The following is a 56,338-nucleotide window of genomic DNA, read 5'->3' as shown; positions in this document are numbered from 1 at the left end:
AAAGAGACCTAGATCACAGATATTGGGGGGTAACCATCTGGGCTGTTCGCGAGTCTAAGTGGGCGATGCCAGAACGTCTTGGGGGACGTTCGTCGGGAGGTCTTGGGGGACGTCCCGACAGGCAAGCGCGGCCGGGGCACGTGCAGCGGGGAGCTTGAGCGGCCCTCCCGTACGTACCCCGGCAGACCGCGCACCGGACGCCCGGCCCGGATCCCGTGGGGGGAATCCGCACCGGGGATATGGGAAGCGCCCCGCTCGCCGACCCGTGGGGGGATCGGAGAGCGGGGCGCTTCTGTACGTCCGGGAGGCTTCCCAGCCGGCCTGTGCGGGGCCGGCTCAGCGCTCGTCGACCGGGACGAAGTCGCGGAGGACCTCACCCGTGTAGATCTGGCGCGGGCGGCCGATGCGGGAACCCGGCTCCTTGATCATCTCGTGCCACTGGGCGATCCAGCCGGGCAGCCGGCCGAGCGCGAAGAGCACGGTGAACATCTCGGTCGGGAAGCCCATCGCGCGGTAGATGAGACCCGTGTAGAAGTCCACGTTCGGGTAGAGGTTGCGCGAGACGAAGTAGTCGTCGGAGAGCGCGTGCTCCTCCAGCTTGAGCGCGATGTCCAGCAGCTCGTCGGACTTGCCGAGGGCCGAGAGGACGTCGTGCGCCGCCGCCTTGATGATCTTGGCGCGCGGGTCGAAGGACTTGTACACCCGGTGGCCGAAGCCCATCAGGCGGACGCCGTCCTCCTTGTTCTTCACCTTGCGGATGAAGGAGTCGACGTCGCCGCCGTTGGCCTTGATGCCCTCCAGCATCTCCAGCACCGACTGGTTGGCGCCGCCGTGCAGCGGGCCCCACAGGGCGGAGATGCCGGCCGAGATCGAGGCGAACATGTTCGCCTGCGAGGAGCCGACGAGGCGCACGGTGGAGGTCGAACAGTTCTGCTCGTGGTCCGCGTGCAGGATGAGGAGCTTGTCGAGCGCCGAGACGACGACCGGGTCGAGCTCGTACTCCTGGGCCGGCACGGAGAACGTCATGCGCAGGAAGTTCTCGACGTAGCCGAGGTCGTTGCGCGGGTAGACGAACGGGTGGCCGATCGACTTCTTGTACGCGTACGCCGCGATGGTCGGCAGCTTCGCCAGGAGCCGGATCGTCGACAGGTGGCGCTGCGTCTCGTCGAACGGGTTGTGGCTGTCCTGGTAGAACGTCGACAGCGCGGAGACCACCGAGGACAGCATCGCCATCGGGTGGGCGTCCCGCGGGAAGCCGCGGAAGAAGTTCTTGACGTCCTCGTGGACCAGCGTGTGCTGGGTGATCTCGTTCTGGAAGGTGGCGAGCTCCTCGCCCTTCGGCAGCTCACCGTTGATCAGCAGGTAGGCCACCTCCAGGAAGGTGGACTGCTCGGCCAGCTGCTCGATGGGGTAGCCGCGGTACCGCAGGATGCCCTGCTCGCCATCGAGGTAGGTGATGGCGGATTTGTAGGCGGCGGTGTTGCCGTATCCGCTGTCCAGGGTGACCAGACCGGTCTGGGCCCGCAGCTTCCCGATGTCGAAGCCCTGGTCACCGACGGTGCTCTCGACCACCGGGTAGGTGTATTCACCGTCCGCGTACCGCAGTACTACAGAGTTGTCGCTCACGTCATCCCTCACCGACGTAGTGCCTCTTCTTCGAGGTGCCCTGACTGTCTCTACCATCCCCCACTTGGCTCAGGAGAGTGCACTCGGGGTCGCCATTGGGCCAATCGGCGGCACTCAGTGCCGCCAACCTGCTCATCCTGCCCCCTTCGCCCCGGTTCCGGAAGTCCTCCGTGATCTTTCACACGGGGGCGCCCCCTGTGAGCCGGTGGGCCAGTGCGGTAAAGCGCCGGCCGGCCGAGACCGTGCGGACCGCCTGGGCGATCGCACGGCGCGAGCCGACCAGGACGACCAGCTTCCGCGCCCTGGTCACGGCGGTGTAGAGCAGGTTCCGCTGGAGCATCATCCACGCGCTCATGGTGACCGGGATCACCACGGCCGGATACTCGCTGCCCTGCGAACGGTGGATGGTGACCGCGTACGCGTGGGACAGCTCGTCCAGTTCGTCGAAGCCGTACGGCACCTCCTCGTCCTCGTCCGTCCGCACGGTCAGACGCTGTTCCACCAGGTCCAGCGCCGTCACCACCCCGACCGTACCGTTGAAGACCCCGTTCGCCCCCTTCTCGTAATTGTTCCTGATCTGGGTCACCTTGTCCCCGACCCGGAACACCCGGCCGCCGAAGCGCTTCTCCGGGACGTCCGGACGCGCCGGGGTGATCGCCTGCTGGAGGAGCCCGTTCAGCGCGCCCGCGCCGGCCGGGCCGCGGTGCATGGGGGCCAGGACCTGCACGTCCCGGCGGGGATCGAGGCCGAATCTGGCCGGAATGCGCCGGGCGGCGACCTCCACGGCGACCCGGGCCGCGTCCTCCGTCTCCTCCTCGGCGAAGAGGAAGAAGTCCGGCAGGCCGTCGGTCCGGGGCGGGGTGCCCGCGTTGATCAGGTGCGCGTTGGTGACCACGCCGGACTGCTGGGCCTGGCGGAAGATCCGGGTGAGCCGGACCGCCGGGACCGGGCTCCCGGGCGCCAGCAGGTCGCCCAGGACCTCGCCGGCGCCGACCGAGGGCAGCTGGTCCACATCGCCCACCAGGAGCAGGTGGGCGCCCGGGGCGACCGCCTTGACCAGCTTGTTCGCCAGCAACAGGTCGAGCATCGAGGCCTCGTCGACCACCACCAGGTCGGCGTCGAGCGGCCGGTCCCGGTCGTACGCCGCGTCCCCGCCGGGACGCAGCTCCAGGAGCCGGTGGACGGTGGAGGCCTCGGCGCCGGTCAGCTCGGCCAGCCGCTTCGCGGCACGGCCCGTCGGCGCCGCGAGGACCACCTTGGCCCGCTTGGCCCGCGCCAGCTCCACCACGGACCGGACGGTGAAGGACTTGCCGCAGCCGGGGCCGCCGGTGAGCACCGCGACCTTCTCCGTCAGGGCGAGCCGCACCGCCTGCTCCTGCTCGGGCGCCAGGGTGGCCCCGGTGCGCTCCGCGAGCCACGCCAGCGCCTTGTCCCAGGCCACGTCCCGGAAGGCCGGCATGCGGTCCTCCGGGGTGCGCAGGAGGCGCCGCAGCTGCCCGGCGAGGGAGAGCTCGGCCCGGTGGAAGGGGACCAGGTAGACGGCCGTGACCGGCTCGCCCTCCGGGCCGGGGACGGCCTCCCGCACCACCCCCTCGGGATCCCCGGCCAGCTCGGCGAGGCACTCGATGACGAGCCCGGTGTCCACCTGGAGCAGCTTCACGGCGTCGGCGATCAGCCGCTCCTCCGGGAGGTAGCAGTGCCCCTGGTCGCTCGACTGCGAGAGCGCGTACTGGAGGCCCGCCTTCACCCGGTCGGGGCTGTCGTGCGGGATGCCGACGGCCTGGGCGATCCGGTCCGCGGTGAGGAAGCCGATGCCCCAGACGTCCGCCGCGAGCCGGTAGGGGCGGGTGCGCACGACGGAGATCGAGGCGTCGCCGTACTGCTTGTAGATGCGGACGGCGATGGAAGTGGAGACGCCGACGGTCTGCAGGAAGACCATCACCTCCTTGATCGCCTTCTGCTCCTCCCAGGCCGCGACGATGCTCTTGGTGCGCTTGGGACCGAGGCCGGGGACCTCGATGAGGCGGCCGGGGTCCCGGTCGAGGATGTCGAGGGTCTCCAGGCCGAAGTGGGTGGTGATCCGGTCGGCGAAGACCGGGCCGATGCCCTTGATCAGCCCCGAGCCCAGATAGCGGCGGATGCCCTGGATCGTGGCGGGCAGGACGGTCGTGTAGTTGTCGACCTGGAACTGGCGGCCGTACTGCGGGTGGGAGCCCCAGCGGCCCTCCATCCGCAGGGCCTCCCCCGGCTGGGCGCCGAGCAGCGCGCCGACGACGGTGAGCAGCTCCCCGGCGCCCCGGCCGGTGTCGACCCGGGCGACCGTGTAGCCGCTCTCCTCGTTGGCGTACGTGATCCTCTCCAGCACCCCCTCGACCACGGCGGGACGGTGCGGCTGGCCCTCGTTGGACATGACCCGACCGTAGCGAAGGGCACCGACAGGGCGGGCACCCCGGGGACAACTCCCGCCCCGGGGTGCCGAACCCGCGGAGGAAACGTAGCGTTTCGGACATGACTTCGGACATGACCGAGAGCAGTGACTCCTTCCAGGACGAGGTCCTGGCCGAACTCGGCGAGGACCGCCTGGCGGAGATCGCCACGCTCGCCGGCACCGACGCGGCCGGGGCGCGGGCCCTCGTGGGCGGCTCGGTCGCCGAGCTGTCCGGCGAACTGAGGCGGGCGGCGGCGGAGCCGGCCGGCGCGGACGAGGTGAAGGCCGCCGTCGACGAGGTCGTCTCCGCGGAGCCGCCCCTCCAGGGCGTCGCCGCGTTCGGCGGCCTCGCCGCGGGCGGCCTGATGGCGGGCGTCCTCGCCAGGCTGGCGAAGCCCGCCGCCCACGCGGTCGCCAAGCGCACCGGCCTCCCCCCGGCCACCGCCGACCGCGCGGTCGACCTCCTGGTCCCGGTGGTCCTGGCGGTCCTCACCCGGCGCGCCACCGCCAGGAAGGCCGGCGGGGGCGGCGGGGGCCTGGGCGACCTGCTGGGCGGCGGGAAGAGGTAGCCCGGCCCCGCCGCACACGGGGCCGGGCCGGGAAGACCCCCGCCGCGCACGCGGGGGCCGGGCGGTCGGGCACGGCTCCGGGGAGCCGGAGCCGTGGGCCGGGAACTCGGAGCCGGAGCCGGGGCACGGAGTCGTGGCCGGGGCTCGGAGCCGGAGCCGGGGCACGGAGTCGTGGCCGGGGCTCGGAGCCGGAGCCCGGGCCGTGGCGCCGAGCCGGGGCACGGAGTCGTGGCCGGGGCTCGGAGCCGGGGTGGCCGGTGGACGGGGTCAGACCTTGAGGAAGTCCTCCAGGGTCTCCTCCAGGACCTCGACGCCCTCCCTCGCCCACAGGGCGTCGTTGAAGAGCTCCACCTCCACGGGCCCCGTGTAGCCGACCCGTTCGAGCAGCCCCGCCCACCAGGAGAGGTCGATCGCGCCGGTGCCGAGCCGGCCCCGGCCGTTGAGGACGCCCTCCGGCAGGGGGGTGGTCCAGTCGGCGAGCTGGAAGGAGTGGACCCGCCCGCCGGCGGCCGCGCGCTCCACCGCCGCCGGGGCGTTCTCGTCCCACCAGAGGTGGTACGTGTCGACCGTGACGCCGACCTGCTCGGCCGGGAAGCGCTCCGCGATGTCCAGGGCCTGGTCCAGGGTGGAGATCGCGCAGCGGTCGGAGGCGTACATGGGGTGCAGGGGCTCGATGGCGAGGCGGATCCCGCGCGCGCCCGCGTAGGGCGCGAGCGCGCCGATCGCGTCCGCGATGCGCGCGCGTGCCCCGGGCAGGTCGCGGCTGCCGGCGGGCAGTCCGCCGGAGACCAGGACGAGGGTGCCGGTGCCGATCGCCGCCGCCTCGTCGATCGCCGCCCGGTTGTCCTCCTCCCACCCGTCGGTGGTGAAGAAGCCGCCCCGGCAGAGGGTGGTGACGGTCAGGCCCGCGTCCCGCACCAGCGCGGCGGCGGCCTCCGCGCCGTACTCCCTCACCGGCTCGCGCCACAGGCCGATGCCGGGGATCCCGAGGCGGACGCACTGCTCCACCAGGACGGGAAGCGGGAGCTGCTTCACCGTCATCTGGTTGACGCTGAGGCGGTCGAGGTTCACTGGGGGACTCCGTGGACGGTGAGGAGGGCGCGCATCCGGTCCTCGGCGCGGACCGGGTCCGGGAAGAGGCCGAGGCCGTCGGCGAGCTCGTAGGCGCGGGCCAGGTGGGGCAGGGAGCGGGCGGAGTGGAGTCCGCCGACCATCGTGAAGTGCTCCTGGTGGCCCGCGAGCCAGGCGAGGAGGACCACGCCCGTCTTGTAGTAGCGGGTCGGCGGTTCGAAGAGGTGCCGGGAGAGCGCGACCGTCGGGTCGAGGAGCTTGCGGAAGCCCGCCGTGTCGCCGGTGTCGAGGGTCCTCACCGCCTCCGCCGCCAGCGGGGCGAGCGGGTCGAAGATGCCGAGCAGGGCGTGGCTGAAGCGCCCGCCCGCCGAGGGCTCCTCGCCCGCGATCAGCTCCGGGTAGTGGAAGTCGTCGCCGGTGTAGCAGCGGACGCCCCCGGGGAGGCGGCGGCGGAGCGCGACCTCGCGGCCCGCGTCGAGGAGGGAGATCTTGACGCCGTCGACCTTGTCGGGGTGGGCGGCGATGACCTCCAGGAAGGTCTCGGTGGCCGCGTCGAGGTCGGCGGAGCCCCAGTACCCCTCCAGCGCCGGGTCGAACATCGGGCCGAGCCAGTGGAGGATCACCGGCTCGGCGGCCTGGCGCAGCAGGTGGCCGTAGAGGTCGAGGTAGTCCTCCGGGCCGGCGGCCGCGGCGGCCAGCGCGCGGGAGGCCATGAGGATCGCCTGGGCTCCGGACTCCTCGACGACGGCGAGCTGCTCCTCGTAGGCGGCCCGGATCTCCGGCAGCGTGGCGGGGCCGGTGAGCTGGTCGGTGCCGACGCCGCAGGCGATCGCGCCGCCGGCGGCCCTCGCCTCGGCGGCGGAGCGGCGGATCAGTTCGGCGGCGCCCGCCCAGTCGAGGCCCATGCCGCGCTGGGCGGTGTCCATGGCCTCCGCCACGCCGAGGCCGTGGGACCACAGATGGCGGCGGAAGGCGAGGGTGGCGTCCCAGTCGACGGCGGCGGGGCCGTCGGGGGTGGTGTCGGCGTACGGGTCGGCGACGACGTGCGCGGCGGAGAAGACCGTGCGGGAGGTCAGCGGGCCGGGCGCGGCGGGCGCGAGCGGTTCGGCGCGGGGCCGGTACGCGCGCGTGGCGCCGCCCGGGACGGGGAGGCGGAGGGTCACAGGGTCACCTCGGGGACGTCGAGGCGGCGGCCCTCGGCGGCGGACCGCAGGCCGAGCTCGGCGAGCTGGACGCCGCGGGCGCCGGCGAGGAGGTCCCAGTGGTACGGCTCGTCGAGGACGACGTGGCGGAGGAAGAGCTCCCACTGGGCCTTGAAGCCGTTGTCGAACTCGGCGTTGTCGGGGACCTCCTGCCACTGGTCGCGGAAGGAGTAGGTGGCGGGGATGTCGGGGTTCCAGACCGGCTTGGGGGTGAGCCCGCGGTGCTGGACGCGGCAGGTGCGCAGCCCGGCGACGGCGGAGCCCTCGGTGCCGTCGACCTGGAACTCGACGAGCTCGTCGCGGTGGACGCGGACCGCCCAGGAGGAGTTGATCTGGGCGATGGCGCCGCCCTCCAGGCGGAAGGTGCCGTAGGCGGCGTCGTCGGCGGTCGCCTCGTAGGGCTTGCCGTGCTCGTCCCAGCGGCGCGGCACGTGGGTGGCGATCTCGGCGGAGACCGAGGTGACCCGGCCGAAGAGCTCGTGGAGCACGTACTCCCAGTGCGGGAACATGTCGACGACGATGCCGCCGCCGTCCTCGGAGCGGTAGTTCCAGCTGGGGCGCTGGGCCTCCTGCCAGTCGCCCTCGAAGACCCAGTAGCCGAACTCGCCGCGCACGGAGAGGATCTCGCCGAAGAAGCCGCCGTCGATGAGCCGCTTGAGCTTCAGCAGGCCGGGGAGGAAGAGCTTGTCCTGGACGACGCCGTGCTTGACGCCCTTCTCGGCGGCGAGCCGGGCGAGGTCGAGGGCGCCGGCGAAGTCGGCGGCGGTGGGCTTCTCGGTGTAGAGGTGCTTGCCGGCCTCGATGGCCTTGGTGAGGGCGTCCGCGCGGGCCGAGGTGACCTGGGCGTCGAAGTAGACGTCGATCGAGTCGTCGGCGAGGACGGCGTCGAGGTCGGTGGACCACTCGGTGAGGCCGTGCTTCTCGGCGAGGGCGCGCAGCGCGTGCTCGCGGCGCCCGACGAGGACCGGCTCGGGCCAGAGGACCTCGCCGTTCCCGAGGTCGAGGCCGCCCTGCTCGCGCAGGGCGAGGATCGAGCGGACGAGGTGCTGGCGGTAGCCCATGCGGCCGGTGACGCCGTTCATGGCGATGCGGACGGTCCTGCGTGTCACGGAAGGTTCCTCTCCCCGGCGGGCCTGCGCCCTCGTTCACTGCGTGGAAGCACGGTGGAAGCACGACGGAAGACGCCGTGCAGGGCAGAAAGCGCTTTCGGCGCGACGATAGAAAGCGCTTTCTGCCGTAGATGACGCTAGCCTGCCGACATCACGCCGGACAAGGGCCCGGCGCCCTCGGCCTTGGAGCCGCACCCGCGAAGCCGGAGGTACGCACGCGATGTCGGAGGTACGCACGCGATGACCGTCACCCTGTCGGACGTGGCCGCCCGGGCCCGGGTCTCCCCCGCCACCGTCTCCCGCGTCCTGAACGGCAACTACCCGGTGGCCGCGTCGACGCGGGAGCGGGTCCTCAAGGCCGTCGAGGAGCTGGACTACGTCCTGAACGGCCCCGCGAGCTCGCTCGCCGCCGCCACCTCCGACCTGGTCGGGGTGCTGGTCAACGACATCGCCGACCCCTTCTTCGGAATCATGGCGAGCGCGGCGCAGAGCGCGATCGGCGAGGGCGCGTCGGGCCGGGCGGGCGGCGAGAAGCTGGCCGTCGTCTGCAACACCGGCGGCTCCCCCGAGCGCGAACTCACCTACCTCACGCTGCTCCAGCGCCAGCGCGCCGCCGCCGTGATCCTCATGGGCGGCTCGCTGGAGGACCCGGCGCACCTCGCCGCGACCGCCGCCAAGCTCTCCCGGATGGCCGAGGCGGGGACCCGGGTCGTGCTGTGCGGCCGGCCCCCGGTGCCCGGCGACGCGCACACCGCCGCGCTCGTCTTCGACAACCGCGCCGGGGGCCGCCGGCTCACCCGCCACCTGCTCGGCCTCGGCCACACCCGGATCGGTTACGTCGCGGGGCCCGCCGACCGCACCACCACCCGGCACCGCCTGGAGGGCCACCGGGAGGCCCTCGCGGCGGCGGGCGTCGCCGAGGGGCCGACCGTCCACGGGCTCTACGACCGCGCCTCCGGCCACGCGGCCGTCGCGGAGCTCCTCGCCCGCGACCCGGGGCTCACGGCGATCGTCGCCGCCAACGACACGGTGGCCCTGGGCGTCTGCGCGGCCCTGCGGGAACGGGGCCTGTCGATCCCCGGCGACCTCTCGGTGGCCGGCTTCGACGACCTCCCCTTCTCGGTCGACGCGGTCCCCGCGCTCACGACCGTACGGCTCCCGCTCCACGACTCCGGCGTCCGCGCGGGGCGGCTGGCGATGGGCACGGAGGAGGCCCCGGCCGGCGGCACGGAACCGGTCCCGGGCGAGCTCGTCGTACGGGATTCGACGGCGGCGCCGCGGGGGTGAACCCGGCCGCCGTGGGACTCGCCGGCATGCGGCGGCCCGCACGACGACGGCGGAGGCACGATCGCCGTGAAGACCGACGGGTTCCCGCGCGCCGGGAACTGAGCTATCCGGCGGCGGGGTCCAGGCCCGTCGCCGCGAGGACGGCGCCGACCGTCTCGTCCACCGTCAGGTCCGCGTTGTCGATCCAGACGGCCCGGCCGGAGAGTTCGGCGCGCATGGCCTCGTCGAGGAAGGCCCAGTTGGTGGTGAGGCGCTTGTGGCGGGCGTTGTTGCGCTCCCACGCCTTGTCCGGGCCGGGGGCGAGGATCACCGCGTGGAACGGGACCCCCGTCAGCCCGGCCCGGTAGAAGTCCAGGTGGGAGCGGCGCACCACGACGTCGTCCAGGACCGGCAGGAAGCCGGCGGCGGCGAGACTGCCCGCGAGGAGGCAGGCGTTGCGGGCGCGCAGGAGGATCTGGCGGTCCGCCTCCGGGTCGCCGTCCGGGGTCGGCCAGTGCCCGCCGCTGACGATCAGCTCCTGGAGGTGGTCGACCTCGATGTGCGCGGCCCGCGCGAAGCGGGCGGCGAGGGCGGCCGCCACGGTCGACTTGCCGCTGCCGGGGATGCCGGCGAGGAGCAGGGCGCCGGGCGCGGGGACGAGGGCGTCGACGGTCACGTTCTCGAAGGTCATGCGGGCCTTTCCTCGCCGGCGGAACCCGCGAACGATACGGCGGCGGGCGCCTCGCGCACCACCGGTTTCGGGGCGGCCGCGGCCCGCCGGGGGGTCAGCGACGTCAGCGCCACGCCCCCCACGAGGAGCGCCGCCGCCAGCCAGCGCAGCGGGCTCACCGACTCGCCGAGGAAGAGCGCGGCCGAGGACATGCCGAAGACCGGGACCAGGAGGGAGAACGGGGCGACGGAGGAGGCGGGGTGACGGCGGAGCAGCCACCCCCAGGCGCCGAAGCCGAAGATCGTGGTGACCCAGGCGACGTAGAGGATGACGCCGGCGCCGGTCCAGTCGAGGGCGCGCAGCGCGGCCAGGTCCCGCTCGGGGCCCTCCAGGAGGAGGGAGAGGCCGAGCAGCGGGAGGACGGGCACGGTGCTGACCCAGACCATCCAGTTGAGCGGGTCGGGCGGGGCGGCCCTGCGGGTGAGCACGTTGGAGACGCCCCAGCAGGCGGCGGCCACGACGACCAGGACGAAGCCGGCGACCGGCCCGGAGGCGCCCTCGTCGACGGCGGCGACGCCGATCCCGGCGAGCGCCACCGCCATGCCGAGGACGGCGCGCCGGGCGGGGCGCTCGCCGAGGACGGCGAAGGCGAGGAGGGCGGTGAAGACGGCCTGCACCTGGAGCACGAGGGAGGAGAGCCCGGCGGGGGCGCCGAGGTCCATGCCGGTGAAGAGCAGGCCGAACTTGGCCACGCCCAGGGCGAGTCCGACGGCGACGATCCACTTCCAGGCGACCTTGGGCCGGCCGACGAGGAAGACGGCGGGGAGGGCGGCGGCGAGGAAGCGGAGGGCGGAGAAGAGCAGCGGGGGGAAGTGGTCGAGGCCGATCTCGATGACGACGAAGTTGACCCCCCAGACCGCGGCGACGAGCGCGGCGAGGGCGATGTGTGCGGGGCGCATGGAGTCGAGCATGACCGCCTCCGACCGTGTAGCACCAGCACAGGTCTCTTCATGGTTGGATGAAGCAGCGCTACATCCAGGACGTCCGCCGGAGGTTCCCTTGCTCGATCTCGGCCGGCTGCGCGCCCTGCACGCCGTCTCCGTCCACGGCAGCGTCGGCGCCGCCGCGACGGCCCTCGGCTACACCCCGTCGGCGGTCTCCCAGCAGATCGCCAAGCTGGAGCGGGAGACCCGTACGACCCTGCTCGAACGGAGCGGCCGGGGCGTCCGGCTCACCGACGACGCCCGCCGGCTCGCGGCCACCGCACAGCAGGTGCTCGCGCTGGTGGAGGAGGCGGAGGTGCGGCTGGAGGAGCGGCGCGGACTGCCCGCCGGCCTCCTGTCGATCGGCTGCTTCCCGAGCGCCGCGCGCGGCCTGATGCCCCGGGTGCTCGCGGACCTGGCCGTCCGTCACCCCGGCCTGGACGCCCGGCTCACCGAGGTCGACCCGCACCTGTCGGTCGACCTGGTGGCCCGCGGGGTGCTCGACCTGGCCGTCGCCCACGACTGGGACATCGCCCCGCTGCCGGCGCCGCCCGGGGTGGAGCAGGCGGTGATCGGCGACGACGGCTGCGACATCCTCGTGCACCGGGACCATCCGCTGGCGGCCCGGCGGTCGGTGCGGCGGGAGGAGCTGGCGGACGAGCGGTGGATCTCGCAGCCGCCGGGGACGGTGTGCCACGACTGGCTGGAACGGACCCTGCGGTCCACCGGCGTGGAGCCGCTGATCGTCCATCAGGCGGAGGAGAACCACACGCAGGTCGCGCTGGTCGCGGCCGGTCTCGGCATCGCGCTCGTGCCCCGGCTCGGGCGCGGCGGGCTGCCGCCCGAGGTGGCGCCGCTGCGGCTCGACCCGGCCCCGACGCGCCGGCTGCACGCGCTGTGGCGGACCGGCGCGGCGCGGCGTCCGGCGATCCGGGAGACGGTCCGCACGCTCCAGGAGCTGTGGCCGTCGATCGCGTCGGCGGCCTGAACCGGGGCGGAGCCGCCCCCTCCGGCCCCCTTCCCGGCCACCCCCTCCCGTCCCTCTCTTCCCGGCGATTCGTGCGGGAATCCTTGACCTGGTAGTTACTTTCAGACTATCCGTTCATCTTGGCAGTTTCTTTCACCCACCGCTGCCGCCCCCGCACGGCCGGAAGGAGCACCAGTGCCCCACCCCGCCCCCGCCCGCAGCAACCCCTCCGTCCCCACGCGCCACGACTCCTCCACCCCCACCCGCCGCGACTCCTCCACCCCCACCCGCCGCGACTCCTCCACCCCCACCCGCCGCGACTCCTCCACCCCCACCCGCCGCGCCCTGATCGCCGTCACCGCGGCCGCGGTCGCCGCGGCCGCCACCGGAGCCGTCACCCCCGCCGCCGCCCACGCACCCGGCACCGACGCCCGCACCGAGGAGCGGCTGCGGCGGATCGTCGGGCGGATGTCGCTGGAGGAGAAGGTCGGACAGGTCTTCGTCACGCGGGTGTACGGCCACTCGGCCACCGCCCCCGACCAGGCCGACGTCGACGCCAACCTCCGGGAACTCGGCGTGCGCACCGCCGAGGAGCTGATCGCGCGCTACCACGTCGGCGGGATCATCTACTTCGCCTGGGCCCACAACACCCGCGACCCGCACCAGATCGCCGAACTCTCCAACGGGATCCAGGCCGCCGCGCTCGCCGCCCGCACCCCGGTCCCCGTGCTGATCTCCACCGACCAGGAGCACGGCGCCGTCTGCCGGATCGGCGAGCCCGCCACCCTCCTGCCCGGCGCGATGGCGCTGGGCGCGGGCGGCTCCCCGGCGGACACCCGCAAGGCGGCCCGGATCGCCGGCACCGAACTGGCCGCGCTGGGCATCCGGCAGAACTACGCCCCGGTCGCCGACGTCAACGTCAACCCGGCCAACCCGGTCATCGGGGTCCGCTCCCTCGGCTCCGACCCCCGCGCGGTCTCCGCCCTCGTCACCGCCCAGATCCGCGGCTACCAGGGCGCCGGCGTCGCGGCCACCGCCAAGCACTTCCCCGGCCACGGCGACACCGCCGTCGACAGCCACTACGGCCTGCCGGTCATCACCCACACCCGCGAGCAGTGGAGCGAGCTCGACGCCCCGCCCTTCCGGGCCGCGATCGCCGCCGGCATCGACGCCATCATGACCGCGCACCTCGTCGTCCCGGCGCTCGACCCGTCCGAGGACCCGGCGACGCTCTCGCACCCCATCCTCACCGGCGTCCTGCGCGAAGAGCTCGGCTACGACGGGGTGGTGGTGACCGACGCCCTCGACATGCAGGGCGTCCGCACCAAGTACGGCGACGAGCGGGTGCCGGTGCTCGCCCTCAAGGCGGGCGTGGACCAGCTGCTCAACCCGCCCAGGCTCGACGTGGCGTGGAACGCGGTGCTCGGGGCGGTGCGGGACGGGGAACTGACCGAGGAGCGGCTCGACGCGTCGGTGCTGCGGATCCTGCGGCTGAAGGCCCGGCGGGGCCTGTTCGCCGACCCGTACACGACCCGGGCGGAGGTGGACGCGACCGTCGGCACCGCCCGGCACCTCGCCGAGGCCGACCGGATCGCCGAGCGGACCACCACCCTGCTGGTCAACGAGGACGGCTTCCTGCCGCTGAGTCCGGCCTCGCACGGGAAGGTCCTGGTCGTCGGCGCCGACCCCGCCTCCCCGTCCGGGACGACCGGACCGCCGACCACCACGCTCGCGGGGGCCCTGCGCGAACTGGGCTTCACGGCGACCGCGCTCTCCACCGGGACCACCCCGACGGCGGCCCGGATCGACGAGGCGGTGGCGGCGGCGGCCGGGCAGGACGCCGTCGTGGTCGGCACCTACAACCTGAACGCGACCAGTCCGCAGCGGACGCTGGTGGAGCGGCTGGTGGCGACCGGCGTGCCGGTGGTGACGGTCGCGATCCGCAATCCCTACGACGTCGCCCGGATCTCCGGGCAGCGGGCCACGCTCGCCGCCTACTCCTGGACCGACGTCGAACTCCGGGCCGCCGCGCGGGTGCTGGCCGGGCGGGCGAGGCCGCGCGGGCGGCTGCCGGTGCCGGTCCGAAGCGCCACGGACCCGGCGGTGACGCTCTACCCGGTCGGCTTCGGACTCTCCTACTGACGGGTGGGGTGCGGCCCCGTGCGGGGCCGCACCCCACCGGCGGGGCTTACGGCCGCAGGCCGTGCTCCCTGGTCACGTCCTCGTCCACCGGCCGGTCCAGGCGGGCGTCGAAGCGGGCCAGCGGCTGGGCCGCGGCGACCTCGGGGGCCTCGACGCCGGCCCAGGCGAGGATGCGGGCGGTCGCCTTCTCGCGCTCGGCGTCGACGAGTCCGGCGACGTTGGCGCCGTGGTTGCCGCCGGGCGCGTAGTAGACGTAGCTGTCACGGGCGCCCTTGCCGAGGTGGAACGGTTCGGCACCCCACGGGTCGTTCTCGCCGTAGACGAAGAGCATCCGGTTCGCGTTCTTGCGGACCCAGTCGTCGACGTCCCGCATCGCCTGCGGCCTGAACTTCATGGGGATCTCGCGGGGCACGAAGTTCGAGGCGGGCTGGTAGCCGTAGCGGCTCAGCCCGGCGAGGTGCGGCTGCCTGATCGTCGGCGAGCCGAGCTCGGTGGCCGCCTGGTAGTAGTACGGCGTGTAGTACTCCAGGCCCTGGTCGGTGTAGGCGGCCCAGCCGGCGTAGGCGTCGATCGTCTCGTAGACGGTGTCGTCGCTCGCGGTCCTCGCGTCCGGGATCGTGTCGCAGACGTCCTCGCCGTAGTACTGCCAGAAGCCCCAGACGAAGTCGAGGACGGTCGCCTCCCACGCCTTGTCGAGCGAGCCGACCGTGTTGAAGGTGGCGCCCTCGCCCGCGGCCCAGGTCTTGAACTTCTCCTGGAGCGGGGCGCGGCGCAGCAGCGCCTCGCGCTGCATCGAGTTCAGGCGGTCGCGGCACTCCTCGGTGCCGACGGTGGCGAAGAAGCGGTCGTAGGCCGAGTCCTCCTTGTTCACCACGTCGTTGGGGGCCACGTAGGCGACGACGCCGTCCATGTCGCGCGGGTAGAAGCGCTCGTAGTAGGTGGCGGTCATGCCGCCCTTGGAGCCGCCGGTGGAGAGCCAGTTCTCGCCGTAGACCTTCTTCAGCGCGGTGAAGATGCGGTGCTGGTCGCTGGCGGCCTGCCAGATGTCGAGCTTGGACCAGTCGGCGGGCGCCGGGCGCGACGGCGTGAAGAAGCGGTACTCCATGGAGACCTGGTTGCCGTCGACGATCCGGGTCGGCTCCGCCCGGCTGGGGGTGGTGCTCAGGCCGTAGCCGCTGGTCCGGAAGACGGTGGGGCGGTCGGTGCCCTTGTGGAGGACCGAGATCCGCTGCTGGAACGTGCCGGCCCACGGCCGCTTGTGGTCGATCGGCTGCTCGTAGTTCAGGACGAGGAAGCGGTAGCCGGCGTACGGCTTCTCCTCGATCAGGCTCATCCCGGGGATCGCCAGGAGGCGGTCCTTGATGTCCGAGCTCTGCGCGTCCGCGACGGTGCTGGCGGACTCCGTGTCCGCGGCGTTGGCGGTGGCCATGCCGGTGGAGCCCACGGTGCCTATGAGCACCGAAAGCGACAGCATCAGTCTCAGCGACTTACGCATTCACCCTCCCAAGATTCACAACGGTGCCGTGAACCTAGCGGGGTGAACGTCCGGGCCGCCAGACCCGGTTGAGCCTTACCTCTGTATCAGCACAGGATCCAGCCGGTGGCGGCGGACCGTCCGGAGACGCTCGCGGTGGCCCGGACGCAGCGGTTCAGGGCGTGCACGGTCACCGGACCGGCCTGCCGGCCCGACCGGCCGCTGACGACGGCGGCGCGGCCGCCGCGCGGCTGGAGGGTGACCTTCATGGGCCGCGGGGCACCGGGCCGCTTGGCGAGGACCAGCGCGCAGGCGTAGTGACGGGTCCGGTAGAGGCGCAGCTCGCCGGTGGCGAAGGAGACCGTGCGGGCGGGCCGCCCCTGGCAGACGGAGACCGCTCCGGCCGTGCCCGTGCCCGGCCCCGCCAGGGCCAGCAGCCCGGCCGCGAGGGTGAGGACGACGGCGTACGCCACCGGGTGGACGCGCGCCCGGGCGAGGAGGCCGCGGAGGTACGCGCGCACGGGGGCGGGGGCCGTCCGGACGGGCCCGCGCGTGCGCCCGGCGGACGGTCGGACCGCGAAGCCTCCGGTCATGCCGCTCCTTCCCCGCTCCTTTTCCCGTACAGGCATACGACGTCCGGGACGCCCGTACGGTTGCCCTCGGGGGGCCGGGCGTCCTGCGGGTCAGACCGAGAAGTGGCCCATGACCAGTCCGAGGAAGACCAGCTCGGCGCCGATCAGCGTCCACAGCGCGGCCCGGCGGGCCCGGGTGGGCGGGGCGCCGTCCGGGACGGTGAGCGCCCGGACCCAGGCGCCTCCCGCGACGACGAGGGTGCTCGCGTAGAGCCAGCCGGGGAGCTCGCGGCAGGTCCCCCGCATCACGCACGCCGAGCCGCTCTCGGAGGCGAGGGCGAGGACCAGGGCGAGGAGCGTCGCCGGGAGGAAGAGCAGTCCGGCCCACAGGGCCCGGCGGCGCAGCGCGCGGGCCGCCGGTGGGGCGGGGGCGGCGCCGGGGTGGTCGTTCATGCCTCCGATCCAACCCCGGCCGCCGCGCCCGGTCATGAGCCCGCGTACTCAGATCGCGGCCGGTTCCTCCTCCGGCTCCGCCTCGCCGACGAAGGTGCGCCACAGGGACGCGTACCGGCCGTCCCGGGCGAGGAGCTCCTCGTGGCTGCCGTCCTCGGCGACCCGGCCGTGGTCCATGACGACCACCCGGTCCGCGCGGGCCGCGGTGGTGAGGCGGTGGGCCACGATCAGGGTGGTGCGGCGGCCGGACAGGCGCTCGGTGGCGGCGTTCACCTGGGCCTCGGTGGCGAGGTCCAGGGCGGCCGTGGCCTCGTCGAGGAGGAGGACGTCCGGGCCGACCAGCTCGGCCCGGGCCAGGGCGATCAGCTGCCGCTGGCCGGCCGAGAGGTTCCGGCCGCGCTCGGCGACCTCGTGGAGGTAGCCGCCGTCCAGGGTGGCGATCATCTCGTGCGCGCCGGCCGCGCGGGCCGCCGCCTCCACCTCGGCGTCGGTGGCGCCGGGCCGCCCGTAGGCGATGGCGTCGCGGACCGTGCCGGCGAAGAGGTACGCCTCCTGGGGGACGACGCCGAGCCGGTGCCGGTACGAGGTGAGGTCGAGGTCCCTGAGGTCGGCGCCGTCCGCGGTGACCCGGCCCGAGGTCGGGTCGTAGAAGCGGGCGACCAGCTTGACCAGGGTCGACTTGCCGGCGCCGGTCTCGCCCACGAAGGCGACGGTCTGCCCGGCCGGGATCCGCAGGTCGATGCCGGTCAGCGCGGCCTCCTCCGTGCCGTAGGCGAAGGAGACGTCCTCGAAGGCGATCTCGCCGCGCAGCGACAGCACCTCGCGCGGCTCGTCGGCGGCGGCCGTCGACGTCGGCTCCCGGAGCAGCTCCTGCATGCGGCCGAGGGAGACGGCGGCCTGCTGGTAGCCGTCGAAGACCTGGGAGAGCTGCTGGACGGGGGCGAAGAAGAGGTCGATGTAGAGGAGGTAGGCGACGAGGGCGCCGGTGGTGAGGGTGCCGGCCTCGATCCGGTTGGCGCCGACGATCATGACGGCCGCGGCGGCGGCCGAGGAGAGCAGGGTGACGAACGGGAAGTAGACCGAGATCAGCCACTGACCGCGCACGCGCGCGTCCCGGTAGGCGTCGCCGCGCTCGGCGAACCGGGCCGCGCCCTCCCGCTCCCGGCCGAAGGCCTGCACGATCCGCAGGCCGGCGACGGACTCCTGGAGGTCGGCGTTGACCACGCTGATCCGCTCGCGGGCCAGCTCGTACGCCTTCACGCTGGAGCGGCGGAACCAGTACGTGGCCAGGGCGAGGACCGGCAGGGTCGCGAAGACGACCAGGGCCAGCTGGAGGTCGAGGACCAGCAGCGCCACCATGATCCCGAAGAAGGTGACGACCGAGACGAAGGCGGTGACCAGGCCCGTCTGGAGGAAGGTCGACATGGCGTCGACGTCCGTCGTCATCCGGGTCATGATCCGGCCGGTGAGCTCGCGCTCGTAGTAGTCCAGGCCGAGCCGCTGGAGCTGGGCGAAGATCTTGAGGCGGAGCGCGTACAGGACGCGCTCGCCGGTGCGGCCGGTCATCCGGGTCTCGGCGGTCTGCGCGGCCCACTGCACGAGGACGGTGACGAGCGCCAGGGCGGAGGCGGCCCAGACGGCGCCGATCGCCAGCCGGTTCACGCCCTCGTCGATGCCGTGCCGGATCAGGACCGGGAGGAGCAGGCCGGCGCCGGCGTCGAGGGCGACCAGGCCGAGGCTGATGAGCAGGGGCGCGCCGAAGCCGCGCAGCAGCCGGCGGAGCCCGTAGCTCGCCTCCGGCTCGACGGCCCTGGCCTCGTCCACGTCGGGGGTGTCGGCGGCGGACGGCAGGGCGGCGACGGCGGCGAGGAGCTCGGGGGTGGCGCCGGCGGTCTCGGTCTTCCGGCCGGGGGCCTCGTCCCGCACCCACAGCGCGGGGGTGATGCCCCGCTCGGCGTCGAACTCGGCGTCCAGCTCGGCCCGCAGGCCGTCGTCCTCCCGCGGGCCCGTCCCGGCCTCCGGGTCCGTCCCGGCCTTCGGGAGGTGGCCGGGGGAGACGCCGCCCAGCTCGTCGGGGTCGGTGAGGAGGCGGCGGTAGAGCGCGGAGCGCTCCTCCAGCTCCTCGTGGGTGCCGAGGTCGGCGAGGCGGCCGTCGTCGAGGACGGCGATCCGGTCGGCGAGGCCGAGGGTGGACCGGCGGTGCGCGATGAGCAGGGTCGTGCGCCCCGCCATGACGGACCTGAGGGCCTCGTGGATCTCGTGCTCGACCTTGGCGTCCACGGCGGAGGTGGCGTCGTCGAGGACGAGGAGGCGGGGGTCGGTGAGGAGGGCGCGGGCCAGTGCGACCCGCTGGCGCTGGCCGCCGGAGAGGGTCAGGCCGTGCTCGCCGACCTTGGTGGCGTAGCCGTCCGGCAGCTCGGCGATGAAGCGGTCGGCGCGGGCGGCCCGGGCGGCGGCCTCGACCTGCTCGTCGGTGGCGTCGGGGACCCCGTAGGCGATGTTGGCGCGGACGGTGTCCGAGAAGAGGAAGGAGTCCTCCGGGACCATGCCGATGGCGGCCCGCAGCGACTCCAGGGTCAGCTCGCGGACGTCGTGGCCGCCGACGAGGACGGCACCCCGGTCGACGTCGTAGAAGCGGGGCAGCAGGAGGGAGAGGGTCGACTTGCCGGAGCCGGAGGCGCCGACGAGGGCGACGGTCTCGCCGGCCCGCAGCTCCAGCGAGAACCCGTCCAGGACGGGCTTCCCCTCGCCGTAGCCGAAGCTCACGCCGTCGAACTCGACGGTCGCGGGGGCGCCGGCCGGCAGCTCCCGGGTGCCGTCCTCGATGGCGGGCTCGGTGTCGATGAGCTCGACGACCCGCTCCACGCCCGCGCGTGCCTGCTGGGCGACGGTGAGGACCATGGCGAGCATCCGGACCGGGCCGACCAGGGAGGCCAGGTAGGCGGAGAAGGCGACGAAGGTGCCGAGGGTGATCTGCCCCCGGTAGGCGAGCCAGCCGCCGAGCGCGAGGACGGCGACCTGGCCGAGGGCGGGGACGGCCTGGAGGGCGGGGGTGTAGCGGGAGTTCAGCCGGACGGTCCGCAGCCGCGCGGCGAACAGCCTGCGCCCCGCCTCCCGGATCTTGCCGGTCTCCTGCTCCTCCTGGCCGAAGCCCTTCACGACCCGGACGCCGGTGACGGCCCCGTCGACGACGCCGGCCACCCCGGCGGCCTCCTGCTGCGCGGCCCAGGTGGCGGGGTGGAGCCGGGTGCGGCTGCGCTTGGCGATCCACCAGAGGGCGGGCGCGACGGCGAGCGCGACGAGGGTCAGCGGGATCGACAGCCAGGCCATGACGGCCAGCGAGATCAGGAACAGCAGCACGTTCCCGATCGTCATCGGCAGCATGAAGAGCAGGCCCTGGATGAGCTGGAGGTCGCTGGTGGCACGGCCCACGACCTGCCCGGTGGACAGCTCGTCCTGCCGCCGCCCGTCGAGCCGCAGGATCGTCCCGTACATGTCGTCCCGGAGGTCCCGCTGCACGTCGAGCGCGAGCCGCCCGCCGTAGTAGCGCCGGACGTAGGTCAGCGCGTAGACCAGCACGGCGGCCCCGAGGAGCACCCCGGTCCAGACGCCCAGGGACCGCGTCCCGGCCCCGATCACGTCGTCGATGATCACCTTGGTGATGAGCGGCACCAGCGCGAGCAGCGCCATCCCGGCCAGCGACGAGCCGAGCGCGAGCACGACGTCCGTCTTGTACCGCCAGGCGTACGACCACAGTCGCCGCGCCCACCCCTGTTCCCGCTGTCGCCCCACCACCGCCACGTGGCGCCTCCCGTTCCCGTCCTGGTCTACCGGAAGGCGACAACGTGGCCGACGTGCGATTTCATCCCGCCGCAACGAAGACCGGGCGGAGGCCCCAGGACCCCGGGGTCAGCCGAGCACCTGCCAGCAGCCGCAGTACGTCACGAGTCCGGCCCCGGCCGCGAGGGCGCAGAAGACGGCGAGGGCGGTCCCCGCCGGCCACCCCTTGCGGCGCCCCGCGGGCCCCCGGGCGTACTGCACGCCGCCGTATCCGGCGACGGCCAGCAGACCGGCGCCGGCCGTGACGGTCCCGACCGGGCTCGCCGCGTACGCCGCCGTCCCGAGGAACGCGACGCCGAGGAGGAGCCCCACGGCCACCAGGCACACCAGCGCCTCCAGCACGAACTCCCCGACGCATTCGCCGATGAACCTGCCGACCTTCCCCAGCACGCGCATACCGGATCCCCCCGCGGACCTCGCGGGGCCCGGCCGGGCCCCGCGAGAAGAGGGACCTCCGGGAGGGCGGGGAAGTTGCCTCCGCGGTCCGCTCAGAGGTGGGTCGGTTCGAACATCCTCAGGAGGGCGGGGAGGACGACCACCGAGGGGCCGGGGGTGGCGAGGGACTTCGCCAGGTCGGCCGCCAGGGCTTCGGGGGTGGTGAGGGTCGCGGGGACGCCGAAGGACTCGGCGAGGGCGACGAAGTCGGGGCGGGCGAGGTCGGTGCCGGTGGCCGCCCCGTAGGCGTCCGTCATGTACTCGCGGAGGATGCCGTAGCCGCCGTCGTCGACGATCAGCCAGGTGACGTCGAAGCCGTACTGCTTCGCCGTGGCCAGCTCCGCGATCGAGTACATCGCGCCGCCGTCGCCGGAGACGGCGAGGACCGGGGTGGTCGGGTCGGCGGCGGCCGCGCCGAGGGCGGCCGGGAGGGCGTAGCCGAGGCCGCCGGCGCCCTGCGCGGAGTGCATCGTGTTGGGGTGCCGGGCGTCGAAGGCGGACCACGCCCAGTAGGCGAGGATCGTCATGTCCCAGAAGCCGGGGGCGCGGGGCGGCAGCGCCTCGCGGACCGAGGCCACCAGCCGGTGCTCCAGCTCCAGGTCCTGCGCGGCGAGGCGCGCCGCGACCTTGTCCAGAACCGCGCGGACCCGGACCGGGGCGGTCGCGTCGGTGCGGTCCCCGGCGGTCTCCAGGAGCGCCTGGAGCGCGAGCCGGGCGTCCGCGTGGATGCCGAGCGCCGGGTGGTTGGACTCCAGCTTGCCCGCGTCCGCCTCGATCTGGATCACCCGGCCGCGCGGGGCGAAGGTGTGGTAGTTCGAGGACAGCTCGCCGAGGCCGGAGCCGACGACGAGGAGGACGTCGGCGTCCTCCAGGAAGTCGGTGGTGTGCCGGTCCTCCAGCCAGGACTGGAGGGAGAGGGGGTGCGTCCAGGGGAAGGCGCCCTTGCCGCCGAAGGTGGTGACCACGGGCGCGTCCAGCTTCTCGGCGAGCGCGCGGAGCTTGCCGGAGGCGTCGGAGCGGACGACCCCGCCGCCGGCGATGATCGCGGGCCGTTCGGCCGTGGACAGCAGGTGCGCGGCGAGCGCCGTCAGCTCGGGGCGCGGGACGACGTCCTCGGGCGTGGCGTCCATGGCCGTGACCACCGGCAGCGTCGTCTCCGCGGTGAGCACGTCCTGCGGGATCTCGACCCAGACGGGGCCGTGCGGGGCGGTGAGCGCCGACTCCCAGGCCGCGGCGAGGGCGGACGGGATCTGGGACGGGGTGCGGGCCGTGTGGACGGACTTCACGACGTCCCGGAAGCTGGCCTGCTGGTCGCGGAGCTCGTGGAGGTAGCCGTGCCGCCCGCCGCCGAGGCCGGCGGCGGGGATCTGGCTGGCGATGGCGAGGACCGGCGCGGAGGCGGCGGCGGCCTCCTGGAGCGCGGCGAGCGACATCAGGGCGCCGGGGCCGGTGGAGAGGAGCAGGGGGGCGGCCTCTCCGGTGATCCGGCCGTAGGCGTCGGCGGCGAAGCCCGCGTTGTTCTCGACGCGGAGGCCGACGTAGCGCAGCGACGAGCGGCGCAGGGCGTCGAACACGCCGAGGGCGTGCTGGCCGGGGAGGCCGAAGACCGTGGTGGCGCCGAGGCCGGTGAGGGTCTCGACGACGAGGTCGCCGCCGGTCCGCCCCGGGGGCGGGTTGAGGGCGGCCTCCGTCTGCGCGGGCGTCGGGCGCAGGACCAGGTCGTGGTCGTGGGTCATGTGCGGGTTCCCCTGGGCGTCGAGGTCGGGCGTGCGCGAGGGGCGCCCGGCCGGGCCGGGCGCCCCCGGGAAATTATCGGCTCGCCGCGATCTGCCGGCTCATGATCGTGGTCAGCTCGTACGCGGTGTGCGAGGCGGCGACCGCGGTGATCTCGGCGTGGTCGTAGGCCGGGGCGACCTCGACGACGTCGGCGGAGACGAGGTTGCAGGAGGAGAGGCCGCGGAGGATCTCCAGGAGCTCGCGGGAGGTCATGCCGCCCGCCTCCGGGGTTCCGGTGCCGGGGGCGTGGGCCGGGTCGAGGCAGTCGATGTCGATGGAGATGTACAGCGGGCGGTCGCCGATGCGCTGGCGGAGCTGGTCGGCGACCTCGTCGGCGCCGCGGCGGTAGATGTCCGCGGAGGTGACGATGCCGAAGCCCATCTTCTCGTCGTCGGTGAGGTCCTGCTTGCCGTAGAGCGGGCCGCGGGTGCCGACGTGGGACAGGGCCTCGGTGTCGAGGATGCCCTCCTCGACGGCGCGGCGGAACGGGGTGCCGTGGGTGTACTCGGCGCCGAAGTAGGTGTCCCAGGTGTCCAGGTGGGCGTCGAAGTGGAGCAGGGCGACGGGGCCGTGCTTCTTGGCGACCGAGCGGAGCAGCGGGAGGGCGATGGTGTGGTCGCCGCCGAGGGTCATCATGCGGGCGCCGGTGCCGAGGAGCTCGTCGGCGGCGGCCTCGATGGTCTCGACGGCCTCGTTGATGTTGAAGGGGTTGACGGCGATGTCGCCGCCGTCGGCGACCTGCGCGAGGGCGAAGGGGGAGGCGTCCTGCGCCGGGTTGTAGGGGCGGAGCAGGCGGGAGGCCTCGCGGATGGCGTTGCCGCCGAAGCGGGCGCCGGGGCGGTAGGAGACGCCGCTGTCGAAGGGGACGCCGACCACGGCGATGTCGGCGGTGCCGACCTCGTCGAGCCGCGGCAGCCGGGCGAACGTCGCGGGACCGGCGTACCGCGGGACGCGGGACGAGTCGATCGGTCCGCGCGGGGTGTTCTGGTCGCTGCTCATGGGCGGTGCCTCCTGGGCTGTCGTCGGGGTGCGGCTCGACCGTAAATCGCCCGGAAGCCACATTGAAGTGTACTTTTCCTCCACTGAAGGGGCCGGAGATGTACGGAAGGACCATGCCGTGACGCTGTCGGATCCGCTCGCCGCTCCCCCGGCGCCCCCGGTGCCGCTCGCCGCGCTGCTCGCCCGCCGGGAGCTGGGCCTGCGGCTGCTCGCCGGGCCGGAGGAGGTGGCCCTGCACTGGGTGCACACCTCGGAGATGGCCGACCCGTATCCGTACCTGCTCGGCGGCGAGCTGCTGATGACGGCGGGGGTGCAGCTGACGGACCCGGCGCGGTACGTGGAGCGGGTGGTGGAGGCGGGGGCGGCGGCGCTGGGCTTCGGGGTGACGCCGGTGTACGACACGGTGCCGGCGGAGCTGGTCGCGGCCTGTGCCCGGCACGGGCTGCCGCTGATCGAGGTGCCGCCCGAGACGCCGTTCACGGCGGTGGCGCGGGCGCTGTGGCGGCTGATGGCGGAGGCCCGGCTGCGCGAGCTGCGCCGGGTGACGGAGGCGCAGCAGTCGCTCGCCACGGCCGCGGCCCGGCCGGCGCCGGTCCCCGCGGTGCTGGGCGCGCTCGCCTCACGGCTCGGCGGCCGGGCGGTGCTGTTCGCGGCGGACGGCACCGAGTCGGCGGCGGCGGGCCGGGAGACGGGCCCGGAGGCGGCCCGGGCGCTCGCGGAGCTCGCCGGGGTGGTCGGCCCCCGGCCGGGCGGTCCGGCCTCGGCGAGCGGCGAGGGCGGCGGGCTGAAGCTCGCGGCGTACGCGCTGGGCGGCGGCGACGGGCTCGCCCTCGGAGTGGCGACGGAGCGCCGCGACCCCGGCGACCACACGGTCGCCGGGGTCGCGGTGGTGCTGCTGTCGCTGCTGACCGCCCCGCACCGGGCGACCGCGGTGTCGGTGCGGGACGGGGCGCTGACCCGGCTGCTGCTGGGCGCCCCGGCGGCGGAGGCGGCGGCGTCCCTCTCGCCGGGCCCGTGGACGGTGGTGCACGCCCGGGGCGGCGACGGCACCCCGTTCGCCGCGGCCGCCCTGGCCGCGGAGCTGGGCACGGACCTGGTGGACGCGGGGCCGACGGTGCGGCTCCTGCTGCCGCCGGGCGCCGCGGCGACCGCCCGGCCCGGCTGGACGCTCGGCGCGAGCGCCCCCGCCGCCCCCGACGGGCTGCCGGCGGCGGACGCCCAGGCCGCGCGGGCGCTCCGGCGGGCGGAGGCGACCCGGGCGTCCCTGGTGCGCCACCGCGCGGACGGCGGCCTGGCCGGCCTGGTGGACCCGGCCGAGGCCGCCGCGCACGCCCGCGAGCTGCTCGCCCCCCTCAGCGGCCCCCAGGCGGAGACCCTCCGCACCTGGCTTTCCCTGCACGGCAGCTGGGACCGGACGGCCGCCGCGCTGGGCGTCCACCGCAACACCGTCCGGCAGCGGATCGCCCGTTGCGCGGTCCTCCTCGGCCGCGACCTGGACGACGCGGACGCGCGGATGGAGCTGTGGTTCGCGCTCCGGTGAGGGCGGGGTCAGTACAGCTTGTTCACCGCGGTCTTCGTCGTGGTGCGGAAGGCGGTCAGCGGGGCGTCCTCCAGGTCGCCCATCTGGCCCCAGCGGACGAGGGTGACGGTGCGGCCGTCGCGGCCGACGGAGAAGAGGTGGATGTCGGTGTTGCCGACCTGCGGGTCGGCGGTGTCCAGGCTGTAGACCCAGGCGCCCTCCTCGACGGCGAGCTTGCCGTGGTAGGCGCTGACGGCGTGCAGGCCCGGGTTCTGCCGCTCCAGGAGGGGGCCGCAGCCGGCGAGGGCCTTGCGGAGGGTGTCGACCAGCTTCACCGCGTCGGCCTCGGTGCGGGCGACGGTGGTGACCTGGACGCCGTTGGTGTCGAGCTCGGTGCTGAACTCGCGGTAGCGGGTGTTCTGCGCCGGGATCTTGTACGGGGCGCAGAGGACGCCGCCGTTCTCCGGGACGCCGTTGAAGACCGGGGTGGCGGTCCACGGCGTGGACGACTTCGGCATCTGGGAGGCGGAGAGGAAGGCGGGCTGGGCGGCGGCCTGGGCCGGGGCCGTGGCGAGGGCCGCGAGGCCCAGGGCGGCGGTGGCGGCGGTGGCGAGTGCGGTACGGAGCTTGTTCATGGTGGTGGATCCCCCGTCGGGTGGTTCGGTCAGTGCTCGACCAGCGTGGCCGCCGGCGCCCGCCGTCTGCAACGGTGACGCGCCCGCCCTCCGTCCCGGAACCATTCCACCCCTGCTGACGTGCAAGGACGTGAAGGGTGGGACGCAGGGGCGAGGGGGATGGAATGCCGAAGGACGCCGCCGTCGAGGAGTTCGCGCGGCTCGTGCGGGCGCTGAAGGCGCGGGACGGGCGGAGTTACGAGGCGCTGGGCCGGCGCCTGAGCGTCAGCGCGTCCACCCTCCACCGCTACTGCTCCGGCGCGACCGTCCCGGAGGAGTTCGCCGTGGTCGACCGCCTCGCCCTGCTGTGCGGGGCGGACGGGGAGGAGCGGCGGGCCCTGGAGGCGGCCTGGGCCCGCGCGGACGGCGCCCGCCGCCCTCCGGCGCCGGAGCCGGAGCCGGAGCGGGAGGAGCCGGAACCGGAGCCGGAGCGCGGCCCGGAGCCGGAGCGCGGCCCGGAGCGGGAGCCCCGCCCCGAGCCGGATCCCGCCCCGGTCCCGGAGGCCGTGCCCGCGTCCGAGCTGGCCCCCGTGCACGCGCGCGTGCCGGGCCTCCCGTCCGGGCGGCGGCGCCGCCGGTGGGGGTGGGCGGGCGTGGCCGGCGGGGCGCTGGCGGTCGTGGGGGCGCTGACGCTCGGAGCCGTACTCCTGCCCGGGAAGGCCCGGGAGCGGGGCGCCGAACCGCCGGTGCCGCCGCCGCTGACGTGGACCGTCGCCTCGCACCTCTGGCAGAACGGGTGCGGGCACACCTACCTCGTGGAGCGGAGGCCCGGTCCGCCGCCGGAGGCGGCCGACGCGCGGAGCTGGGCGGTGGCCCGGGGGGCCGTGCACGGCGGGGAGACGCTGGTGCGGCTGTCGGTGCAGGGGAAGGGCGCCGCGGCGGTGGTGCTCCAGGGGCTGCACGTGCGCGTGGTGGAGCGGGGGACGCCGCTGCCGTGGGCGGGGTACCGGATGGACGAGGGGTGCGGCGGGGCGGTGACGCCGCGCCGCTTCGAGGTGGATCTGGACCGGCCGAGGCCGGTGGCGCGGGCGCGGGACGGGTACGACGCCTCCGGGGAGGAGGGCCGGACGCTCCCGGCGGTCTCCTTCCCGTACGCGGTCACCGCCGCCGAGCCGGAGGAGCTGCTGGTCTCGGCGCGGACGGCGGGGTGCGACTGCCGCTGGTACCTGGAGCTCGAATGGAGCTCGGAGGGGCGGAGGGGGACGGTGCGGATCGGGGACGAGGAGGGGGCGCCCTTCCGGACGAGCGGGGTGGCGGGAGGGCCGGTGTACGCGTACGACTCGGCGGGACGGACCTGGATCACAGGCGAGGAGTCTGGACAGGGTGGGTGACCGCTGGGTAACTTCGGAGGAGACAGACTGAGCAAGCGCTTAGACAACTGGCCCGCACACCCGGAGGAGTCGCACCGTGCGCCGTACCGTATTCGACGAGGACCACGAGGCGTTCCGGGAGACCATCCGGGCCTTCATCGAGGCCGAGGTCGTCCCCGTCTACGACGAGTGGTTCGCCGCCGGCCAGGCGCCGCGCGACTTCTACCACAAGCTCGGCGAGCTGGGCATCTTCGGCATCAACGTGCCGGAGGAGTTCGGCGGCGCCGGCCTCGACACCCACAAGTTCGAGGCCGTCCTCTACGAGGAGACCTCCCGCGCGGGCGTGCAGTTCGGCGGCTCCGGCGTGCACGTGCTGCTCGCCCTGCCGTACATCAAGATGCTCGCCACCGGCGACCAGAAGAAGCGCTACCTGCCGAAGTTCGTCTCCGGCGAGGAGATGTGGGCCCTCGCGATGACCGAGCCGGGCACCGGCTCCGACGTCGCGGGCATGAAGACCACCGCCAAGCTCTCCGAGGACGGCACCCACTACGTCCTCAACGGCGCCAAGACCTTCATCACCGGCGGCGTCCACGCCGACCGCGTGATCGTCTGCGCCCGCACCTCCGCGCCGTCCGAGGACGACCGCCGCTTCGGCATCTCGCTCTTCGCCGTCGACACCAAGTCCGAGGGCTACTCCATCGGCCGCAAGCTCGACAAGCTCGGCCTGAAGACCTCCGACACCGCCGAGCTCGCCTTCGTCGACGTCAAGGTCCCGGTCGAGGACCTGCTCGGCGAGGAGGGCAAGGGCTTCTACTACCTCGGCCACAACCTCGCCTCCGAGCGCTGGGGCATCGCCTTCGGCGCCTACGCCCAGGCCAAGGCCGCCGTCCGCTTCGCCCAGCAGTACGTGCAGGAGCGCACCGTCTTCGGCAAGCCGGTCGCCCACTTCCAGAACACCAAGTTCGAGCTGGCCGCCTGCCAGGCCGAGGTCGACGCCGCCGAGGCCGTCGCCGACCGCGCCCTGGAGGCCCTGGACGCCGGCGAGCTGACCCCGGCCGAGGCGGCCTCCGCCAAGCTCTTCTGCACCGAGGTCGCCCACCGCGTCATCGACCGCTGCCTCCAGCTGCACGGCGGCTACGGCTACATGAACGAGTACCCGATCGCCCGCCTGTACGCGGACAACCGCGTCAACCGCATCTACGGCGGCACCAGCGAGATCATGAAGTCGATCATCGCCAAGAGCATGGGCCTGTAAGTGCCCGAAGCGCCCTCCGCACTGGATGACCTGCTCGCCCTGCTCGACCTGGAGCGGATCGAGCAGGACATCTTCCGGGGACAGTCCCGGTCCGCGATCGTCCCCCGCGTCTTCGGCGGCCAGGTGGCCGCCCAGGCGCTGGTGGCGGCGGGCCGGACCGTCCCCGCCGATCGTCTCGCCCACTCCCTGCACGCGTACTTCCTGGTGCCGGGCGACCCGGGCGCGCCGATCGTCTACGAGGTCGACCGGATCCGCGACGGCCGCTCCTTCACCACCCGGCGGGTCGTCGCGATCCAGCACGGGCAGCCGATCTTCCACCTCTCCGCCTCCTTCCAGGCGTACGAGGAGGGGCTCGACCACCAGGACGCGATGCCGGCCGCGCCCGATCCGGAGTCGCTGCCGACCGCCGAGGAGATGCTCCCCCGGCACCTGCCGGAGGGCGTGGCCCGCCGGCTCGTCGAGGCCCGCGCCGCCGTCGACCTGCGGTACGCCGACACCCCGCCCTGGGGCTCCGTCGGAGAGCCGCGCGAACCGCGCTCGCAGGTGTGGTTCCGCACCAACGGCAAGCTGGCCGACGACCCCCTGCTCCACGTCGTCCTCGCCACCTACGTCTCCGACATGACACTGCTGGACTCGGTGCTGCTCGCCCACGGGCGGGGCGGCTGGGCCGTCGGCGACGTGGTCGGCGCCTCGCTCGACCACGCCATGTGGTTCCACCGGCCCTTCCGGGCCGACGAATGGCTCCTCTACGACCAGGAGTCGCCGTCCTCCTCCGGCGGACGCGGCCTCGGCCAGGCCCGGATCTGGACCCGGGACGGGCGCCTGGCGATCTCCGTCATCCAGGAGGGTGTCGTTCGCGTCCCGCGCCACTGACCGGACATACCGTCCGATGTCATGACGGACGGGACGGATGTCAAGGACGGGAACGGCGAGAGCACCTTCACGGTGGTCGTGGCGGCGGGCGCGAACCTCGGGATCGCGGTCGCCAAGGCCGTCGCCGGAGTGATCAGCGGGTCGAGCGCGATGCTCTCGGAGGCCGCGCACTCGGTGGCCGACACCGTCACCGAGGCCATGCTGCTCACCGCGCTCAAGCGGAGCGAGAAGCCCGCCGACGAGGACCATCCCGTCGGACACGCGGGCGAGCGGTACGTGTGGGCGATGCTCGCCGCCGTCGCCACCTTCGTCGGCGGCGCCGTCTTCTCGGTCTACGACGGCATCCACACCCTCACCCACGGCGAGGAGCTCGGCGACCCGCTCGTCTCCTACGTCGTGCTCGCCGTCTCCTTCGTCCTGGAGGGCTTCTCCCTGCGGACCGGCGTCAAGCAGGTCAGGGCGGAGGCGGAACGGATGCGGGCGCCGTTCGCCGAGTACCTGCGGCTGACGCCGGACACCACCGTGAAGGCGGTCGTGCTGGAGGACGCGGCCGCCCTCGCCGGTCTGATGCTCGCCGCGGGCGGCCTGCTCGGCGGCCAGATCACCGGCTCCGGCGTCTGGGACGGCGTGGCCTCGATCCTCATCGGCTGCCTGCTCGTGTACGTGGCCTGGACGCTGGGCCGCGCCAACGCCCAGCTCCTCATCGGCCGCCCGCTCCCCCCGGCCATGCGCGCCGGGGTGCGGGAGGAGCTGCTCGGCGTCCCGCACGTGGCGGAGGTCCTGGACCTGGTCACCCTGATCCAGGGTCCCGGCGAGGTGCTGATCGCCGCGAAGATCGACTTCCGGGACGCGGTGTCGGCGGCCGAGGTCGAGCGGGCCTGCGAGCAGGCGGAGCGCCGGCTGCGGGCCCGCTTCCCCTCGGTGCGCCGGGTCTACCTCGACCCCACGCCCGGCTGAGGCGCCGGTGTCAGCCCAGCAGCCCGGCGGCGTTCAGCAGGTAGGCGGTCATCGGCTCGTAGAAGCGCGGGTCCACGACGTGGTCGTCGAGCGGGACGGTCACCTTCATCGTGCCCTCCGCCTCGGCGCAGAAGAGCGCGGGGTCGTTGCAGTCCGCGTAGCCGACCGAGTCGATCCCGCGCTGGGCGGCGCGGCCGGCCCAGCCGTGGTCGGCGACGACGAGGTCCGGCGCGGCCTCGCCGAGCAGGGCGAGGCCGTCGAGGATCGCGTTCATCGGCTCGGGCGAGTGGGTGTGCCAGAGGCTGGCGCCCCGCTCGAAGACGGCGACGTCCGCGAACTGCACCACGTACCCCTCGTCGGCGGTCAGCCCGCCCGGGATCCGCACGATGTCGCAGCCCTGCGCCCGGAGCGCGGCGGCGACCCGGCCGTGCGCGTCGATCAGCGCGCCCGGGTGGCCGGTCGCGAAGAGCACCCGCTGCCGGCCGGCGGCGGCCTCCTTGAGCCGGGCGGCCATCCGGTCCAGGGCGTCGACGGTCAGCTCGGGGTCGATGGTGTCCTGGCCGGCCCGGTGGGCCGGGTCGTCCACGACGCCGCAGCGCTCGGCCATCACGGCCAGCACGTCCTGCTCGTCCGCCCACCGGTCGCCGAGCTCCAGACCGAGCCAGTAGTGCCGGTCGCCGTTGGCGAGCTTCCGGTAGTGGTCCAGGTTGTTCTCGCGGGGCGTGGCCACGTCCCCCGCGATCCGGCTGCGGAGGAGGTGCTCGACGAGGGCGTCACGGCTGAGTATCGGCATGCGGCTCATTCTGCCGCGCGCCCGCCGCGCCCGGGGCGGAGTCTCAGGGCGCCGGGGTGTCCAGGGCGCGCAGGGCTCCGTGGGCGAGGTTCCGCAGGAGGTGTTCGAGGGCCTCGCGGGAGAGCGGGGTGCGCAGGTGGGGGGTGGAGTTGAGCAGTCCGAAGACCGCGTGGACCGCCGCCCGGACCTCCGGTTCGCCCGCCGCGGGGTGGAGGGCGCGCACCACGTCCACCCACAGCTCGACGTACTGCCGCTGGAGCTGCCGGACCCGCTTGCGGTCCTCGTCCTTGAGGCGGTCGAGCTCGCGGTCGTGGAGGGTGATGAGCGGCCGGTCGTCGAGGGCGAAGTCGATGTGCCCGTCGATGAGGGAGGCGAGCAGGGCCTCCGGGTCGCCGTCGGAGGCGGCGGCCCGCAGCCGTCCGCCGTCGAGCAGCCGCTCGCTGATGCCGACGAGCAGCTCGGCGAGCATCGCGTCCTTGCCGGGGAAGTGGCGGTAGAGGCCGGGGCCGCTGATGCCGACGGCGGCCCCTATCTCGTCGACGCCCACGCCGTGGAAGCCGCGCTCGGCGAAGAGGCGGGCGGCCTCCTTGAGGATCTGCTCGCGGCGGGTCGGCGCGTCCGTCCGGGTCGGGCTCGTGGTCATGAATTCGATTCTAGACAACCCGGTTAGCGGTCGTTAACCTGAGGCGCGTACGTTAACGCTCATTAACCGGACAAGGGAGATCGGTCGATGCAGCAGGCACCTGTGCTGTCGAGTGCGGCGGATCCCGCCTCGCCGGCCTGGCGGGCCAACGAGGCGGCGCACCACGAGCTGGCCGCGACCCTGCGCGCCAAGCTCGCCGAGGCCGCGCTCGGAGGCGGCGAGAAGTCCCGGGCGCGGCACACCGCGCGCGGGAAGCTGCTGCCGCGCGACCGGGTGGACACCCTCCTGGACCCGGGCTCGCCGTTCCTGGAGCTGGCGCCGCTGGCGGCGCACGGCATGTACGGCGACCAGGCCCCGGCGGCCGGCGTGATCGCGGGCGTCGGGCGGGTGAGCGGCCGCGAGTGCGTGATCGTCGCCAACGACGCCACGGTCAAGGGCGGCACCTACTACCCGATGACGGTGAAGAAGCACCTGAGGGCCCAGGAGGTCGCGCTCGACAACCGCCTCCCCTGCCTCTACCTCGTCGACTCGGGCGGCGCCTTCCTGCCGATGCAGGACGAGGTCTTCCCGGACCGCGAGCACTTCGGCCGGATCTTCTACAACCAGGCCCGCATGTCCGGCGCCGGCATCCCGCAGATCGCGGCCGTCATGGGCTCCTGCACGGCCGGCGGCGCGTACGTCCCGGCGATGAGCGACGAGGCGGTGATCGTCCGGAACCAGGGGACGATCTTCCTCGGCGGCCCGCCGCTGGTGAAGGCGGCGACCGGCGAGGTCGTCACGGCGGAGGAGCTGGGCGGCGGCGAGGTCCACTCCCGTGTCTCCGGCGTCACCGACCACCTCGCGGAGGACGACGCCCACGCGCTGCGGATCGTGCGGAACATCGTGGCGACCCTCCCTGAGCGGGGCCCGCTCCCCTGGTCGGTCGAGCCGGCCGAGGAGCCGAAGGTCGACCCGTACGGGCTGTACGGCGCGGTCCCGGTCGACTCGCGCACCCCGTACGACGTGCGCGAGGTGATCGCCCGGGTGGTGGACGGCTCCCGCTTCCAGGAGTTCAAGTCCGAGTACGGGCAGACCCTGGTCACCGGCTTCGCCCGGATCCACGGGCACCCGGTCGGCGTCGTCGCCAACAACGGCATCCTGTTCGCCGAGTCCGCCCAGAAGGGCGCGCACTTCATCGAGCTGTGCGACCAGCGCGGGATCCCGCTGGTCTTCCTCCAGAACATCACCGGCTTCATGGTCGGCAAGGCCTACGAGCACGGCGGCATCGCCAAGCACGGCGCCAAGATGGTCACGGCGGTCGCCACCACGCGCGTGCCGAAGCTGACGGTCGTCGTCGGCGGCTCCTTCGGCGCGGGCAACTACTCGATGTGCGGCCGGGCCTACTCCCCCCGCTTCCTGTGGATGTGGCCGAACGCCAAGATCTCCGTGATGGGCGGCGAGCAGGCCGCCTCGGTCCTCGCCACGGTCAAGCGCGACCAGCTCGGGGACGCCTGGAGCGCCGAGGAGGAAGCGGCCTTCAAGGCGCCGATCCGCGAGCAGTACGAGACGCAGGGCAGCGCCTACTACGCGACCGCCCGCCTCTGGGACGACGGTGTGATCGACCCGCTGGAGACCCGCCAGGTGCTGGGTCTCGCGCTGACCGCCTGTGCCAACGCGCCCCTGGGTGACCCCCAGTTCGGCGTCTTCCGGATGTGAGGACCACGACGATGCAGCAGATGTTCGACACCGTCCTCGTCGCCAACCGGGGCGAGATCGCGGTCCGCGTCATCCGCACCCTGCGGGCGCTCGGCGTCCGCTCGGTCGCGGTGTACAGCGACGCCGACGCCGACGCCCGGCACGTGCGGGAGGCGGACACGGCGGTACGGATCGGGCCCGCGCCGGCCTCGGAGTCGTACCTCTCCGTCCCCGCCCTCCTGGAGGCGGCCCGCCGCACCGGCGCGCAGGCCGTCCACCCCGGCTACGGCTTCCTCGCGGAGAACGCGGCCTTCGCGCGCGCCTGCGCCGGGGCCGGGCTCGTCTTCATCGGGCCGTCCGCCGAGGCCATCGCGCTGATGGGCGACAAGATCCGGGCCAAGGAGACGGTGAAGGCGGCCGGCGTGCCGGTCGTCCCCGGCGCCGCCGACCCGGAGATCGCCGAGGCCGCCCGCGAGCTGGGCGCGCCGGTCCTGCTCAAGCCCAGCGCGGGCGGCGGCGGCAAGGGCATGCGCCTGGTGCGGGACCTGGCGGTCCTGGACGAGGAGATCGCGGCGGCCCGCCGGGAGGCGCGGGCGTCCTTCGGGGACGACACGCTGCTGGTGGAGCGGTGGATCGACCGGCCCCGGCACATCGAGATCCAGGTCCTGGCGGACACGCACGGGAACGTGGTGCACCTCGGCGAGCGCGAGTGCTCGCTCCAGCGCCGCCACCAGAAGATCATCGAGGAGGCGCCGAGCGTCCTCCTCGACGAGGAGACCCGCGCGGCGATGGGCGCGGCGGCCGTCGAGGCGGCCCGCTCCTGCGGCTACGTCGGCGCGGGCACGGTCGAGTTCATCGTCCCGGGCGGCGACCCGTCCGCGTACTGCTTCATGGAGATGAACACCCGCCTCCAGGTCGAGCACCCGGTCACGGAGCTCGTCACCGGCCTGGACCTGGTGGAGTGGCAGCTGCGGGTGGCGGCCGGCGAGCCGCTCTCCTTCGGCCAGGAGGACGTCCGCCTCGACGGCTGGGCGGTCGAGGCGCGGATCTGCGCCGAGGACCCCTCCCGCGGCTTCCTGCCGTCGGGCGGCACGGTGCTGGCGCTGGACGAGCCGGCGGGCGACGGGGTGCGCACCGACTCCGGTCTCCTGGAGGGCTCCGAGGTCTCCTCCCTCTACGACCCGATGCTGTCGAAGGTCATCGTCCACGCGAAGGACCGTCCGACGGCGCTGCGGAAGCTGCGCGGGGCCCTCGCGGAGCTGACCACCCTCGGCGTCCCCACCAACGCGGGCTTCCTGCGCCGGCTCCTCGCCCACCCGGACGTGGTGTCGGGGGCGATGGACACCGGCCTGGTCGAGCGGGACGCCGAGTCCCTGGTCCCGCGGGGCGTGCCGGACGAGGTGTACGCGGCGGCGGCGGCCGTCCGGCGGGCGGAGCTGGCGCCGCGGCCGCGCGACGGCTGGACGGACCCCTTCGACGTGCCGAGCGGCTGGCGCCTCGGCGGCACGCCCCGGCCGCTCGCCTTCCCGCTGCGGGTGGCGGGGGCCGAGCCGGTCGCCGTCACGGCCCCCGCCGACGCCCGCGTCACCCCCACCGGGGTCACCGTCACCGTCGACGGGGTCACCCACTCCTTCCGCCGGGCGGGCGCCTGGCTGGGCCGGGAGGGGGACTCCTGGCACGTCGTGGACCACGACCCGGTCGCGGCCGCGCTCTCGGGCGCCCGGCACGGCGGGGCGGACACGCTCGCCGCGCCGATGCCCGGCACCGTCACGGTCGTGAAGGTGGCGGTCGGGGACGAGGTGGAGGCGGGTCAGAGCCTGCTGGTGGTCGAGGCGATGAAGATGGAGCACGTCATCTCCGCCCCGCACGCCGGCACCGTCACCGAGCTGGACGTCGCGCCCGGCTCGACCGTCGCCATGGACCAGGTCCTGGCGGTCGTCGCGCCCCGCGAGGAGGACGCGGAATGACCCTCCCCATGACCGTCCCCGACCCGTCGCTGCCGGCCCGGGTCCGGATCCACGAGGTGGGCCCCCGGGACGGGCTGCAGAACGAGAAGACGGCCGTCCCCACCGAGGTGAAGGCGGAGTTCATCCGCCGGCTGGCCGCCGCCGGCCTCTCGACCGTCGAGGCGACCAGCTTCGTGCACCCGAAGTGGGTGCCCCAGCTGGCTGACGCCGAGACGCTGTTCCCGCTCGTCAACGGCCTTCCCGTACGCCTCCCGGTCCTGGTGCCGAACGAGCGCGGGCTCGACCGGGCGCTCGCGCTCGGCGCCCGCGAGGTCGCCGTCTTCGCCTCCGCCACCGAGTCGTTCGCCAGGGCCAACCTCAACCGGACCGTCGACGAGGCGCTCGCGATGTTCGAGCCGGTCGTCATCCGGGCGATAGAGGCGGGCCTGAGGGTCCGCGGCTATCTGTCGATGTGCTTCGGCGACCCCTGGGAGGGCGCCGTCCCCGTCGAGCAGGTCGTCCGCGTCACCCGGGCGCTCGCCGACATGGGCTGCGACGAGCTGAGCCTCGGCGACACCATCGGCGTCGCCACCCCGGGCCACGTCGGCGCGCTGCTGACCGGCCTGGCGGAGGCCGGGGTGCCGGTCTCCCGGCTCGCCGTGCACTTCCACGACACCTACGGGCAGGCGCTCTCCAACACGCTGGCCGCGCTGCGGCACGGCGTGACCGTCGTGGACGCCTCCGCGGGCGGCCTCGGCGGCTGCCCCTACGCCGAGTCCGCCACCGGCAACCTCGCCACCGAGGACCTGGTGTGGATGCTCGACGGCCTCGGCATCGAGACCGGGGTCGACCTGGCCGCCCTCACCGCCACGAGCGTGTGGATGGCCGAACAGCTGGGGCGGCCGAGTCCGTCCCGTACCGTCCGCGCGCTCTCCCACAAGGAGTCCTGATCATGTCCCTCGACCACCGGCTCTCCGCAGAGCACGAGGAACTCCGCCGCACCGTCGAACAGTTCGCCCACGACGTGGTGGCGCCGAAGATCGGCGACTACTACGAGCGGCACGAGTTCCCGTACGAGATCGTCGCCGAGATGGGCCGCATGGGCCTCTTCGGCCTGCCGTTCCCGGAGGAGTACGGCGGCATGGGCGGCGACTACCTCGCCCTCGGCATCGCCCTGGAGGAGCTGGCCCGGGTCGACTCCTCGGTGGCGATCACGCTGGAGGCGGGCGTCTCGCTGGGCGCCATGCCGCTCCACCTCTTCGGCACCGAGGAGCAGAAGCGGCAGTGGCTGCCGAAGCTGTGCGCCGGCGAGATGCTGGGCGCCTTCGGCCTGACCGAGCCGGGCGCCGGCTCGGACGCGGGCGGCACCCGCACCACGGCGGTCCGCGACGGCGACCAGTGGGTCGTCAACGGCTCGAAGTGCTTCATCACCAACTCCGGTACGGACATCACGGGTCTGGTGACGGTCACCGCGGTCACCGGCCGCAAGCCCGACGGCCGGCCGCTGATCTCCTCGATCATCGTCCCGTCCGGCACCCCCGGCTTCACGGTCGCCGCCCCCTACTCGAAGGTCGGCTGGAACGCCTCGGACACCCGTGAGCTCTCCTTCGACGACGTGCGCGTCCCGGCGGAGAACCTGCTCGGCGAGGAGGGCCGCGGCTACGCGCAGTTCCTGCGGATCCTCGACGAGGGCCGGGTCGCCATCGCGGCGCTCGCGACGGGCCTCGCCCAGGGCTGTGTCGACGAGTCGGTGAAGTACGCGAAGGAACGTCACGCCTTCGGCCGGCCGATCGCCGACAACCAGGCCATCCAGTTCAAGATCGCCGACATGGAGACGCGGGCGCACATGGCCCGCATCGGCTGGCGGGACGCGGCCTCGCGGCTGGTGCTCGGCGAGCCCTTCAAGAAGGAGGCGGCGGTGGCGAAGCTGTACTCGTCGACGGTGGCCGTCGACAACGCCCGGGAGGCCACCCAGATCCACGGCGGCTACGGGTTCATGAACGAGTACCCGGTGGCCCGCATGTGGCGCGACTCGAAGATCCTGGAGATCGGCGAGGGCACCAGCGAGGTCCAGCGGATGCTGATCGCGCGGGAGTTGGGCCTCGGCGCCTGACCCGTCCGCGGACACCCGGGCCCGTCGCCCCTCCGGGGGCGGCGGGCTCCGCCGTACCCGACGGCGCGCCGTCACGGCAATGTGACGCAGTCCTCGGTGCCCCGGCCCTGCAGATCGCTATGAGGTTAGGCTAACCTACCCTCGACTTGCCCAGGCCGACCCCGGCACGTACCGAAAGCGACCCCGCCATGCCCAGCAACGCCCGAGCCACCTCCCTCACCCGCCGCGGCATCCTCGCCGCGGGCGGCGCCCTCGGGCTCGGCGCCGCGCTCGCCGCCTGCGGCGACGGCGACAAGAAGAAGGACTCCGGCTCCTCCGCTTCGGCCAAGTCCGGCTCCTGGGAGTTCAAGGACGACCGCGGCCAGACCGTGAAGACCGCGGCGACGCCGAAGAACATCGTCGCCTTCACCGGCATGGCCGCCGCCCTCAAGGACTTCGGCGTCGAGGTCGCCGGCGTCTTCGGCCCGACCTACGTCGAGGACCCGAAGACCAAGGAGCGCAAGCCCGACGTCCAGGCGGGCGACCTCGACATCACCAAGGTCAAGGTCCTCGGCAACGTCTGGGGCGAGTTCAACATCGAGGAGTACCTCAAGCTCCAGCCCGAGGTCCTCATCACCGACATGTGGGAGAAGGACGCCCTCTGGTACGTGCCGGAGGAGCAGAAGGCCAAGATCGCGAAGATCGCCCCGAGCGTCGCCCTGTGGGCCTCCGGCAAGTCGATGCCGTCCGTCCTCCAGCGCCACGCCGACCTGGCCGCCTCGCTGGGCGCCGACGTGAACAGCGAGCAGGTCAAGAAGGACAAGGCCCGCTTCGAGGCGGCCGCCGAGCGCCTGCGCAAGGTCGCCCAGGGCAAGAAGGACATCAAGGTCCTCATCGGCTCCGGCGCCCCGGACACCTTCTACGTCTCCACCCCGGTCCGCCCGACCGACACGCTCTTCTTCCAGGAGCTGGGCCTCACCCTCGTCACCCCGACGAAGCTGGACCCGTCCGGCTGGTTCGAGCTCCTCAGCTGGGAGAACGTCGACGCCTACAAGGCCGACGTCATCCTCCTCGACAACCGCACCGGCACCCTCCAGCCCGAGCAGCTGAAGGCCAAGCCGACCTGGGCCGCGCTGCCCGCCGTCAAGGCCGGCCAGGTCTTCCCGCGCGTGACCGAGCCGATCTACTCCTACGCCAAGTGCGCCCCCCTCCTGGAGGACCTGGCCACCGCCCTGGAGAACGCGAAGAAGGTGGCCTGACCCGATGGCGAACGCCGAGACCGCCCCGTTCCAGTTCTTCTCCCTCCAGGTCGACCGGACGCGGCGGCTCGGCCCGTCCCTGATCCGCGTCACCTTCACCGGCGAGGAGCTCAAGGGCTTCGCCGCCGGGGGCCGCGACCAGTCGCTCTCGCTCTTCCTGCCGCACCCCGGGCAGGAGGCCCCGGTCCTGCCGCCGCTGGACGAGCCGGACATGTACGCGATCCTCGGAGCCTGGCGGGCCATGCCCGACGACGTCCGGGCCGTGATGCGCTCGTACACCGTCCGCGAGCAGCGCACCGGGCCGGTGGACGAGATGGACATCGACTTCGCCGTCCACGAGGACGGCGGGCCGGCCTGCCGCTGGGCGCAGCGGGCGGAGCCCGGTGACCGGGTGGTCGTCCTCGGCCCGGCGGTCGCCGACAACACCGCCGTCCGCTTCCGGCCGCCGGAGGGCACCGACTCGGTGCTGATCTGGGCGGACGAGACGGCGCTGCCCGCCGCCTCCGCGATCCTGGAGTGGCTGCCGGCCGGGACCCGGGCCCGGGTCTTCCTCGACGTGCCCCGCTCCGGCGACCGGACGGAGCTCGTGACGGAGGCCGACGCCACGGTCACCTGGCTGGTCCGGGAGGAGGGCGCGCCCTCCGGCCTGGAGGCGGTCACGGCGGCGGAGCTGCCAGGGGAGGCGCCGTACGTGTGGATCGCGGGCGAGTCCGGCGCGGTCAAGGCGCTGCGGCGGCACTTCGTGCGCGAGCGCGGGATCGACCGGCGCCGGGTGACCTTCGTGGGGTACTGGCGCAAGGGGCTGTCGGAGGACGCCCTGCGCGAGGTGCCGGACGAGACGACGCAGGACGCGGCGCAGGACGGCGCCCCGCAGTAGGCGGACAGGTCCGCCCTTTCGCCGCACGGCCCCCCGATCCCCGCCGATCGGGGGGCCGTTGGCATATGACGTTAGGTTAGGCTAACCTTACTTTCGCACTCACGGCTGCGTATCCCGCGTCCCCCGTCCCGGAAGGGCCCCCCACATGCGTTCGCACCTGCTCAACGACACGACGGCGGAGAGCTACCGACGCTCCGTCACCGAAGGAGTCGAGCGGGTGGCGAGGAAACTCGCCACGACACGCGGCCCGTTCACCGGCGTCACCCCCGCCGAACTGGCCCCCGTGATCGACGCCGTGGACCTCGACCGCCCGCTGGGCGACGCCTCCGCCGCCCTCGACGAGCTGGAGGACGTCTACCTCCGCGACGCGGTCTACTTCCACCACCCGCGCTACCTGGGCCACCTCAACTGCCCGGTCGTCATCCCGGCCGTCCTCGGCGAGGCAGTCCTCTCGGCGGTCAACTCCTCGCTCGACACCTGGGACCAGTCCGCCGGCGCCACCCTGATCGAGCGCAAGCTCGTCGACTGGACCACCGCCCGCATCGGCTTCGGCCCCGACGCCGACGGCGTCTTCACCAGCGGCGGCAGCCAGTCCAACCTCCAGGCGCTGCTGCTCGCCCGCGAGGAGGCCGGCACCGCCGACCTGTCGAAGCTGCGGATCTTCTCCTCCGAGTGCAGCCACTTCTCCGTGCAGAAGTCGGCCGGCCTCCTCGGCCTCGGCCAGGAGGCGGTCCTCTCCATCCCGGTCGACGAGAACCGCCGGATGCAGTCCGTCGTCCTCGCCGCCGAGCTGGAGGCCTGCCGCGCCGAGGGCCTCGTCCCGATGGCGATCGTCGCCACCGCGGGCACCACCGACTTCGGCTCCATCGACCCGCTGCCCGAGATCGCCGCCCTCGCCGAGGAGTACGGCGCCTGGATGCACGTCGACGCGGCCTACGGCTGCGGCCTGCTCACCTCGCTCAAGCGCCGCCACCTCCTGGACGGCATCGAGCGCGCCGACTCGGTCACCGTCGACTACCACAAGTCCTTCTTCCAGCCGGTGAGTTCCTCCGCCCTGCTGGTGCGCGACGGAGCCGCCCTGCGGCACGCCACCTACCACGCGGACTACCTCAACCCCCGCCGCACGGTCGCCGAGCAGATCCCCAACCAGGTGGACAAGTCGCTCCAGACCACCCGCCGGTTCGACGCACTCAAGCTGTGGATGACCCTGCGGGTGATGGGCGCGGACGGCGTCGGCGAGCTCTTCGACGAGGTCTGCGACCTGGCCCGGGCCGGTCACGACCTGCTCGCCGCCGACCCGCGCTACGACGTGGTCGTGGAGCCGCAGCTGTCCACCCTCGTCTACCGCTACGTCCCGGAGGCCGCCGCCTCCCCCGCCGAGATCGACCGGGCCAACCTCCACGCCCGCAAGGCGCTCTTCGCCTCGGGCGAGGCCGTCGTCGCCGGCACCAAGGTCGACGGCCGCCAGTACCTCAAGTTCACCTTGCTCAACCCCGAGACCACGGTCGCCGACATCGCCGCCGTCCTCGATCTGATCGCCGGCCACGCCGAGCAGTACCTGGGAGAGAACCTTGTCCACGCCTGAGATCGCTGAGATCCACGACTTCATCGGGATCGGGCTCGGTCCGTTCAACCTCGGACTCGCCTGCCTGACCGAGCCCATCGAGGAGCTGAACGGCCTCTTCCTGGAGTCCAAGCCGGACTTCGAGTGGCACTCGGGGATGTTCCTCGACGGCGCCCACCTCCAGACGCCGTTCATGTCGGACCTGGTGACCCTCGCCGACCCGACCTCGCCGTACTCCTTCCTGAACTACCTGAAGGAGAAGGGCCGGCTCTACTCCTTCTACATCCGCGAGAACTTCTACCCGCTGCGCGCCGAGTACAACGACTACTGCCGGTGGGCCGCGGGCAAGGTCACCTCGATCCGCTTCTCCACCACCGTCGCCTCCGTCGCCCACGACGAGGCCGAGGGCCTGTACCTCGTCACCACCACGGCCGGAGAAACGTTCCGGTCCCGCCGGATCGTCCTCGGCACCGGCACCCCGCCGTACCTCCCCGACTCCTGCGCGGAGCTCGGCGGCGACCTGATCCACAACTCGCGGTACGTGCCGAACAAGGAAGCGCTCCAGCGCAAGAAGTCGATCACGATCGTCGGCAGCGGCCAGTCCGCCGCGGAGATCTACTACGACCTCCTCTCCGAGATCGACGTCCACGGCTACAAGCTCAACTGGGTGACCCGCTCCCCGCGCTTCTTCCCGCTGGAGTACACCAAGCTCACCCTGGAGATGACCTCCCCCGAGTACGTGGACTACTTCCACGCGCTCCCCGAGGAGACCCGCTACCGCCTGGAGTCCCAGCAGAAGGGCCTCTTCAAGGGCATCAACGGCGACCTCATCGACGCCATCTTCGACCTGCTCTACCAGAAGAACTTCGCCGGCCCGGTCCCCACCCGCCTGCTCACCAACTCCGCGCTGCACACCGCCTCGTACGACGAGGCGGGCGGCACGTACACCCTCGGCTTCCGCCAGGAGGAGCAGGAGAAGGAGTACGAGATCGAGACCGAGGGCCTGATCCTCGCGACCGGCTACAAGTACGCCGTCCCCGCCTTCCTGGAGCCGCTCCGCGACCGGCTGCGCTTCGACGGGCAGGGCCGCTTCGACGTCGCCCGCAACTACGCGGTCGACACCACGGGCCGCGAGGTCTTCCTCCAGAACGCCGGTGTCCACACCCACTCCATCACCTCGCCGGACCTGGGCATGGGGGCGTACCGCAACGCCTACATCATCGGGGCGATGCTGGGGTCCGAGTACTACCCCGTCGAGAAGACCATCGCGTTCCAGGAGTTCGCCGTATGACCGTCCGCTTCCGCCCGCTCGATCCCGTCCAGGACGCGGAGCTGCTCCACGCCTGGGTCACCCACCCCAAGTCCGCGTTCTGGATGATGCAGGACGCGACCGTCGAGGACGTCGAGCGCGAGTACACGGCCTTCGCCGCCCACCCGCACCACCAGGCCTTCATCGGTCTGGTGGACGGGATACCCGCGATCCTCATGGAGCGGTACGACCCGGCCCATCTGGAGCTCGTCGGCCTGTACGACCCGCTCCCCGGCGACGTCGGCATGCACTTCCTCGTCGCCCCCACCGACACCCCGGTGCACGGCTTCACCCGCATGGTGATCACCGAGGTCATGCGCGAGCTGTTCGCCGACCCGGCGACCGCCCGCGTGGTCGTCGAGCCCGACGTCGCCAACAAGGCCGTCCACGCCCTCAACGAGGCCGTCGGCTTCGTCCCCGAGCGCGAGATCCAGAAGCCCGAGAAGAAGGCGCTGCTCAGCTTCTGCACCCGCGCGCAGTTCGAGACCGCCGTGGGAGCCGCCGCATGAACCCCGTCGCGCACCTCACCCCCGAGCGCTGGGCCGACGCCAACCGCGCGCTGATCCGCAAGGGCCTCGCCGAGTTCGCCCACGAGCGGCTGCTCCACCCGCAGGAGCTGGGCGAGTCCCGCTACCGGGTGCTCAGCGACGACGGCGCCACCGAGTACCGCTTCACCGCGGACCGCTTCGCCCTCGACCACTGGCAGGTCTACCCCGAGTCCATCAGCCGGCACCGGGGCGACGAGCAGCTGCCGCTCGACGCGCTCCAGTTCGTCACCGAGCTGCGCGGCTCGCTGGGACTGAGCGACGCGATCCTCCCGGTGTACCTGGAGGAGATCTCCTCGACCCTCTCCGGCACCGCCTACAAGGCGACCAAGCCGCAGGTCCCCGCCGCCGAGCTGGCCCGTGCCGACTTCCAGGCGATCGAGACCGGGATGACCGAGGGCCACCCCTGCTTCGTCGCCAACAACGGACGCCTCGGCTTCGGCATCGACGAGTACCGCGCCTACGCCCCCGAGACGGCGAGCCCGATCCACCTGGTGTGGCTGGCCGCCCGCCGCGACCGGGCCGCCTTCACCGCCGGCGCGGACATCGCGTACGAGACCTTCATCCGCGCCGAGCTCGGCGACGCGGCCGTGGACCGCTTCGCCGGGATCCTCGCCGGCCTCGGCCTGGACCTCGCCGACTACCTGCTGATGCCGGCCCACCCCTGGCAGTGGTGGAACAAGCTGTCGGTGACCTTCGCCGCCGAGGTGGCGCAGCAGCGCCTGGTGTACCTGGGCGAGGGCGAGGACGCCTATCTGGCGCAGCAGTCGATCCGCACCTTCTTCAACACCGCCGACCCGGCCAAGCACTACGTGAAGACCGCCCTGTCGGTCATCAACATGGGCTTCATGCGGGGGCTCTCGGCCGCCTACATGGAGGCCACGCCGGCCATCAACGACTGGCTGGCGCAGCTGATCGAGTCGGACTCCGTCCTGAAGGCGGCCCGGTTCTCGATCATCCGGGAGCGGGCGGCGGTCGGCTACCGGCACCTGGAGTACGAGGCCGCGACGGACCGCTACTCGCCCTACCGCAAGATGCTGGCGGCGCTCTGGCGGGAGTCCCCGGTGGAGCGGCTCGCCGAGGGCGAGCGGCTGGCGACGATGGCCTCGCTGCTCCACGTCGACCACGCGGGGGCGTCCTTCGCCGGCGCGCTGATCAAGGACTCGGGCCTGGCGCCGGAGGAGTGGCTGCGCGGCTACCTGGACGCGTACCTGCTGCCGATCCTGCACTGCTTCTACGCCTACGACCTGGTCTACATGCCGCACGGCGAGAACGTGATCCTGGTCCTGGACGAGCGGGGCGCGGTCGACCGGGCGATCTTCAAGGACATCGCCGAGGAGATCTGCGTGATGGACCCGGACGCGGTCCTCCCGCCGGCGGTGGAGCGGATCCGCGCCGAGGTCCCGGAGGACATGAAGCTCCTCTCGGTCTTCACGGACGTCTTCGACTGCTTCTTCCGCTTCCTGGGGGCGACCCTGGCGGCGGAGGGCACGGTCGACGAGGACGTGTTCTGGCGGGCGGTCGCGGAGTGCGTGAAGCGCTACCAGGACTCCAAGCCCGAGCTGGCGGACCGCTTCGCGCAGTACGACGTCTTCGCGGAGACCTTCGCGCTCTCCGCACTCAACCGCCTCCAGCTGCGCAACAACAAGCAGATGGTGGACCTGGCGGACCCGTCGGCGGCGCTCCAGCTCGTCGGCGACCTGGTGAACCCGATCGCGCGGTTCGCCTGACCCCTGCCGAGGCGGGCCCCGGCGGAGTACGGTCCTCCGCCGGGGCTCACCTCTTCGTCCCGGCTGGCCAGGGCACCTCGGGCGCGCGGTACCAGTCGATGCCGAGGGCGTCGAAGCGGTGGGCCTGTTCGCCGAGCCGGACCTTGTACGCGTCCCAGTCGCGGCCGCCGTGATGGACTTCGCCTCGTCTCCGCCGATGTGGACGTACCGGCCGGGGGTGAGGGCGGCGATCTCGCGCAGGACGTCGTCGACGAAGGCGGAGGTGGCCTCCTTGCCGGCGCGGAGGGTGGAGAAGCCGACGTCGATGCCGGTGTACGGCTCCCGGGGCTTCCCGTCGCAGGTCAGCTCCGGGTAGGAGACGAGGGCCGCGTGGGTGTGCCCGGGCAGGTCGATCTCGGGGATCACCTCGATGTGCCGGTCGGCGGCGTGGCGGACGAGGGACCGGTACTGGTCCTTCGTGTAGAAGCCGCCGGGCCCGCCGCCGACCTCGGTGGCGGCACCGACGGCGGTGAGCCTCGGGCGGGAGTCGACCGCGAGGCGCCACCCCTGGTCGTCGGTGAGGTGGAGGTGGAGCTTGTCGATCTTGTAGAGGGCGATGCGGTCGATGTACGCCTTCACCTCGTCGACCGTGAAGAAGTGGCGGGCGACGTCGAGCATGGCGCCGCGGTGGGGGAAGCGCGGGGTGTCGGTGACGGTGCCGCCGGCGATCCGCCAGGCGCGGTGCTGGGGGGTGGTGCGCTCGATGGCGGCGGGGAGCTGCTGGCGGATCGTCTGGACGCCGCGGAAGAGGCCGGCGGGGGTGCGGGCGGTGAGGGTGAGCCGGCCGGGGCCGGAGCGGAGCCGGTAGCCCTCGTCGCCGAGGGGCTCCGCGGCCGGGTCGAGGAGGAGCCGGAGGTCGGCGGCCGGGTCGGTGACGACCGGGAGCGGGAAGCCGGTGGCGGGGCGGAGGCGGGCGGCGAGCTGCTCGGCGACGGCCCGGACGGCGGGGTCGCGGGCGGGGACGCCGATCCGGGTGGCGGCGGTGAGGGCGTACGGGTCGCCGGCGGGCCCGACGGAGGCGGGGAGCGGGATGATCCGGCCCAGCGGGCGGAGTTCGGCCTCGGCGGCGGGGAGGGCCGGGCCGGGGCCGGCGGCGCCGGGGCCGGTCTCCGCACAGCCGGGCGCGGCGGCGAGCAGCAGGACTGTGAGTGCGATCAGACGCCGTCTCACGGGCGGCCCCCTTCGGTGGGCGGATGGGGTCACCCTGCGTACCGGGGCCCGCATCCCGGGGCAAGGTCTGGACCAACATCCCCCTCCAGGCCGATGATCATGCTGTCTCTGCCCGATTTCGGGCAGGATTCTTGCGGGGAGCCCGGAGTACCCCTCAGTATTCATGGGTGCTCGAACGCCGCCCGTCCCACGACGACCTCATCGACCATCTGGTCCGGAGCACCGCGCTCCAGCGCGGTGAGGCCGCCCGGGTGGTGCTCGACGTGCTGGCGTACTTCGACGAGACGACCGAGGAGTTCGTCCGCCGCCGTCACCGCGAACTGCAGTCCGGCGGAGCGGTGAACGCCGAGATCTTCGAACGGATCGCGGGCGAACTGCCGCACCGGGCCGTCGCACCGCCGGAGCTGTCGCTCCGGCAGCTGCGCCGGATCGTCTACGGCTGATCCCGCTTCCCGTCACGCCCGAGCACCACCATCACCAACCGGAGGGGTTTCCTTTATGTGCGGAATTGTCGGTTACATCGGTAAGCGCGACGTGGCGCCGCTGCTCCTGGAGGGCCTGGCCCGCCTGGAGTACCGCGGTTACGACTCCGCCGGCATGGTCATCAACAGCCCGAAGAGCGCGGCGCTGAAGATGGTCAAGGCCAAGGGCCGGGTCCGCGACCTGGAAGCCCGCGTCCCCAAGCGCTTCTCCGGCACCACCGGCATCGCGCACACCCGCTGGGCCACCCACGGCGCCCCCAGCGACCACAACTCGCACCCCCACCTGGACCCCGAGAACAAGGTCGCGGTCGTCCACAACGGCATCGTCGACAACGCCCAGGAGCTCCGCGCCAAGCTGGAGGCGGACGGCGTCGTCTTCGCCTCCGAGACGGACACCGAGGTCATCACCCACCTCATCGCCCGCTCCCAGGCCGAGTCCCTGGAGGACAAGGTCCGCGACGCGCTCAAGGTCATCGAGGGCACCTACGGCATCGCCGTGATGCACGCCGACTTCAACGACCGCATCGTCGTGGCCCGCAACGGCTCGCCGGTCATCCTCGGCATCGGCGAGAAGGAGATGCTGGTCGCCTCCGACGTGGCCGCCCTCATCGCCCACACCCGCCAGGTCGTCACCCTCGACGACGGCGAGATGGCCACCCTCAAGGCCGACGACTTCCGCACCTACACGGTCGCGGGCGCCTCCACCACGGCGACCCCCGAGACCGTCGAGTGGGAGGCCGCCTCCTACGACATGGGCGGCCACGACACGTACATGCACAAGGAGATCTCCGAGCAGCCCGACGCGGTCGACCGCGTGCTGCGCGGCCGGATCGACGACCGCTTCTCCACCGTGCACCTCGGCGGCCTCAACCTCGACCCGCGCGAGGCCCGCACCATCCGCCGCATCAAGATCCTCGGCTGCGGCACCTCGTACCACGCCGGCCTGATCGGCGCCTCCCTCATCGAGGGCATGGCCCGCATCCCGGCCGACGCCGAGCCGGCCTCCGAGTTCCGCTACCGCAACCCGGTCGTCGACCCCGACACGCTCTACATCGCCGTCTCCCAGTCCGGCGAGACCTACGACGTGCTCGCCGCCGTCCAGGAGCTCAAGCGCAAGGGCGCCCGCGTCCTCGGCGTGGTCAACGTGGTCGGCTCCGCCATCGCCCGCGAGGCCGACGGCGGCGTCTACGTCCACGCCGGCCCCGAGGTCTGCGTCGTCTCCACCAAGTGCTTCACCAACACGGTGGTCGCCTTCGCCCTCCTCGCCCTCCACCTCGGCCGCATCCGCGACCTGTCCGTCACCGACGGCAAGCGGATCATCGAGGGCCTGCGCAAGCTGCCGGCCCAGATCGAGGAGATCCTCAAGACCGAGGACGAGATCAAGAGCATCGCCGCCGAGTACGCCGGCGCCCAGTCGATGATGTTCATCGGCCGCGTCCGGGGCTACCCGGTCGCCCTGGAGGCCTCCCTCAAGCTGAAGGAGATCTCCTACATCCACGCCGAGGCGTACCCGGCCTCCGAGCTCAAGCACGGCCCGCTCGCCCTCATCGAGCCCGCCCTGCCGACGGTCGCGATCGTCCCCGACGACGACCTGCTGGAGAAGAACCGCGCCGCCCTGGAGGAGATCAAGGCCCGCTCCGGCCGCATCCTCGCCGTCGCGCACCAGCCGCAGGCGAAGGCCGACCACACCATCGTGGTCCCGAAGAACGAGGACGAGCTCGACCCGATCCTCATGGGCATCCCGCTCCAGCTCTTCGCCTACCACACCGCCCTCGCCATGGGCCGCGACATCGACAAGCCGCGCAACCTGGCCAAGTCCGTCACGGTCGAGTAGTCGCCCGGCGGGACCTGTCACCCGCCGAGCACGCCACGGCACCGGGCCTGTCCCCCGGAGCCGTACGCCGGGCCTGTCCCCCGGCGGAACCGACCGGACACGAGGAACGGCCCCCCGCGCTTCCCAGGAGCGCGGGGGGCCGTTCCGCTTCTTCTCCCTCCGGCGTTACGCGGCCGCCGCCGTGCTGCCGCCGCCCGCCCGGCCCAGGGCCGTCGGCCAGCCGGCGACCGCCGCCGTGGCGCCGTACCAGGCCGCGAGGCCCGCGAGGGCGGCGATCCAGCCGCCCGCCTTGCCGAGGCCCTCGTTGCCCGCCAGCGCGGCGATGCCCGAGAGCAGCAGCGCGAGGAACAGCAGGCCGTGGACGCCCTGCCCGAGGACCCCGCCGCCCTTGGCGGCCAGCGTCAGCGTGAGCGCCAGGAGCGCCCACAGGAGCAGGAAGAGACCGGCGGCGTCCGCCGAGGTCCCGCCGCCCGCTCCGGTCCCCCAGGTGAACCAGAAGGCGCCGAGCGCCGCGAAGGCCGTGCCGTCCCCGGTGTCGCCCGCCCGCAGGGCGAGCAGGCCGACCAGGAAGAGCGCCACGCCACCGACCCAGGTGGCGAGGCCCGCGGCATCGGCTGCCGCGACGTTGTCGATCACACCGGTGCCGCCCAGGCCGAAGGCCAGGAGGGTCAGTCCGAGTGCGAGGTTTCCGAGCGTGCTGGTGCCGTTCCCCGACGCGACGTCCTTGTGCACGACGGGCTCCCTTCGAACGAGCGGTGATGCCGCTTGAGCTGCTGTGTTCCGGTCCTCTTTAACTACCCTTCACAAGCGCACAAATCACCTGAGCCGGGCAGAATTTATCGCCGTGGCACGGGAGTTGGGGAAGCGGGGGGAAGGGCGGAGGTGACGGGAGCGGCGGAAGGCAGGCCCTAGGGGATGACGATCACGGGCCGCTGCGCGCGCCGCGCGAGCCGGCCGGCGACCGAGCCGAAGATCCGCCCGACGATGCCGTGCGTGGAGCCGACCACGATCGCGTCGGCCGAGTACTCGCGGCCGACCTCCTCCAGCTCGTGGCAGATGTCCCCGCCGCGCTCCACCAGGATCCACGGCACCTCGGACAGGTGGTCCGCGCAGGCCAGTTCGAGCCCCAGCACCTCGGTGCGGTGGTCCGGGACGTCGACGAAGACCGGCGGCTCGCACCCCGCCCACACCGTGGTGGGCAGCCGGTTGGCGACGTGCACGATGATCAGTCCGGAGCCGGAGCGCCGGGCCATGCCGATGGCGTACGCCAGGGCGCGCTCGCTGGACATGGAGCCGTCGAAGCCGACCACCACCCCGTGCCGGAAGGCAGGGTCGCAGGCGTGGCGTGGCTGTTCCACCGCGAGGGGGTCGACCGTGGAGTCGGCGACGCGCTTGCGGTCCGCGGGTTCGGGGAATTCGTGACCGGCCATCGGTGTCTCGGCTAGAGAAGTCCTCGTGGGAAGGGACGGTGGAGGGGAGCGGAACAACGGGTGGCGGCGGAGCTGTGTCCGGGAATCATCTTCCCAACCCCATACCCGCAAGGGTACGGCGACACTCCTCTCCTGCCCAGGGCCCGCCGTGCCACACCCGGCGTGCTGACCGCCCGTACGCGGCTGGGCGCACGCGGTGTCCTCCGGAGGATGCACGAAGGGTTCACCATCTGGCAATGCCGGATGTGCCCTACAGGCGTCCTCCGGCCGCCCTCGGGAGAGCCGAACGGGCGTCGCTCAGAGTGACCGGAACGTTCCGTTCCTCGTTCCCCACGGGTCCGGACCACCGACGCAGGGAGACCGCCCGTGCCCGCACCGTCCACCCCCGCCCCCGCCTCGCCCGCCCCCTCCGTCCGCGCCCGCCGGCGCACCCGCGTGCCGGGGCCGGCGGCGCCCGCCGGACCGGAGAGGGGCGGCCCCGCCGGGCCGTGGGCCGGGGGCGGGGCCGAGTCGGGCGGGGCCGGCGGGGGGCCCGGGGACCCGGCCGGGGACGTGGTCCGCTGGGCGGTCTTCTGCTGCGCCCTGGTCCCCCTGGTGCTCGTCGCCTTCGGGATCTCGCTGGGCGGGGCGGGCGGGGCCGCGCTCGGGCTCGCCTCGGTGACGGCCGCGTGCCGGCTGCTGCTGCGCCGGGCGGAGCGGGGGCTGCGCGCGGAGGGCGGGAGGGGGGCCGGGGAGACCGCGGGGACCGGGGGCGCCGGGGGTGCCGGAGGCCGCCGCCGGGGCCGGGCGGACGCGCTGCGCCCCCCTTCGAGTTGACAGGTTCGCACAGCCGATCCCATATGTTTTCAGCCAACTTGAAGTTCCCGGCGCGTCCCTGCCGAAACGGTACGCCAGCCCCTGCCCGCTCACCCGCGAAAGCCCCGCTCCAAGGGGCCGCACCCTACGCGTACGGCCACTTCTCCGTCGCCACGGGCTCCGCGGCCCCCGCGCGGTCGATCTTCGGGGGATCGATCGCTTCACGCCAAGTGGCCTTGTCGACAATCTGCCGGATGGAGAAGTTGTCACGCCGGCGGCACGGGACGCAGTAGATTCGATCATGGGTACCGAAGACTGGGGTCTCGTGCAAAACCGAGGGGAAACGTGGCACAGCGACACGACCAGGGAGACGCGAACACCGAGGGGGGCTTAGCGCCATGAGCCAGGACTCCGCCGCACCGGAGGTCGCACGGAAGCTGTCCGGACGACGCCGTCGCGAAGTCGTCGCGGTGCTGCTGTTCAGTGGCGGCCCCATCTTCGAGAGCTCCATCCCGCTCTCCGTGTTCGGCATCGACCGGCAGGACGCCGGGGTGCCCCGCTACCGGCTGCTCGTCTGCGCCGGCGAGGAGGGCCCCCTGCGGACCACGGGCGGGCTCGAACTCACCGCGCCCTACGGCCTGGAGGCGATCGGGCGCGCCGGGACGGTCGTCGTGCCGGCCTGGCGCTCGATCACCTCGCCGCCGCCGCCGGAGGCCCTGGAGGCCCTCCGCAGGGCGCACGAGGAAGGGGCCAGGATCGTCGGCCTGTGCACCGGGGCGTTCGTCCTCGCCGCGGCCGGCCTGCTCGACGGCCGCCCGGCGACGACGCACTGGATGTACGCGCCGACGCTCGCCAAGCGCTACCCGTCGGTCCACGTGGACCCGCGGGAGCTCTTCGTCGACGACGGGGACGTGCTCACCTCCGCCGGCACCGCGGCCGGAATCGATCTGTGTCTGCACATCGTGCGGACCGACCACGGCACCGAGGCCGCGGGCGCGCTGGCGCGCCGGCTGGTCGTCCCGCCGCGGCGCAGCGGCGGTCAGGAGCGCTACCTCGACAGGTCTTTACCCGAGGAGATCGGCTCCGACCCGCTCGCCGAGGTCGTGGCCTGGGCGCTGGAGCACCTCCACGAGCAGTTCGACGTGGAGACCCTGGCGGCCCGTGCGTACATGTCACGGCGGACCTTCGACCGCCGCTTCCGCTCGCTGACCGGCTCCGCGCCGCTCCAGTGGCTCATCACCCAGCGGGTGCTCCAGGCGCAGCGGCTCCTGGAGACCTCCGACTACTCGGTGGACGAGGTCGCGGGGCGCTGCGGCTTCCGCTCGCCGGTGGCGCTGCGCGGCCACTTCCGGCGGCAGCTCGGCTCCTCGCCGGCCGCCTACCGGGCGGCCTACCGGGCCCGGCGGCCGCAGGGCGATCCGGTGACGGCCGTCCTGGAGCCGGCCGTGCCCACCCAGGTGGGCGCCGGGATGCGGCGCCCCGGGGGGCCGCTGGATCCGGGCAAGCCGTCCGGCGACGCCTACTCGCCGGGCCGGGCCGCACTGCCGGGCCAGCGCAGCGCGCCGTAGCGGCGCCGGGGACCTGTGCCGCCACAAGCGGCGCGACGCGGTACCGACGGGCGTCCGGGGACACCTCCCCCGGGCGCCCGTCGGCGCGTCCGGCAGGCGCCCGTGCGCACCTCTCCCCCGCCCCCGCCGCCTAAGGTAGGACGCATGAACGATCGCATGGTGTGGATCGACTGCGAGATGACCGGGCTCTCGCTGACGGACGACGCACTCATCGAGGTGGCCGCGCTGGTCACCGACTCGGAACTGAACGTGCTCGGCGAAGGCGTGGACATCGTGATCCGCCCTCCGGACCGGGCCCTGGAGACCATGCCGGAGATCGTGCGCCAGATGCACACGGCCTCCGGACTGCTCGACGCGCTGCCCGGCGGGACCACGCTGGCCGACGCGGAGGCGCAGGTCCTGGCGTACATCCGCGAGCACGTGAAGGAGCCGGGCAAGGCTCCGCTGTGCGGGAACTCGGTCTCCACCGACCGCGGCTTCCTCGCCCGGGACATGCCCGCCCTGGAGAGTCACCTGCACTACCGGATCGTCGATGTGTCCTCGGTCAAGGAGCTGGCGCGCCGCTGGTACCCGAGGGCGTACTTCAACAGTCCGGAGAAGAACGGCAACCACCGGGCGCTCGCCGACATCCGCGAGTCCATCGCGGAGCTGCGCTACTACCGCGAGGCGGTCTTCGTCCCGCAGCCCGGTCCGGACTCGGAGACCGCGAAGGAGATCGCGGCCCGGCACGTCGTCCCCGCGGAGTAACACCCTCCGGGAGGGCCCGCTCGCGCACCCGGGGAAAACGTGTGCGCGAGCACCCCTCGGAACCCTGTAGACTTCTTCTCGGCCGGTCGGGGAAACCTTCGGGAAAACCGCCGGTCATGGTGGGTATAGCTCAGCTGGTAGAGCACCTGGTTGTGGTCCAGGATGTCGCGGGTTCGAGTCCCGTTACTCACCCTGAATGATCAAGGGCTGACCTGTGAAAACAGGTCAGCCCTTCGTCATATGCGGATCCTTGGGAACATCACGGGAACACGGGTGTCCGACCCCGGTCGTATCGTCTGCCCATGGCGAGCATCGTGGAGCGGCCCAAGAAGGACGGCACCTGCACCTTCCAGGTGAAGTGGCGCCAAGGCGGACAGTGGCAGACGGAGAACTTCGGCAACAGCACGCTGGCCGAACAGTTCAAGGCCCTCGTCGAGGCGCACGGCGGCCGCTGGCCACACGGATGGGTGCGCGGCGAGGGGTTCGTCGAGCAGCCCCGGATCCCCGGCGACATGCCCCTGGTGACGTACGCCACTCGCTACGTCGACCGGCTCACCGGGATCGACGATCGGACCCGCGAGGACTACCACCGCGAGATCCGCATCCACTTCTCCCTCATCCGGCACACCGACGGGGCCGGCGTCGAGCGGGAAGCGACGATCTGCAACCTCACGCAGGACGACGTGTCCGCCTGGGTGCGCGTCGAGGAGAGCGGTGAGAGGGACCCTGAGGACCCTGAGAAGTGGCTCCGGCGCGAGGCCGACCCCAAGTCCATCCGGAACCGCCACGGGCTGCTCTACTGCGTCGTGCAGGCCGCTGTGGAGTCCGAGCCCCAGCTGCGCACGAAGAACTGCTGCGGCAAGACCCGGCTCCCCCGCGTGGACGATCACGTCGACGAGGAGATGACGTTCCTCGAGCGCGAGGAGTACCAGCGGATCGCCGCCGAGATCACCGACCCGGACGCCCGGGACCTGGCCGACTGGCTCGTCGGCACCGGGATGCGCTGGAGCGAGGCCAGCGCGCTGAGGATCTCCGACCTGTCCCTGAACTCGGACCGCCCGTCGGCCAACATCCAGCGGGCGTGGAAGAAGGCGAAGAAGGGCAGCACCGGGGGCGCGTTCTACCTCGGGCCGCCCAAGACGAAGAAGGCCCGGCGCCTGCTGCGCCTGGCGCCCGCGCAGGTGGAGCTGGCACGGCGGCATGCGGCCGGCCGGCGCCCGGACGACTTCCTGTTCCGCACCGCCACGGGGAAGTCGTGGCGGCACGCGAACTACTACAACCGAAAGTGGCTGCCCGCGGTGCAGAAGGCCATGGAGAAGGGGTTGCCGAAGCGGCCCCGGCTGCATGACCTCCGGCACACGCACGTGTCGTGGCTGATCGCGGCGAGGATCCCGCTGCCGGCGATCCAGATTCGGCTCGGGCACGAGAGCATCCAGACGACCGTGGACCGGTACGGGCATCTTGTGCAGGGCCTCGACGACGACATCGCGGTGGCCGTCGAGGCGGCAATGGCGACCCCGGCACCGCAGGCGGGGCTACGGGCGGTACGGAGCGCCTAGTGGGGGTGGGACGGGGGCGTCTCGCCGTCGTCCCAGTTCTGCTGCCAGAGGCCGGAGCCGATGATGTGCTGGAGGCAGCGGTTCATCTCGTCGCGGAGGTCATCGGTCATCTGCCCCTCGAGGACTCCCCAGACGAGGGTTCCGGGTGCGTTGATCGGGACGACGATGTGGCCATCCGGCATCAGCTCCTTGGGTACGAACTCGATGCGGACAGACTCGCGTGCGCGCTGCTGCTTCGCCGTTCCTTCGTCAGCCATGTGACCCCCATTGGCGTGGCCTGCACCGTTCGAGCATCAGTTCGATCGTGACGGCATAAGCAGGCTACCGGACGTGCGCGCCCCCCAGGCGGGTGCCCATGTTGCCAGGTCGATGAAGGTTTGACTACACCCTGCACATGCTTGTCACGCTGTGCGAAGCGGTGGCCTGGAATATGCCAGACGGCTACTTCTCGGTGGGCCCCAGCACATCCAGGAAAGCGGCCAGCGCGTCGACCTGTTCCGGGGTGAGGCGGTCGGCGCGCGCCATCAACGCATGGACGCGGGTGGATTCCGCTTGCACGGTGGAGATGCCGAAGAACTGCTCGCCGGCCGCGCTCTGCACGACGTGCAGGGGGACCTGGAGGCCGACGGCCATACCGACGATCGCGGGGTATTCGGGCGGGATCACGGCGAGACCGGTCTCCAGGCGGTGGAGCCAGGAGCTCTTGACGGCCTGCTCCCCGGTCTCCGGGTCGAGGCAGCGCCGGGCCAGCTTGTCGTAGCTGAGACCGAGTTCGGCCCTGCGTCTCCTGACCAGCTCCCTGAGCGCGGGCCGCGGGGCCTCCGCGCGCGGGCGATCTTCGGTAGCCATGAGGCTCATCCTGCCACTCCGTGTCATGTCATGGGCTGTGGGGTGTCCATGCGGCCAGAGAGGCAAGTGACGCATCCCCCCTGCTGGCAACCGGTCTGCCGTCCAAGTTGCTGGACGAAGTGTCCACGCTATACAGCGGCGCACGCTAGGGCGCACAGGGGTTTTGACGCAATCACCACACGCCCGTCCAGGCCGATGGACATGTCGTCCAAGCTATGCAATGCTCAAGCCATCCAAGCAGTGCAACAGATTGCCGCACGAGGTGGACATGGCATCCCCTGACCAGGCGCAGGCCCCTGCGCACCCGCTCTACAAGCTCCTCGACAGGAGCCTCCTCGCCCGCCTGATGGAGCGCACCGGAACCGGCGCCTCCCTCAGCATCCGAGGACTCGCCTCGGAGGTCGGCGTCGCGCACGGCACCATCGGCAACCTGCTGACCGGCGAGCAGGAGTTCGTCGTCGAGCCCACCGCACACGCCATCTGCGGTGTGATCGGCGTCGACCTCTTGATCCTCTTCGCCCCCGAGGGACGCGCCACCCGGCACATCAACCGGCCCCGCCTGGCGGCCCAGCGATGAACCGCTACCTCTACCCCGAAGCCGCCAAGGAGCTGCGCGTCGAGGAGTCGTGGCTGCGGCGGCACATCAAGGAGCTGCCGCACTCGAAGAAGGGCCGCGTCGTCACCTTCACCGACGCGGACCTCGAGCGCATCGACGCTCTGTTCCACCACGAGCCGACGGTGGGCGCTCTCGCCCTCGTCCCGGCGCCGGCCCCCGGCGCCCACCCGCTGGCCAATCTCCGGCCGCTGCCCTCGCGCGGCAGTGCCGTACGGACCGGCTGAAACACAAGCGGGGCCGCCCGGACCGGGCCTGGTCCAGGAAGCCCCTCGGCACCTCAACCCAGAGAGAAGAGGAACCGTGAGCACGAACCATATCCCCCACACGGACGACCCGTTGACGGTCACCACCCTCGACGGCACGGTGTGGCAGCGCTCCGGCGTGACCCACACGGGCCGCGGCCTGTACGTCCTCGACGGCGTCACCGTCTGCCCCGACCACATCATGGCGACGCTCGACGAGCTGGCCGAGCACGGCATCAAGGCGCTGTCCCAGCCCCTCGCCCCGTCGGCCGAGGACGTCACCCCGCAGGTGCAGAAGCTCCGCGAGATCCTCGCCGGCCAGCGCGCCGAGCAGCGCCACCTCGTCGACCCGCTCGACCACACGCTCGAGGCCCTCGCCCCGCGCACCCAGGACGGGGGCGCGTG

Annotated in this window: 49 protein-coding genes, 1 tRNA gene and 1 pseudogene (1 of these 51 running past the window's edge); 29 read left to right on the top strand and 22 right to left on the bottom strand. The window is 73.1% G+C overall.

Annotation, left to right across the window (positions count from 1 at the left end; translation table 11 throughout):
* Window positions 1-336: 336 nt before the first annotated feature.
* Complete coding sequence (locus tag IE287_RS04225) at window positions 337-1,626, bottom strand: citrate synthase (RefSeq protein ID WP_189847503.1); 1,290 nt, start codon at window positions 1,624-1,626, stop codon at window positions 337-339.
* 178 nt (window positions 1,627-1,804) lie between these two features.
* The gene (recD2, locus tag IE287_RS04220; protein WP_189847502.1) at window positions 1,805-4,036 is read right to left on the bottom strand and encodes an SF1B family DNA helicase RecD2; all 2,232 of its coding nucleotides are present in this window, start codon (window positions 4,034-4,036) and stop codon (window positions 1,805-1,807) included.
* Between the two features lie 110 nt (window positions 4,037-4,146).
* Here recD2 and IE287_RS04215 point away from each other — a divergent pair, with 110 nt between their 5' ends.
* Window positions 4,147-4,623, top strand: coding sequence for a DUF937 domain-containing protein (locus tag IE287_RS04215; protein WP_189847501.1), 477 nt, complete (start codon window positions 4,147-4,149; stop codon window positions 4,621-4,623).
* Between the two features lie 267 nt (window positions 4,624-4,890).
* Here the strand turns inward: IE287_RS04215 and IE287_RS04210 are convergent, their stop codons facing one another.
* From IE287_RS04210 to IE287_RS04200, 3 genes are read right to left on the bottom strand one after another with little or no spacing between them, the layout of a single operon-like run.
* On the bottom strand, window positions 4,891-5,664 hold the full coding sequence (locus IE287_RS04210; RefSeq protein WP_189847755.1) for a sugar phosphate isomerase/epimerase family protein: 774 nt from the start codon (window positions 5,662-5,664) through the stop codon (window positions 4,891-4,893).
* Window positions 5,665-5,690: 26 nt separating this feature from the next.
* On the bottom strand, window positions 5,691-6,857 hold the full coding sequence (locus IE287_RS04205) for a dihydrodipicolinate synthase family protein (protein WP_189847500.1): 1,167 nt from the start codon (window positions 6,855-6,857) through the stop codon (window positions 5,691-5,693).
* Window positions 6,854-8,005 carry a Gfo/Idh/MocA family protein gene (locus IE287_RS04200; RefSeq protein ID WP_189847499.1) on the bottom strand — a complete coding sequence of 384 codons (1,152 nt, stop codon included), beginning with the start codon at window positions 8,003-8,005 and terminating at the stop codon, window positions 6,854-6,856. The genes IE287_RS04205 and IE287_RS04200 overlap by 4 nt, the downstream gene beginning before the upstream one ends.
* Before the next feature lie 240 nt (window positions 8,006-8,245).
* On the opposite strand from IE287_RS04200, the gene IE287_RS04195 reads away from it, so the two are divergent.
* Window positions 8,246-9,292, top strand: coding sequence for a LacI family DNA-binding transcriptional regulator (locus IE287_RS04195; protein WP_189847498.1), 1,047 nt, complete (start codon window positions 8,246-8,248; stop codon window positions 9,290-9,292).
* 103 nt (window positions 9,293-9,395) lie between these two features.
* Here the strand turns inward: IE287_RS04195 and IE287_RS04190 are convergent, their stop codons facing one another.
* Together IE287_RS04190 and IE287_RS04185 are read right to left on the bottom strand one after the other, a co-directional pair.
* A complete protein-coding gene (locus tag IE287_RS04190; RefSeq protein WP_189847497.1) occupies window positions 9,396-9,962 on the bottom strand; it encodes an AAA family ATPase in 567 nt (188 codons plus the stop codon).
* A complete protein-coding gene (locus IE287_RS04185; protein ID WP_189847496.1) occupies window positions 9,959-10,900 on the bottom strand; it encodes an EamA family transporter in 942 nt (313 codons plus the stop codon). Before IE287_RS04185 ends, IE287_RS04190 begins: the two co-directional genes overlap by 4 nt.
* Window positions 10,901-11,000: 100 nt before the next feature.
* Between IE287_RS04185 and IE287_RS04180 the strand changes: the two genes are divergently transcribed.
* Together IE287_RS04180 and IE287_RS04175 are read left to right on the top strand one after the other, a co-directional pair.
* Entirely contained in the window at window positions 11,001-11,912 is a 912-nt protein-coding gene (locus IE287_RS04180; protein ID WP_189847495.1) for a LysR family transcriptional regulator, read from the top strand.
* Window positions 11,913-12,236: 324 nt separating this feature from the next.
* Window positions 12,237-14,033, top strand: a complete 1,797-nt coding sequence (locus tag IE287_RS04175; protein ID WP_229883294.1) for a glycoside hydrolase family 3 protein — start codon at window positions 12,237-12,239, stop codon at window positions 14,031-14,033.
* A gap of 46 nt (window positions 14,034-14,079) precedes the next feature.
* On the opposite strand, the gene IE287_RS04170 is transcribed toward IE287_RS04175, so the two are convergent.
* From IE287_RS04170 to speB, 7 genes are all read right to left on the bottom strand, one after another.
* Window positions 14,080-15,528 (bottom strand): serine protease, encoded by a 1,449-nt coding sequence (locus IE287_RS04170; RefSeq protein WP_189847493.1) that lies wholly within the window; start codon window positions 15,526-15,528, stop codon window positions 14,080-14,082.
* An 86-nt stretch (window positions 15,529-15,614) separates the two neighbouring features.
* Entirely contained in the window at window positions 15,615-16,100 is a 486-nt protein-coding gene (locus IE287_RS04165) for a hypothetical protein (RefSeq protein ID WP_373307800.1), read from the bottom strand.
* A 90-nt stretch (window positions 16,101-16,190) separates the two neighbouring features.
* Window positions 16,191-16,532, bottom strand: a complete 342-nt coding sequence (locus IE287_RS04160; protein WP_189847492.1) for a hypothetical protein — start codon at window positions 16,530-16,532, stop codon at window positions 16,191-16,193.
* A gap of 48 nt (window positions 16,533-16,580) precedes the next feature.
* Window positions 16,581-20,333 carry an ABC transporter ATP-binding protein gene (locus IE287_RS04155; protein ID WP_373307799.1) on the bottom strand — a complete coding sequence of 1,251 codons (3,753 nt, stop codon included), beginning with the start codon at window positions 20,331-20,333 and terminating at the stop codon, window positions 16,581-16,583.
* A 108-nt stretch (window positions 20,334-20,441) separates the two neighbouring features.
* Window positions 20,442-20,768: a hypothetical protein gene (locus tag IE287_RS04150; RefSeq protein WP_189847491.1), complete on the bottom strand. Its 327-nt coding sequence runs from the start codon at window positions 20,766-20,768 to the stop codon at window positions 20,442-20,444.
* A 92-nt stretch (window positions 20,769-20,860) separates the two neighbouring features.
* Window positions 20,861-22,543, bottom strand: coding sequence for a thiamine pyrophosphate-binding protein (locus IE287_RS04145; RefSeq protein ID WP_189847490.1), 1,683 nt, complete (start codon window positions 22,541-22,543; stop codon window positions 20,861-20,863).
* 73 nt (window positions 22,544-22,616) lie between these two features.
* A complete protein-coding gene (gene speB / locus IE287_RS04140; protein ID WP_189847489.1) occupies window positions 22,617-23,582 on the bottom strand; it encodes an agmatinase in 966 nt (321 codons plus the stop codon).
* A gap of 124 nt (window positions 23,583-23,706) precedes the next feature.
* On the opposite strand from speB, the gene IE287_RS04135 reads away from it, so the two are divergent.
* Window positions 23,707-25,122 carry a PucR family transcriptional regulator gene (locus tag IE287_RS04135; RefSeq protein ID WP_229883292.1) on the top strand — a complete coding sequence of 472 codons (1,416 nt, stop codon included), beginning with the start codon at window positions 23,707-23,709 and terminating at the stop codon, window positions 25,120-25,122.
* 8 nt (window positions 25,123-25,130) lie between these two features.
* Here IE287_RS04135 and IE287_RS04130 read toward each other — a convergent pair whose 3' ends face one another.
* Window positions 25,131-25,736 (bottom strand): hypothetical protein, encoded by a 606-nt coding sequence (locus IE287_RS04130; protein ID WP_189847488.1) that lies wholly within the window; start codon window positions 25,734-25,736, stop codon window positions 25,131-25,133.
* 164 nt (window positions 25,737-25,900) lie between these two features.
* Here IE287_RS04130 and IE287_RS04125 point away from each other — a divergent pair, with 164 nt between their 5' ends.
* From IE287_RS04125 to IE287_RS04110, 4 genes are all read left to right on the top strand, one after another.
* Entirely contained in the window at window positions 25,901-27,106 is a 1,206-nt protein-coding gene (locus tag IE287_RS04125; RefSeq protein WP_189847487.1) for a helix-turn-helix domain-containing protein, read from the top strand.
* A 76-nt stretch (window positions 27,107-27,182) separates the two neighbouring features.
* Window positions 27,183-28,340, top strand: coding sequence for an acyl-CoA dehydrogenase family protein (locus IE287_RS04120; protein WP_189847486.1), 1,158 nt, complete (start codon window positions 27,183-27,185; stop codon window positions 28,338-28,340).
* A complete protein-coding gene (locus tag IE287_RS04115) occupies window positions 28,341-29,213 on the top strand; it encodes an acyl-CoA thioesterase (RefSeq protein ID WP_189847485.1) in 873 nt (290 codons plus the stop codon). It abuts the gene before it with no gap.
* A 21-nt stretch (window positions 29,214-29,234) separates the two neighbouring features.
* Complete coding sequence (locus IE287_RS04110; RefSeq protein ID WP_189847484.1) at window positions 29,235-30,170, top strand: cation diffusion facilitator family transporter; 936 nt, start codon at window positions 29,235-29,237, stop codon at window positions 30,168-30,170.
* A gap of 10 nt (window positions 30,171-30,180) precedes the next feature.
* Here IE287_RS04110 and IE287_RS04105 read toward each other — a convergent pair whose 3' ends face one another.
* Both IE287_RS04105 and IE287_RS04100 read right to left on the bottom strand, forming a co-directional pair.
* Window positions 30,181-30,963, bottom strand: coding sequence for a phosphatase (locus IE287_RS04105; protein ID WP_189847483.1), 783 nt, complete (start codon window positions 30,961-30,963; stop codon window positions 30,181-30,183).
* Between the two features lie 43 nt (window positions 30,964-31,006).
* Window positions 31,007-31,606, bottom strand: coding sequence for an SACE_7040 family transcriptional regulator (locus IE287_RS04100; RefSeq protein ID WP_189847482.1), 600 nt, complete (start codon window positions 31,604-31,606; stop codon window positions 31,007-31,009).
* An 87-nt stretch (window positions 31,607-31,693) separates the two neighbouring features.
* Between IE287_RS04100 and IE287_RS04095 the strand changes: the two genes are divergently transcribed.
* From IE287_RS04095 to IE287_RS04050, 10 genes are all read left to right on the top strand, one after another.
* Window positions 31,694-33,301, top strand: coding sequence for a carboxyl transferase domain-containing protein (locus IE287_RS04095; RefSeq protein ID WP_189847481.1), 1,608 nt, complete (start codon window positions 31,694-31,696; stop codon window positions 33,299-33,301).
* Between the two features lie 11 nt (window positions 33,302-33,312).
* A complete protein-coding gene (locus IE287_RS04090) occupies window positions 33,313-35,247 on the top strand; it encodes an acetyl/propionyl/methylcrotonyl-CoA carboxylase subunit alpha (protein ID WP_189847480.1) in 1,935 nt (644 codons plus the stop codon).
* A complete protein-coding gene (locus tag IE287_RS04085) occupies window positions 35,244-36,176 on the top strand; it encodes a hydroxymethylglutaryl-CoA lyase (protein WP_189847479.1) in 933 nt (310 codons plus the stop codon). The genes IE287_RS04090 and IE287_RS04085 overlap by 4 nt, the downstream gene beginning before the upstream one ends.
* A 2-nt stretch (window positions 36,177-36,178) precedes the next feature.
* Window positions 36,179-37,339, top strand: a complete 1,161-nt coding sequence (locus IE287_RS04080; protein WP_189847478.1) for an acyl-CoA dehydrogenase family protein — start codon at window positions 36,179-36,181, stop codon at window positions 37,337-37,339.
* Between the two features lie 188 nt (window positions 37,340-37,527).
* On the top strand, window positions 37,528-38,577 hold the full coding sequence (locus tag IE287_RS04075) for an ABC transporter substrate-binding protein (protein ID WP_189847477.1): 1,050 nt from the start codon (window positions 37,528-37,530) through the stop codon (window positions 38,575-38,577).
* A 4-nt stretch (window positions 38,578-38,581) separates the two neighbouring features.
* Window positions 38,582-39,454: a siderophore-interacting protein gene (locus IE287_RS04070; protein ID WP_189847476.1), complete on the top strand. Its 873-nt coding sequence runs from the start codon at window positions 38,582-38,584 to the stop codon at window positions 39,452-39,454.
* A gap of 145 nt (window positions 39,455-39,599) precedes the next feature.
* Window positions 39,600-41,039: a pyridoxal phosphate-dependent decarboxylase family protein gene (locus IE287_RS04065; protein ID WP_189847475.1), complete on the top strand. Its 1,440-nt coding sequence runs from the start codon at window positions 39,600-39,602 to the stop codon at window positions 41,037-41,039.
* Window positions 41,026-42,309 carry a lysine N(6)-hydroxylase/L-ornithine N(5)-oxygenase family protein gene (locus IE287_RS04060; RefSeq protein WP_189847474.1) on the top strand — a complete coding sequence of 428 codons (1,284 nt, stop codon included), beginning with the start codon at window positions 41,026-41,028 and terminating at the stop codon, window positions 42,307-42,309. Before IE287_RS04065 ends, IE287_RS04060 begins: the two co-directional genes overlap by 14 nt.
* Window positions 42,306-42,836 (top strand): GNAT family N-acetyltransferase, encoded by a 531-nt coding sequence (locus IE287_RS04055; protein ID WP_189847473.1) that lies wholly within the window; start codon window positions 42,306-42,308, stop codon window positions 42,834-42,836. Before IE287_RS04060 ends, IE287_RS04055 begins: the two co-directional genes overlap by 4 nt.
* Window positions 42,833-44,602 carry an IucA/IucC family protein gene (locus tag IE287_RS04050; RefSeq protein WP_189847472.1) on the top strand — a complete coding sequence of 590 codons (1,770 nt, stop codon included), beginning with the start codon at window positions 42,833-42,835 and terminating at the stop codon, window positions 44,600-44,602. The genes IE287_RS04055 and IE287_RS04050 overlap by 4 nt, the downstream gene beginning before the upstream one ends.
* Window positions 44,603-44,776: 174 nt before the next feature.
* On the opposite strand, the pseudogene IE287_RS04045 reads toward IE287_RS04050, so the two are convergent.
* Window positions 44,777-45,865, bottom strand: a pseudogene (locus IE287_RS04045) (beta-N-acetylhexosaminidase); the annotation flags it as partial.
* Between the two features lie 113 nt (window positions 45,866-45,978).
* Here IE287_RS04045 and IE287_RS04040 point away from each other — a divergent pair.
* Both IE287_RS04040 and glmS read left to right on the top strand, forming a co-directional pair.
* Window positions 45,979-46,254, top strand: coding sequence for a hypothetical protein (locus IE287_RS04040; RefSeq protein ID WP_030493927.1), 276 nt, complete (start codon window positions 45,979-45,981; stop codon window positions 46,252-46,254).
* Window positions 46,255-46,309: 55 nt separating this feature from the next.
* On the top strand, window positions 46,310-48,127 hold the full coding sequence (gene glmS / locus IE287_RS04035; protein ID WP_189847471.1) for a glutamine--fructose-6-phosphate transaminase (isomerizing): 1,818 nt from the start codon (window positions 46,310-46,312) through the stop codon (window positions 48,125-48,127).
* Between the two features lie 165 nt (window positions 48,128-48,292).
* On the opposite strand, the gene IE287_RS04030 is transcribed toward glmS, so the two are convergent.
* Window positions 48,293-48,859, bottom strand: a complete 567-nt coding sequence (locus tag IE287_RS04030; RefSeq protein ID WP_189847470.1) for a GPR1/FUN34/YaaH family transporter — start codon at window positions 48,857-48,859, stop codon at window positions 48,293-48,295.
* 176 nt (window positions 48,860-49,035) lie between these two features.
* Window positions 49,036-49,557: a universal stress protein gene (locus IE287_RS04025; protein WP_030493924.1), complete on the bottom strand. Its 522-nt coding sequence runs from the start codon at window positions 49,555-49,557 to the stop codon at window positions 49,036-49,038.
* 366 nt (window positions 49,558-49,923) lie between these two features.
* On the opposite strand from IE287_RS04025, the gene IE287_RS04020 reads away from it, so the two are divergent.
* The 5 genes from IE287_RS04020 to IE287_RS04000 all read left to right on the top strand — a co-directional run bounded on the left by IE287_RS04020 (window position 49,924) and on the right by IE287_RS04000 (window position 54,226).
* Window positions 49,924-50,373 (top strand): hypothetical protein, encoded by a 450-nt coding sequence (locus IE287_RS04020; RefSeq protein WP_189847781.1) that lies wholly within the window; start codon window positions 49,924-49,926, stop codon window positions 50,371-50,373.
* Window positions 50,374-50,750: 377 nt separating this feature from the next.
* Complete coding sequence (locus tag IE287_RS04015) at window positions 50,751-51,920, top strand: helix-turn-helix domain-containing protein (RefSeq protein ID WP_189847469.1); 1,170 nt, start codon at window positions 50,751-50,753, stop codon at window positions 51,918-51,920.
* A gap of 144 nt (window positions 51,921-52,064) precedes the next feature.
* Window positions 52,065-52,667 carry an oligoribonuclease gene (orn, locus tag IE287_RS04010; protein WP_030493921.1) on the top strand — a complete coding sequence of 201 codons (603 nt, stop codon included), beginning with the start codon at window positions 52,065-52,067 and terminating at the stop codon, window positions 52,665-52,667.
* Between the two features lie 119 nt (window positions 52,668-52,786).
* Window positions 52,787-52,859 (top strand) — tRNA-His (locus tag IE287_RS04005).
* A gap of 110 nt (window positions 52,860-52,969) precedes the next feature.
* Window positions 52,970-54,226: a tyrosine-type recombinase/integrase gene (locus IE287_RS04000; protein WP_189847468.1), complete on the top strand. Its 1,257-nt coding sequence runs from the start codon at window positions 52,970-52,972 to the stop codon at window positions 54,224-54,226.
* Here IE287_RS04000 and IE287_RS03995 read toward each other — a convergent pair.
* Entirely contained in the window at window positions 54,223-54,483 is a 261-nt protein-coding gene (locus IE287_RS03995; RefSeq protein ID WP_189847467.1) for a hypothetical protein, read from the bottom strand. The two genes, IE287_RS04000 and IE287_RS03995, sit on opposite strands and share 4 nt — an antisense overlap.
* A gap of 184 nt (window positions 54,484-54,667) precedes the next feature.
* The gene (locus tag IE287_RS03990) at window positions 54,668-55,075 is read right to left on the bottom strand and encodes a helix-turn-helix domain-containing protein (protein WP_189847466.1); all 408 of its coding nucleotides are present in this window, start codon (window positions 55,073-55,075) and stop codon (window positions 54,668-54,670) included.
* 268 nt (window positions 55,076-55,343) lie between these two features.
* Here IE287_RS03990 and IE287_RS03985 point away from each other — a divergent pair, with 268 nt between their 5' ends.
* The 3 genes from IE287_RS03985 to IE287_RS03975 all read left to right on the top strand — a co-directional run.
* Window positions 55,344-55,652, top strand: coding sequence for a hypothetical protein (locus tag IE287_RS03985; RefSeq protein WP_189847465.1), 309 nt, complete (start codon window positions 55,344-55,346; stop codon window positions 55,650-55,652).
* Entirely contained in the window at window positions 55,649-55,915 is a 267-nt protein-coding gene (locus IE287_RS03980; protein ID WP_189847464.1) for a helix-turn-helix domain-containing protein, read from the top strand. The genes IE287_RS03985 and IE287_RS03980 overlap by 4 nt, the downstream gene beginning before the upstream one ends.
* A gap of 76 nt (window positions 55,916-55,991) precedes the next feature.
* Window positions 55,992-56,338: the 5' portion of a hypothetical protein gene (locus IE287_RS03975; RefSeq protein ID WP_189847463.1), read on the top strand. Its footprint extends 1 nt past the window's final position; the window shows 347 of its 348 coding nt (coding positions 1-347); the start codon lies at window positions 55,992-55,994; the stop codon is cut by the window's right edge — 2 of its three bases fall inside, at window positions 56,337-56,338.

The organism is Streptomyces omiyaensis (assembly GCF_014650895.1).
GTDB lineage: Bacteria > Actinomycetota > Actinomycetes > Streptomycetales > Streptomycetaceae > Streptomyces > Streptomyces omiyaensis.
The sequence above is the reverse complement of the archived record's forward strand: the minus strand, read 5'-3'. Positions and strand labels throughout refer to the sequence as shown.

Excerpts from the sequence above, each read along its gene's own strand:
- speB (WP_189847489.1), bottom strand. The coding sequence starts at position 23,582 with ATGAGCAGCGACCAGAACACCCCGCGCGGACCGATCGACTCGTCCCGC.
- IE287_RS03990 (WP_189847466.1), bottom strand. The coding sequence starts at position 55,075 with ATGGCTACCGAAGATCGCCCGCGCGCGGAGGCCCCGCGGCCCGCGCTC.
- IE287_RS04050 (WP_189847472.1), top strand. The coding sequence starts at position 42,833 with ATGAACCCCGTCGCGCACCTCACCCCCGAGCGCTGGGCCGACGCCAAC.
- IE287_RS03985 (WP_189847465.1), top strand. The coding sequence starts at position 55,344 with ATGGCATCCCCTGACCAGGCGCAGGCCCCTGCGCACCCGCTCTACAAG.
- IE287_RS04185 (WP_189847496.1), bottom strand. The coding sequence starts at position 10,900 with ATGCGCCCCGCACACATCGCCCTCGCCGCGCTCGTCGCCGCGGTCTGG.
- IE287_RS04065 (WP_189847475.1), top strand. The coding sequence starts at position 39,600 with ATGCGTTCGCACCTGCTCAACGACACGACGGCGGAGAGCTACCGACGC.
- IE287_RS04215 (WP_189847501.1), top strand. The coding sequence starts at position 4,147 with ATGACCGAGAGCAGTGACTCCTTCCAGGACGAGGTCCTGGCCGAACTC.
- IE287_RS04165 (WP_373307800.1), bottom strand. The coding sequence starts at position 16,100 with ATGACCGGAGGCTTCGCGGTCCGACCGTCCGCCGGGCGCACGCGCGGG.
- IE287_RS04090 (WP_189847480.1), top strand. The coding sequence starts at position 33,313 with ATGCAGCAGATGTTCGACACCGTCCTCGTCGCCAACCGGGGCGAGATC.
- IE287_RS04170 (WP_189847493.1), bottom strand. The coding sequence starts at position 15,528 with ATGCGTAAGTCGCTGAGACTGATGCTGTCGCTTTCGGTGCTCATAGGC.
- IE287_RS04085 (WP_189847479.1), top strand. The coding sequence starts at position 35,244 with ATGACCCTCCCCATGACCGTCCCCGACCCGTCGCTGCCGGCCCGGGTC.
- IE287_RS04075 (WP_189847477.1), top strand. The coding sequence starts at position 37,528 with ATGCCCAGCAACGCCCGAGCCACCTCCCTCACCCGCCGCGGCATCCTC.
- IE287_RS04110 (WP_189847484.1), top strand. The coding sequence starts at position 29,235 with ATGACGGACGGGACGGATGTCAAGGACGGGAACGGCGAGAGCACCTTC.
- IE287_RS04055 (WP_189847473.1), top strand. The coding sequence starts at position 42,306 with ATGACCGTCCGCTTCCGCCCGCTCGATCCCGTCCAGGACGCGGAGCTG.
- IE287_RS04125 (WP_189847487.1), top strand. The coding sequence starts at position 25,901 with ATGCCGAAGGACGCCGCCGTCGAGGAGTTCGCGCGGCTCGTGCGGGCG.
- recD2 (WP_189847502.1), bottom strand. The coding sequence starts at position 4,036 with ATGTCCAACGAGGGCCAGCCGCACCGTCCCGCCGTGGTCGAGGGGGTG.
- IE287_RS04025 (WP_030493924.1), bottom strand. The coding sequence starts at position 49,557 with ATGGCCGGTCACGAATTCCCCGAACCCGCGGACCGCAAGCGCGTCGCC.
- IE287_RS04130 (WP_189847488.1), bottom strand. The coding sequence starts at position 25,736 with ATGAACAAGCTCCGTACCGCACTCGCCACCGCCGCCACCGCCGCCCTG.
- IE287_RS04190 (WP_189847497.1), bottom strand. The coding sequence starts at position 9,962 with ATGACCTTCGAGAACGTGACCGTCGACGCCCTCGTCCCCGCGCCCGGC.
- IE287_RS04150 (WP_189847491.1), bottom strand. The coding sequence starts at position 20,768 with ATGCGCGTGCTGGGGAAGGTCGGCAGGTTCATCGGCGAATGCGTCGGG.
- IE287_RS03980 (WP_189847464.1), top strand. The coding sequence starts at position 55,649 with ATGAACCGCTACCTCTACCCCGAAGCCGCCAAGGAGCTGCGCGTCGAG.
- glmS (WP_189847471.1), top strand. The coding sequence starts at position 46,310 with ATGTGCGGAATTGTCGGTTACATCGGTAAGCGCGACGTGGCGCCGCTG.
- orn (WP_030493921.1), top strand. The coding sequence starts at position 52,065 with ATGAACGATCGCATGGTGTGGATCGACTGCGAGATGACCGGGCTCTCG.
- IE287_RS04105 (WP_189847483.1), bottom strand. The coding sequence starts at position 30,963 with ATGCCGATACTCAGCCGTGACGCCCTCGTCGAGCACCTCCTCCGCAGC.
- IE287_RS04000 (WP_189847468.1), top strand. The coding sequence starts at position 52,970 with ATGGCGAGCATCGTGGAGCGGCCCAAGAAGGACGGCACCTGCACCTTC.
- IE287_RS04095 (WP_189847481.1), top strand. The coding sequence starts at position 31,694 with ATGCAGCAGGCACCTGTGCTGTCGAGTGCGGCGGATCCCGCCTCGCCG.
- IE287_RS03995 (WP_189847467.1), bottom strand. The coding sequence starts at position 54,483 with ATGGCTGACGAAGGAACGGCGAAGCAGCAGCGCGCACGCGAGTCTGTC.
- IE287_RS04145 (WP_189847490.1), bottom strand. The coding sequence starts at position 22,543 with ATGACCCACGACCACGACCTGGTCCTGCGCCCGACGCCCGCGCAGACG.
- IE287_RS04080 (WP_189847478.1), top strand. The coding sequence starts at position 36,179 with ATGTCCCTCGACCACCGGCTCTCCGCAGAGCACGAGGAACTCCGCCGC.
- IE287_RS04015 (WP_189847469.1), top strand. The coding sequence starts at position 50,751 with ATGAGCCAGGACTCCGCCGCACCGGAGGTCGCACGGAAGCTGTCCGGA.
- IE287_RS04210 (WP_189847755.1), bottom strand. The coding sequence starts at position 5,664 with ATGACGGTGAAGCAGCTCCCGCTTCCCGTCCTGGTGGAGCAGTGCGTC.
- IE287_RS04070 (WP_189847476.1), top strand. The coding sequence starts at position 38,582 with ATGGCGAACGCCGAGACCGCCCCGTTCCAGTTCTTCTCCCTCCAGGTC.
- IE287_RS04100 (WP_189847482.1), bottom strand. The coding sequence starts at position 31,606 with ATGACCACGAGCCCGACCCGGACGGACGCGCCGACCCGCCGCGAGCAG.
- IE287_RS04195 (WP_189847498.1), top strand. The coding sequence starts at position 8,246 with ATGACCGTCACCCTGTCGGACGTGGCCGCCCGGGCCCGGGTCTCCCCC.
- IE287_RS04160 (WP_189847492.1), bottom strand. The coding sequence starts at position 16,532 with ATGAACGACCACCCCGGCGCCGCCCCCGCCCCACCGGCGGCCCGCGCG.